Genomic DNA, 56,400 nt, shown 5'->3' with positions numbered 1-56,400 from the left:
ATAAACAACACGGAGGAACTTTACCGGTCGTTTAGAAGTTGAATTCGACCTGGGCCCAGAACTTTTGGGCGTCCACGTTGGCGGCGACGGGAATGGTGCTCCCTGCGGCGGCGTCTTCGCCCATGTAATACGCGTATTTGAGCAGGGCGTTCCAGTGCTTGCCGAACTTCTTCGAGATCACCGCGTCAACCTCCTGTCCGAAGTCGCCGCTGCCACTGTCCGCGTCGAACTTGTGATACGCCACACGCAGCGGCATCTCGGCCGGCAGCGTGACCTGGCCGTAGGCGTAGAGGTCGCGCAGGCCGGCGTTGGGCGTCGTGAGGAACGCGTCTGCCCAGCCGTTGAACGCGTGGAGCGTGGCCAGCGGCGTCTTGAAGCCGACGTTGTTGTCGCTGCCGAGCACTTCGTATCCCGCGCCGAACGCGAAGGGCTTCACGGTCGCGCCCAGTTCGAGGTCGTAATACAGCGCGTCGTAGTTCTGTGTGCTGTCGGCGTAGTCCGATTGCCAGGCCACCTCGCCGCGATAGTTGAGCTTAAACTGGTCGCTGAGCGGCGCGGCACCGGTGACATAACCCCCGTAAGTTGCGCACGAGTTGTTCGGGCCCGCGGCATTTTGCAGATCGAGCAGATAGGCATAGCCAACCACTTTGGCGTATCCGCAGGCAGTGTAGGACGCGTTGATCAGGTGCGACTTGGAACTGAAGTCGGTGAAGCCGGCCGGCAGACCGGCCACGTCGCCAAAGACACGGTTCACCTCCCAGAGATAGCCGTAATAGAGGCTGAAGTCCTTGACCGGCTTGAACGTCGCGCCCACGGCATCAAACGTCTGCATGTTCTGGCGCCAGCCGACATCGCCGACGAACCGCGTGTTGTCGAGCACGAGCTGCTGACGGCCGGCCTTGATGGCAAACAGATTTGTGTAGTTGTAGCTCAGCCAGGCCTGGTTCAATTCCGTCGTGGGCGGGTCCGCCACCGGCGGCTTGTAGCCTTTGCCGTTCGAGCCGGCCGCGTTGTAATTTCCCTCCGGCCCGATCGCGGCCACATTCTCGCCTTCGATCATGCCTTGAAACCCATACGTGGGCGCGGTGGTAAAGCCGAAGCGCGTGCGGATCGTCGCGGCGTGCGAATCATCCGTGTAACCGTCCTGGTTCACGAACTCATAGCGGGCGCGGACGTTGAGGTTGAATTTCCCCTTGGCGAACGCCGCGGGAATGGTGCCGTTGAAGAATTTGTCCAGTGCACCGGGCTCGGCCGGCGTGTTGGTGGCCGTCAGCGCCGGAGCGTTGGTGACCGGCGGCGTGGCCGGCGCCGGTTTGTCCTGGCCAAAGACCGCCGCCGCCGCGGCCAGCACAAACGCGCTCCCGGTGATATAAGGATTGCAAGGCAGGTGATGTTTTTTCATGCGTGATAGGGTAGGAATGTTCCGATTGTAACAGGTTTGATGTTGGGTGGAAACTTCATCGAGTGACGGGGACGTCGCGGGCCGGCTTCAGCATCGTGTTCCAAAAAGCACTTGGGCAACCTCATTCCGCACCGCCCCAAACGAACGACCACCGTCGCGCCACGGCTCACCAAACCGGTTGCCTTGGGAAAAGTCATGGCGTTGCGTCAGGCCGCCCTGCCCAAGTTGGACCGGTGATGGGCCCGGTCCTCCAGAAATGTGATCAAGCGCTCGCGACACCGGTAATATTCGCGGTCCTCCAACAATGCCGCCCGGTCGCGTGGCCGCCGAAAGGGCACGTCCATGATCTCGCCCACCTCTGCCGCCGGACCGTTGGTCATCATCACCACGCGGTCGGAAAGAAAGATCGCCTCGTCCACGTCATGCGTGACCATGAGCGCGGTGAGCTGGGTGCGGCCCCAGACTTCGAGAAGCACCTGTTGCAGCTCGATGCGCGTGAGCGCGTCCAACATGCCGAATGGCTCGTCGAGCAGGAGCATCTTGGGCTTGAGTGCAAAGGCGCGGGCGATGCCGACGCGCTGGCGCATGCCCTGGCTCAATTCCTTCGTGCGCTTGTGCATGGATTCGCCGAGGCCGACGACGGTGAGATAGTATTCCGCGATTTCGCGGCGTTCCGCGCGGCTGGCGGTGAAAAACACCTGGTCCACGCCGAGCATGACGTTTTGAAACGCCGTCATCCACGGCAGCAAACACGGTGACTGGAAAACGATGCCGCGATCCGGGCCGGGACCGGAAAGTTCGCGCCCGGCCAAAATGATGCCGCCGTCGGAAATGTCGTTCAGCCCGGCGAGCATCGAAAGCACCGTGCTCTTGCCGCAGCCGGAATGGCCGATGAGCGTGACAAATTCGCCCTTCTTGATGCGCAGGTTGAAATCCTTGACGATGATCGCCGGGCCTTTGGGCGTCTGGTAGATCTTCGACAGGTTGGAAAGCTCGACGTAATCGCTCATGACACCTCCACGGTTTCGGATTTCTCCTCGCCCTTGCGGCGGGCGCGGCCTCCCATCATTGAGCGCGGCAGGTTCAAGTCTTCCGGTTCGACTTCCGGCAGGACGAGCTTGCGCGTGAGCTGGGGCTTTTGATGGCCGCCGGCGCCGAGCAGATAACTGATGACTTCCTTGCGGATTTCCTTGAAGCGCGGATCGTGGTTCAGCTTCTTGCGGTTGCGCGGGCGTTCGATGTCCACCTTCACTTCCGGGCCAAGCGTGGCGCGCGGGCCGGCGCTCAGGGGGATGATGCGGTCGGCCAGCAAAATACCCTCGTCAACGTCGTTAGTGATGAGCACAACGGTCTTGCGATCCGATTCCCAGATGCGCTCGATTTCGTCCTGCAACGTGGCGCGGGTCAGCGCGTCGAGCGCGGAGAGCGGTTCATCGAGCAGGAGGATGCGGGGATTCATGGCCAGCGCGCGGGCGACGGAAACGCGTTGTCTCATGCCGCCGGAAAGTTCGCGCGGCTTCTTGTCGCGGGCCGGCGTCAGATTGACCATCGCAATATATTTCAAGATGTGTTCCTGGCGTTTTTCTCTGGGCCAGGATGGGAAAACTTCATCCACGGCCAGCGCGACGTTTTCATAGACGCTCAACCACGGGAGCAGCGAGTAGTTCTGGAACACGATGGCGCGGTCCGGCGATGGCTCTTTCACTTCCTCCTCACGCAATGTGACCGTCCCGGTATCCGGGCGTTGCAACCCGGCGATGAGCGACATCAGCGTGGTCTTGCCCGCGCCCGAATAGCCAACGATGGCCACGAATTCGCCCTCGGCGATGCTGAGGTTGATCCCGTGCAGCACCTCGGCGCGTTTGGCACCAAGACCGTAGCCTTTGGAAACACTTTTTAATTCAAGAAAGGCCATGATTCAACGGATGGTGGCGTTGTCGAAACTGACGGCGCGCTGCAGAATCATCATGATGCGGTCCAAAATGAAACCGATGATGCCGATGGTGAACACGGCCACCATGATCTGCGCGAGCGTGTCGCTGCTGCCGTTCTGGAACATGTCCCAGACGAATTTTCCGAGGCCGGGATTTTGCGCGAGCATTTCCGCCGCGATGAGCACCATCCAGCCGACGCCGAGCGAGAGGCGCAGGCCGGTGAAGATGAGCGGCAACGCGGACGGGATGACGATCTTGGTGATCTTCTTCCACCAGCCGAGTTTCAGCACGCGGGCGACGTTGAGATAATCGTTGTCAATCTGCGCCACGCCGAGCGAGGTGTTGATGAGCGCAGGCCAGAGCGAACAGAGCGCCACGGTGAACGCCGAGCTGATGAACGATTTCTCGAACATCGGGTCCTTGGGATTGTAGAGCGCGCTGACCATGATCATCACGATGGGCAGCCAGGCGAGCGGCGACACGGGCTTGAACAACTGGATGAATGGATTCATCGCGTTGTTGAACACCTTGCTCAAGCCGCAGATGATGCCCAGCGGCACCGCGACGAACGCGGCGATCAGGAAGCCGGCGAAAACCGTTTTCAGGCTGGTGAAAATCTGGTCAATGTAGGTCGGCGCGCCGGAATACTTGCGCTCCTTCCACGTGCCGCCGGGATTCTCGGCGAGGAAGGTTTTTTTCTTCTCCGCCTGCTTCACATAGAAATCGGCCTCGCTCGCGCGGTCGGCGCGGTAGGCGTCCCACATGACGCCGGCCTGCGCCCAGACCGCCGCCGGTCCGGGCACGGACCCGAAACTCACCTTCACGTGGCCGGCCACCCAGCTCCACGCGCCGAGGAAGATCAGCATGGCCAGGATCGGCACGCCGATGTTCAACAGGATCTGCCGGAATTGTTCGCTCGGACTTTCGCCGCGCAGGAGCCGGAGAAACGGGATGAACCAGTTCAGTCCGACATTTTCAAAGGTTTGGATCAAGGCGCTCATTTCGTTAAAAACCGTCGGGAATTATTCTTTCAGGCCGATGGCGAACTTGCCGATGTAGGCGTTCGGCTGGTGCGCGTCGAATTCGATGCCGTCAATGAAGTCGGCGGTCGCCGGCTTGTAGCCGTCGGTCTTCGGCACTTCGTCGGCTGTGAGTTTGCCTTCCTTCACCAGCGCCTCGGCGGCGGCGAGATAGATGTCGGGGCGGTAAACTTTCTTGGCAGTTTCCGCATACCAGGCGTCCGGCTTGGATTCAGAAATCTGCCCCCAGCGGCGCATCTGCGTCAGGAACCAGATGCAATCGCTGTAATAGGGATAGGTGGCGTTGTAGCGAAAGAAGACGTTGAAATCCGGCACGTCGCGCGTGTCGCCGGGCATGTATTCCCAGGTGCCGGTCATCGAGTTGGCGATGACTTTGTAATCCGCGCCGACGTATTGCGGCATGGAGAGAATCTTACAGGCTTCCTTGCGGTTCTCCGGGCTGGCGTCCAGCCATTTGCCGGCGCGGATGAGCGCCTTCACCACGGCCAGATGCGTCTTGGGATTTTTCGCAGCCCAGGCGGCGGTGACGCCGAAAACTTTTTCCGGATTGTTCTTCCAGATTTCAGTGTCCGTCACCACGGAAACGCCGATGCCGCTCAACACGGCCTTTTGATTCCACGGTTCACCCACGCAATAACCCTGGATCGTGCCCTGCGCCATCGTCGCCGGCATCTGCGGCGGCGGCGTGACGGAAATCAACACGTCACCATCGCTGGTGCCGCTGATGTCCGTCGGCGTGTAGTAGCCGGGCTTGATGCCGCCCGCGGCGAGCCAGTAGCGCAGATAGTAATTGTGCGTTGAGACCGGGAACACCATGCCGAGTTTCAGCGGCGTGCCGTCCGCTTTGTATTTTTGGACGATTGGCTTAAGCGTGTCCGCCTTGACCGGGCGCGCAATCTGGTCGCCTTTCAACGCGGGATTCGCCTCATGCATCTGGGTCCAAATATCTTTTGAGACCGTGATGCCGTTGCCATTGAGATCCATGCTGAACGCGGTGATGACATCGGCCTTGGTGCCAAAGCCGATGGTCGCGGCGATCGGCTGGCCGGCGAGCATGTGCGCACCGTCGAGTTCGCCGGAGATCACGCGATCCAGAAGGATCTTCCAATTCGCCTGGGCTTCCAGCGTCACGTCGAGGCCTTCGTCATCGAAGAAACCCTTTTCCTTGGCGATGACCAGCGGGGCGCAGTCGGTCAGCTTGATGAAGCCAAATTTGAGTTCAGTGGTTTCCAATTTACCGGGTGCCGCCGACAGCAGCAGCGGCGTCAGCCAGGACAGCATCAAAACGGTAACGCAACGCACGACCATTCGAGGCATTCGCAGGAGTTTCATTTCACGCAAAGGAGAGTTCATTGTTGGGTTGTTCATGGTGAATTGGAGCGGCATTGGCCTCGCGCAGCCGCAGTGCCTGCTCAAACAGGTCAATCCGGAAAACCCGGCGGCCGAGGGCAAAATTAAAATCGGACGGCTCCTGATGCTGACCGCAGCTGCGCATGTGCTGGAGCACCCAGGCCGCCTTGTCCCCGCCCGGTTCGTTGGCATCGTTCCGGTGAAAGACGTTGAAGTCCGCGACACGGCAAGGCTGCCCGCCGACCAGGGCGAATTCTCCCATGATGCCGCACCGCAGGGCTGCGGCCGCCGCGCCCACGTATTGCGGCCGGGCGAGCACTTCAACGAGCAGCTCGTGATTGGCGGGCTCGTCGCAAAACGCGCAGGCTTCCAGCAATGCAGCCATCAACGCGAAATGTTCCGGTTCGCGTTTTTCGGCGAACTCGCGCCGGACCATGAGCACTTTTTCCGGGTGGCCCGGCTCCAGTTGAGAACTTACGGCAACGCAGACGCCTGCGCGCGCCTGCACCGCGACCGAGTTCCATGGTTCGCCAACACAGAAGCCATCAAGATTGCCCGATTTGAGGTTGGCTACCATTTGCGGCGGCGGAACCACCACAATCCGCACATCTCGGTCCGGATTGATCCCTGCGGCCGCCAGCCAGCCACGCAGCAGGAAGTTATGGGAGGAAACGGCGGAAACGATGCCGAAAGTCAGCGCGCGTCCGGACCGCGGCAGCTTGATCTGTGTTCGCAGCGTGGCGGCGTCGGTCACACCACGGCAGCACAGTTCGTTGGACAACGTAATGCCGTTGCCGTGCAGGTTCAGCACCAGGCCGGTCACACACTCACAAGGAACGGAGCCGAGTCCCAGCGTGGCGGCCATGGGCAGGCCCGCCACCGCATGCGCGGCATCCAGTTCACCGTAAATGATCTTGTCGCGAATGGTGGCCCAGCCCAGCTCCCGACTGAGCATGACGTTCAGACCGTATTTGCGAAACAGGCCCAGTTCGGCGGCCATTACGAGTGGCGCGCAGTCGGTCAACGGCACAAAGCCCACGCGCAAAGCGCGCGTTTTGAGGGGCGTGAAGGTTGACTGTTGTGGTTTGCTCATGGCGCTTTCCCAATCTCAACGACCGCCTCTCAAGCGATGCGTGTGCCAGCCGGCGTCCGATGGCGCAATGAATGCTCTGGTTATTTCCCATGGAAACAATGAACGAGGTTCATGGATGAACACACCGCTTGACAGCAGACAGATTCGCGCGTTCTGCACACTCGCGCACACGGGCAGCTTCACGCAGACCGCGCGTGATTTGCACCTCACCCAATCCGCCGTCAGCCACTCAATCAAGGCGCTCGAGCGCGATGTTGGCTGTCGTCTTTTGGACAGGCTGGGCAAAAGGGTTGCCCTTACTCAGGCAGGCGAACAGTTGCTGCACCATGCGTCAAAAATTTTGCAGGAAATGGAACAAGCCCGCGAATCCCTCGAGCATCTCGGCAAGTGGGGTCGCGGACGCCTTCGTCTGGGCGCCAGCACGACCGCCTGCCAGCATCTCATCCCGCCGGTGCTGCGGGAGTTCAAGGAAAGCTTTCCCGAACACGTCATCACCATCGAGCCGGGTGACACGCCCGCCCTGGTCAACGCGCTGCTGCAACATCGGGTTGACCTCGCGCTCTCGCTGGAACCACAGAACGAACCGCAACTGGACTTTCAGCCGTTGTTCACCGACGAACTGCACTTCCTCGTGGGCGCCCTGCATCCATGGGCCAGGGCGGGACGCGTGGAACGGGCGGAGATTCCCCGCCAGAACTACATCCTCTACAGCAAGAACAGCGTCACGTTCCGCCTGACGGAGGAATATTTCCGCCGCGAAGACATGGTGCTGAACACCGTGATCGAGCTGGGCAGCATGGAAGCCACGAAGGAACTGGTGAAGCTGGGACTCGGCATCTGCATTCTGGCTCCGTGGGTGGCGCGCAAGGAAATTGAGGAGGGTTCGCTCGTCGCCCTGCCCCTCGGCCGGCGCAAGCTGCAACGCCGCTGGGGCATTCTCCACTGGCGTGGCAAGCGACTAAACCTCGCCGAGGAAACGTTCATCGGTTTGTGTGAATCCGCCACGTCGCCGATGCGCACGACCGGCGGACGGGAATAAAAAAAGCCCGCCGGACGGCGGGCTTGCAAAGGGATGAGCAACCGTTCAGGCGCGCTCCATGTATTTGCCGGTGCGCGTGTCGATCTTGATTTTCTCGCCCGTCTTGATGAACAGCGGCACCTGCACGGAAATGCCGGTTTCAAGCGTCGCCGGCTTCTGCACGTTGTTGGCCGAGTCCCCGCGGATGCCTTCCGGCGCATCGGTCACCGTGAGCACCACGCTGGCAGGCACTTCAACGGAAACTGCCTTGTCCTCGATGAACGTGACCGTGACCGGTGCATTCTCGACGAGGTAGTTCCTGGCGTCGCCGACCAGTTCGGGCGTGAGCGTCACGGTCTCGTAGGTTTCCGGATTGGTGAAAACAAAATCCTGACCATCCTTGTAGCTGTATTCCATCTTGGTGGTCATCATCGGGACCACTTCGATCTTCTGGGAGGAGCTGAAACGGATGTCGGAAGACTTGCCGGTGCGGATGCTGCGCAGGGAGGCCTGCACGAAAGCGCGCAGGTTGCCGGGGGTGCGGTGTTGCACGTCGAGGACGACGCAGATGTCACCGTTGAAATCCACCGCCATGCCGCGGCGAAGGTCGTTTGCGTTGACTGCCATAACTTGGATGCTGTTGATCTGTTTGCTTTCCCCGTTGGGGAGCCGTGCAAACTAGGAAAAGTCAGGCTCAATGCAAGCTTTGAATTGCGCCGAATCCAGTCGTCGCGCCCGGTTGGCCCGGATGCCTCGTTGACAAGCCCGGCGCCAGCCTTACACTGTCCGACCCTGACCGGAGCGGGCGCATTCAACCATGCGTCACGAGGTCGTTGGAAGGGATGTGACATTGAATGACTGAGATCAAACTCAAGAAGGGCGAACCGATCGAAAAGGCGCTGCGCCGGCTGAAGAAGCGGCTGGATCGCGAAGGCACGCTGCGCACCGTCCGCGCCCACCGGCATTACGAGAAGCCGAGCGAGCGCCGTCGCCGCAAGGAGAAGGTTTCGCGCTTCTCCGCCATGCTGGCCCGCCGTTACGCCGACTAGTCGCATCCGTTGACTTTCACAACCGGCTGCCGTCTTCGAACGGCAGCCGGTTTTTGGTTTTTGCCTCCCGCCCCGATCGCCGACAAAATCACGCCCGGCGCAACCTTCAACTTCCAACGCGTCCGGGGTTCGTGTATTTCGAAGCTCCCGAACGTCATGTATTCACTTTCAACCTGTTGGAACTCGCACCGTCACACGGACGGCCGGGCCATGTTGCGGGAAATCCGCGACTTGGGCTTTGAATTCGCCGAGCTCAGCCACGGCACGCGCATCAGCCTCGTGCCCGGCATTCTCGAAGCTGTGGACGCCGGCGAAATCAGGATTTCCAGCCTGCACAATTTCTGTCCGCTGCCCATGGGCGTAAACGGCTCCGCGCCGAACCTCTACAAGTTCTCGGCCGAGCGCCCGCGTGAGCGCGAACTGGCCATGCGTTACACCCTCAAGACGCTTGAGTTTGCCGAACGCGTGAACGCCCCCCTCGTCGTGCTCCACCTGGGCTGCATCGAAATGAAGGATTACAACGATAAGTTGTTGAGCCTCGTGGCCGCCGGCCAAAACGACACGCCCAAATACCAGATGCTCTGCGCCGAAGTGGACGCGAAGCGCGAGGCAAAAAAAGGCCCCTTCGTCGAGCGCACCACTGAATTCCTCAAGCAGCTCGTGCCCGAAGCGGAAAAGCGCAACCTCCGGCTCGGCATCGAAAATCGCGAAGCCTTGGAGGAAATACCGCTCGACAGCGATCTGCCCCGGTTTCTGGCCGGGTTTGAAAGCCCGGCCGTGACCTACTGGCACGACACAGGCCACGCCCAAATCAAGGAGAACCTCGGTTTCATCAGCCACCTGCTCCAGGTTGAGTCGTTGCAGGCGCGCCACGCCGGCTGGCACCTGCACGACGTGCAGCCGCCCGGACGTGACCATTGCCCGCCCGGCACCGGCAACGTGGATTTTGCCGCGCTCAAGGCATTTGTTAAACCGCACCACATCAAAGTCTTCGAGCTGAGCCCCCGGCTCACCGTGGACGAGGTGCAGGCCGGTGTGCGCCACCTGAAGTCACTCTGGGGCGAAGCCCAGTAAGTCCAGCTGGCACTTCACCCATTCGGGTAATTGCGAAGCGCGGGTTTATTGACTAGGTTTGTTAAGTAATTATGAACCCAACGTCACCCAACCACCCAATTGTTGTCGCGCGCCGCCGGCACGCTTTTACCCTGATTGAACTCCTGGTCGTCATCGCCATCATCGCGATTCTCGCCGCCATGCTGTTGCCAGCCCTGAGCAAGGCCAAGGAAAAGGCCAAACGCACCCAGTGTGCCAGCAACCTGCGGCAGTTCGGACTGGCCTGCCAGATTTACGCAAACGACAACAACAACAACCTGCCGCCGCTCGCCACCGGCAGCTGGCTCTGGGACATGCAGGTGTCCATCGTGGATGCCATGACGCAAAACGGCGCCCAACGGCACATCATGTATTGCCCCTCCTTCAAGCAGCAGGACAACGACGAGTTGTGGGGCGGGGTCGCCGGCTTCCAAAACCTCGGCTTCCGCGTCATCGGTTACGCCACGACGTTTCCCGGCGCGCCCAGCCTCATCAAAACCAACGAGAACGTGAAGATTCTGACGCAAGCCATCAAGGATCCCACCACGGGCGTCACGATGCCCGCCCCGGCCACGTCGGACCGCGTCATGCTGGCCGATGCCACATTGTCCCTGCCCGGCCAGAACAACCCCGCCCTCCGCGACCGGTATCAATACACCCAGATCCCGGGCGGCTGGTCGGAGAAGCACAATTCACCGCACTTGAACCAGAGCATTCCCGCCGGCGGCAACTTGGCGATGCTCGACAGCCATGTCGAATGGCGAAATTTCAAGCTGACGTTTCCCCGCACTCAAGGGGGAGTGCCGGTCTTCTGGTGGTAATTCCCGCCAAGGCCGGTGCGGGCCGGACCGGTCGCTCCTGCGCCCCGCGCGAAGCCGGCCGGGGCAGCACCACGATTCCTGACTGACTTGAACCGCCAACTCTGCCAGAGTTGGCGCGTTCATTTTTGTCCCATGAAACACGCCCTCCCCTTTTGCCTTGCCGCGGTGCTGCTCGTGGCCGGATCGGCGCAGGCGCTCGAACGCACCAACACCATTTTCCCCATCTTTCAGTTCCCGGCGGACAAGATCCCGACCATCGATGGCAAAACCAACGATTGGGACATCGTGCCCGAACATTACGTCATCGGCACCGACCAGCTGGTGGATGACACGGGCCGTTTTGCCGCGCCGGACACCAACACCCTCAACGTTCGCGTGCGCGTCGGCTGGGTGAAGGGGTTGAACCGGCTCTACTTTCTTTACGAAGCCGACGACAACTACTGGGATTTTTCCCAGCCCGACCTGCACAACGACACGTTTGAAGTAGCCGTGGACGGCGACCTGTCCGGCGGGCCGTTCATTGAGAAATGGGATCCGGCGTTGAGCCTCATCGGGACCAACGAGGCTTACTTCACGTTCCACGGCGCCCACGCGCAGAACTACCACATCTTCACGCCCGCGGCGGGCAAGGACTGGTGCATGGCCTGGGGACCGGCGCAGTGGATCAAGGAACTGCCCTACGCCAACGCGGCGTGCGACTACCATTTTCAGCCGGGCGAACGCGGCCACCTCGTCCTCGAATTCTGGATCACCCCGTTCGATTACGCCGGCGCCGAGGGGCCGCAACGCGCCGTGGAATCCGTGCTCAAGGAGAACAAGCTCATCGGCCTGTGCTGGGCCGTGATTGATTACGACGACGTCCATTCCGGCGGGCAGAACAACGGCTTCTGGAATCTCTCGCGCAAACACACGATGTATGGCAACGCCAGCGAACTGTGCGCCTTCCGGCTCATGCCGTTGGAGCCGCCCTTCCGCAAGCCCATCGCTGCCCAGTGGTCCTTCCAGGTCGTGGACATGGACCGCCGTCTCGTCGCGTTCAAGGATCTGTCCGCGGGCAAAATCACCTCGTGGCGGTGGAACTTCGGCGACGGTGAAACGTCCACCGAACAAAACCCGCTCCACACTTACAAGGCCGGCGGCAAATATGTCGTGGTGCTGTGGATTGAAGGCCCGGCCGGAAAGTCCCGCATGGCCAGGGTGTGGGACGTCGCCGTGAAATAAATTTCAACCCTCCACCCACCATGAAACTCCCCTTCATCATTTCCCTGCCGGCCCTCGTCGCTCTCAGTCTGACGCTGGCCTTGCGTTGTCCGGCTGCGGAGCAAAAAATTTTCAACGTGCTGGATTACGGCGCGAAGGGCGATGGCGTGACGCTCGACACCGCAGCGATTCAGCAAACCATCGATGCGGCCGCCACGACAGGCAACGGTGCGCGCGTGCTCATTCCGAAGGGCCACACGTTCCTCATCAGCACGCTCGTGCTGCGCGCCAACATCGATTTTCACCTGCAGGCCGGCGCGGAACTGGTCATCAGCACCAACCGCGCCGACTACGCAGGCGATGGCGTGCTCACGGCGCGCAACGCGGAAAACCTCACCCTCAGCGGCCGGGGAAAATTCCTGGGCCGGGCCCTGTCGTTCATGACCCGTTATGACGCGCAGGGCGAATGGTGGCTGTTCAAGGACTGGCGGCCCAAGATGTTCGTCCTCACCGGCTGCACGAACCTCATCGTGCGCGACCTCACCTTCGGCGACGCCCCGGAATGGGGCCTGCACCTGCTTGGCTGTCACCGCGTGCTTGTGGACGGCATCACGATTCGCAACCACCTCGACGTGCCGAACTGCGACGGCATCGACCCGGACCATTGCACCGGCGTTCTCATCAAGAACTGCGACATCCGCAGCGGTGACGATGCCATCGTCATCAAGGCCACGCGGCAGGCGCAGGACTACGGCCCCTCGGCCGACATCCACGTGCAGGATTGCGTGATCGAGACGCAGGATTCCGGCCTCAAAATCGGCACCGAAACCACCAGCGACATCCGCAACATTGTCTTTGAACGCTGCAAAATCCGCACGAGCAGCCGCGGCCTGACCATCCAGCTCCGCGACGAAGGCAGCGTTTCCAACATTGTGTTCCGCGACATCCAATTCACCGCGCGTTACTATTCCGATCCGTGGTGGGGACGCGGCGAGGCGATTTCCTTCACCGCCATTCCCCGCACCGGCGACACCCGGCTGGGGAAGATTCAAGCGGTGCGGGTTGAAAACGTCCGCGGCGTGGCGGAGAACAGCATCCGCGTTTATGGCACCGAACCCGGTCACATTGAGAACGTCCGCTTCGACAACGTTTCGGTGAAGCTGAACCGCTGGACGAAATACCCCGGGGGCCTGTTCGACAATCGCCCGACCAAGGTGGACGAGCCGGTGCCGGCGCAAGGCAATCCCGGCTTTGCCTTGCACAATGCGGCCCGTATCACGCTCCGGAACTGCCGCGTGCGCTGGGGCGGCAACGCGCCGGATTACTTCACGCACGCGCTGGAGGCCGGGAATGTTGCCAACCTGCAACTCTCACGCTTCACGGGTGAAGCCGCCCATCCGCAGCGCGATGCCGCAATCCGTGTTAATTAGCGGATTGCGGCACGCCATAACCAGTGGCCGGTTGAGGGCGTGGCCGGACGAAAATTCGCGGCGTGTCAACTGACCAGGTTCGTGCCAAACATTCCGCACGACCATGACCCACACCACGCCAGACATCCTGCGTCACACCGCCACCATCATCGTGCGGCACCTCCAGGAAGCGGGCTTCGCGGCCTTCTGGGTCGGCGGCTGCGTGCGGGACTTTTTGCTCGGCCGCGAGCCGGGCGATTACGACATCGCCACCAACGCCGTGCCTGATGAAATTGAACGGCTCTTTCCCAAGACCATCGCCGTCGGCCGCAAGTTCGGCGTGATGGTGGTGGTCGAAAATGGCGCCCAATTTCAAGTGGCCACCTTCCGCGCGGAATCCGATTACCGCGACGGACGGCATCCCAGTGAGGTCACCTTTGGCGATCCACAGGCCGACGCCGCCCGACGCGACTTCACCATCAACGGCCTTTTCTACGATCCGGTCCAAGCCACATTGCGCGACTGGGTCGGCGGTCAGGCGGATCTGGAACGGCGGGTCATTCGCACCATTGGCCACCCGGCGGAGCGCTTTGCCGAGGATCATCTTCGCCTGTTGCGGGCGGTGCGCTTCGCCGCCCAACTGGACTTCACCATCGAGCCCGCCACGCTCGCGGCCGTGCGCGCCCTCGCCCCCAAGATCAAAGCCATCAGCCCGGAACGCGTGCGAGATGAACTGGCGAAGCTCTTCCAGCCCGGCCGCGCCAAAGGCGCCGTGCAAACCATCGCGGCCCGCGGGCTCGTGCTGCTCCACAAAAGCGGTTTGCTCGGCGAAGTGCTCCCGGAGATTGCCGCGTGCGCGACGTGCGAGCAGTCGCCGGATTTTCATCCCGAGGGCACGGTGTTCCAGCATCTGGTGTTGATGCTCCAAAACCTGCCCGACGACGCCGACCCGCTGCTCGCCTGGGCCGTTTTGCTGCACGACGTGGCGAAACCGCTGACGGCCGAACGCGATCCCGCCACCGGCAGCATTCATTTTTACGGTCATGAAAAGCTCGGCGCGGACCTGGCGGTCGCCATCATGACGCGGCTGCGCTTTCCAAAAAAGCAAATCGAGGACGTGGCCACCGCAGTTCGGTTTCACATGCAGTTCAAGGACGCGCCACAGATGCGGAAGGCGACACTGCGCCGACTGCTGCTGCGGCCGACGTTCGCGTTGGAACTCGCGCTGCACCGGCTCGACTGCCTGGGGTCCCACGGCCGGCTGGACATTTACGACTTCCTCGTCGCCCAAGCCGCGGAACTGGCGCGGCAGCCGCAAATCCTCCCGCCGCTGGTTACCGGGGAAGACTTGAAGGCCCTCGGCGTCGCCGCCGGCCCGGGCTTGGGGGCGTTGCTGACGGAAATCCGCGACCAACAACTCGCCGAGGAACTGACCTCGCGCGACGCGGCCCTGGACTGGGTGCGGGCGCAGTTGGGCAAGGATCGGTGACGCCGCACCGCGGCGCCAATCGGCTTGCAGTTTCGCGCCGGGCGTGGGTTCATGGGGCGGCGCCAATGAACAAAAGCAAGCTGCTACTGATCGATGACGAGGCGGACGTGCAATATTCGTTCCGCCGCATTTTTGATTCTCCCGACCTCGAGATCGAAACCGCCTCCAGTGGCGAGGAGGGATTGCGGGTCATTCCCCAATTCAAGCCCGACCTCGTGTTGATGGACGTGCGCATGGGCGGCCTGACCGGCCTTGAAACGCTGCGCAAAATCCGCGAGTCCGACAAAAAACTCCTGGTCATCCTGATGACCGCCTACGGCACCACGCAAACTGCCATCGAGGCGATGAAGCTCGGCGCCTACGATTACCTGCTCAAGCCATTCGATGTGCCGAAGCTGAAGGAACTGGTCGGCAACGCGCTCAAGGCCGCGCGCGACATGCGCCAGGTGGTGTCCGTTGCGCCGCTGCTGGAGAATGAGGATTACGAACTCGGCATCGTCGGCCGCACCGAGCCGATGCAACAGGTCTTCAAGCTGATCGGCCAGCTGGCCGCCAGCGACGCCACCGCGCTCATCACCGGCGAGAGCGGCACGGGCAAGGAACTTGTGGCCCGGGCGATCTACAGCCACAGCGGCCGCAGCCAGCAGCCGTTCCTCGCCATCAACTGCGCGGCCATTCCCGAGCAACTGCTCGAGAGCGAGCTGTTCGGTCACGAACGCGGCGCATTCACCGGCGCCACCGGCCAGCGCATCGGCAAATTCGAGCAATGCAACGGCGGCACCATCTTCCTCGATGAAATCGGCGACATGACACCCGCCACACAGACCAAAATCCTGCGCGTGCTGCAAAGCGGCACCTTCGAGCGCGTGGGCGGCAACACGCCCCTCAAGGTGGACGTGCGCGTCATCGCCGCGACCAACAAGCCGCTGGAACAGGCCGTGGCCGCGCGCCAGTTCCGGGAGGATTTGTTTTACCGGCTCAACGTCGTGCGCATTCCGATGCCGCCGCTGCGTGAGCGCAAGGAGGACATCCGGCTGCTCGTGGATTATTTTCTGCGCAAGCTGGCGCGTGAGCAGCAAACGCAACCCAAGTCGCTTTCCGCCGGCGTGCTGCGCGCGCTTGAAAAATACCACTGGCCCGGCAACGTGCGCGAGCTGGAGAACGTTGTCCGTCGCGCGCTCGTGGTGGCCAAAGGCGACGCCATTCTGCTCTCCGATCTGCCGCCTGAAATCGCCGGCCCGGCGGCGGCGCCCACGATCGTGAGCGCGGCAACGGCCGGCGGCCCGGCGCCCGCGGCGCTGGGCGACCTTGGCCCGCTGGCAATGCAGATGTTCAAGCTGGCCCGCAAGGATCCAAAGCTGAAGGTGATTCCGGCCGTGGAGCGCGTGCTGGTGATGGAGGCGTTGCGCGAGACGAACAACAATCAGGTGCAGGCCGCCAAGCTGCTGGGGATCACCCGCGCCACGCTGCGCAAACGCATCGAGAAATTCGGCATCACGCGCGAACTGAACATTCAGTGATGCGCCCCTGATGGTTTGCAACTGGTGCCCGGGCCGGGGGAAAAGATTTTGGCCGCTGACACGCCCTGCCCTCACTGCTTTTCGTATTCGCCCTTGCTCGATTTCTTGAGCACGGTAAAGCCAGCTTTTTTGGCGTCGGTGATGGAAAGTGGTTTGAGCTTCTGCGGCGAACTGAAGGTGGAAAGCACCTTGCGGACGGGCTTCTTGCACGCGGGGCACTGGGTTAGTGGCGGCGCACTCACCGGGCGCATCAACGTGAAGCGGCCGCCACAGACTTTGCAATCCCCTTCGCAGAGTTCGTATTCGTAAAAGGGCATGGTTCGGGCAGCTCTTCCTTGGCCTGAACGCCCGGGAATGTCAACCGTGCACCGGCGCCTCGTGAATAACCCGGGCTTGGCACGGTTTGCCTTTCCGCCTACGGTGGCCGCATGACGGGCATTCTGAGATTTTTTGGCTTCTTGAATGCGGCCATCTGGTTTGGCGGATCCATCTTCTTCACCTTCGTGGCCGGCACCATGCCGTTCTCAGGCGAGATGCGGCGGCTGCTCGGTCCGGACTACTTTCCTTATTTCTCCGGCGCGATCGCCCAGATTGGCGTGGCGCGCTTCTTCACGTTTCAACTGGTCTGCTGTGTGCTCGCCCTGGCGCATCTGGCCGCGGAGTGGTTGTATCAGCCGCGCCGAGGCCGCCGGCTGCTGCTGAATTTGCTCCTGGTGATTTTCGCGTTCACGCTGCTGGGCAACTACTGGCTGCTGCCCAAGATGCGCCGGCTGCACGCCATCAAGTATGCCACCAACTATCCGGTCGCCCAGCGGCAGGCCGCCGAACGGAGCTTCAAGCTCTGGCATGCCGCGTCGCAGGTGGTAAACGTGTTCGTGCTGGGCGGGCTGGTGGTTTACGTGCTGCGGATGAGTCAACCGCCGGAAACCGCCCGGTTCGTCCGCCCGCCGCAATTCCGGGGTTGACAACCCCGCCGGGTGCGCGATGTTGCGGCATCCTTCAGCGGCGCACTGAGGCGTCTTCGAGGGTTAGCGATATGATCTCAAACGAACGACCGTCGCCTTATGGGAATCGTTCTTACGGGCAGCCGCGACCGCCCATGAACGAGGAGACACTGAAGACCGAGAAAATCCAGGTTGAGCGGAAAACCTTCATCTTCACCTTGAAGGAAAATCCCCGCGGCCGCTTCCTGCGGATCACCGAAGATGTCGGCGGGCGGCGGGACAACATCATCGTGCCGGCCCCTGGCCTGGACGACTTCAAGCGGATTGTGGAGGAAATGGTTAAGGCCGCCGGTGAAATCCCGCCCAAACCGGAAGCTTGAACCCCGAGACCCGTCTTCAGCCAGCGCCGCAACTCAGGTTGCCGGCGCTGTTTTCTTTTTGGTGGCGCGGGGCTTGACCCGGGGCGCATCGTTCCACAGCCCTTCGAGATTGTAATGCTCGCGCATATCGGACCGCATGATGTGCACCATGACATCGAAGTAATCGAGCACCACCCACGCGGTGTTGATCGTCCCGTCCTTGCCGCTCGGCACAACGTCGTGGTCCTCGCGCAACCGGTCCGTGATCTCATCCACAATGGCGCGCAGATGCGGCTCGCTGGAACCGGAGGCGAGCACGAAGTAATCCGTGACCGAGGAGATTTTTCGCACGTCCAGGACGACGATGTTTTCCGCTTTCTTGTCGTCGGCCAATTTGCGGCACAAGAGGGCGAGTTTTTTGGAATCCATTGCTTCGATTGCGGGGCAGCTTGGCGCAGGGGCCGTCAGAGATAAAGCCCATTGTTGGCAATGACCTCGGCCACCGGCGCCGGCGCCAGGTGCGCCACGGTCTGACCGGCCCGGACGCGCGCCCGAATTTCCGACGACGAAACGCCCAATGGCCAGCCCCGCAGCGTCTGCCCGCGAAACGGCGCCGGAACCGGTGCCGCCGCTTCGCCCGGCCGGGGAATGACGACGAATTCAGCGAGCCGCGCGAGCTCGCCAGCCTCACGCCACTGCGGCAGCGTGGCGACGTTGTCGGCGCCAATCAGGTAAAACAGTTCCGCCCCCGGAAAGCGGGCCGCATAGCTGCGCAGTGTATCCACCGAGTAGGAAACTCCTTCGCGGCGCAGTTCCTGTTCGTCCACTTCACACCACGCGAGGCCTGCCAGCGCGAGGCGCAGCATCCGGGCGCGCAGCGGCCCCGAAGCCGGACGCGACGCCTGCTTGAATGGCGACTGTGCCGCGGGCACGAAGAACAAGCGGTCGAGCGCCAGTTCCTCGAACGCCGCCTGCGCGACGAGCAGATGCCCGCGATGCACCGGATCAAACGACCCGCCATAGACGCCAATGCGTTGCATGTTCCGATTTTAGCGGAGTCCCGTGCCTCTGCCACGCAAAAGGCGCACCTCGCGCTGCGGGTGCCAGCTTGTGACTTGCTTTTGCCGGAAGTTTCCCGAATCGTGCGCTGATGGGTTTGCCTGAACAACCGGTGATGTTAACGCCCGCACAAGTCGGGGAGTTGAACGAAAAACTGTCCAAAATGCGACACGACATTAACAATAACCTCGCCTTGATGATGGCGGCGGCCGAACTCGCCCGGCTGAAGCCTGACCTGACGGACAAGATGCTTGGCCGGTTGATCGAGCAGCCCGCCAAAATCACCGCCCAGATCAAGGAGTTTTCCGCCGCGTTCGAGAAAACCCTCCAAATCACGCGCTGAAGCGCGCCGGTTCGTAACCCCCGCCCCGGTCAGAACGTCTCTTTTGGTGCAACTTTAACTCAACAACGCTGTTTGTGATGGTGATGAAAACCAAAGTGCTGCTGTGCAGTCTCCTGATCGGCATGGGCTGGCCCGGCGTTTTGCCGGCTCAAGATGCCGCGCCCCAACCGGACAAGCCCAACTGGGAGGAATTGCGCGAGCAACTGCGCAACATGACGCCCGAAGAGCGCAAGGCCAAGCTCAGTGAACTGCGCAGCCAACAGTTTCCCAATCCGGTTCGCCCTCAAATCGGACAAGTCAACCGCCCCGGTCCGGGCGACGGAATCGAGCGGGTGTTTGCCGTGCTCACTCCGGAACAGCGCGAGTCAATGCGCAAGCTGCTGGCGGACAGCCGTGAGGGCATTCACGCTTTGGAGGAACAACTGCGCACCGCCCGGCAGGACGCCTTCACGGCAACCCTCGGCACGAATTACGACGAAACCGTGGTGCGGCAGAAACTTGAAGCGGCCGCCCAAATCGAGGTGCAGTTGAACCTGATTCGCGCCCGGGCCGTGTCCAAACTCCAACCGCCGCTCAGCGCCGAGCAAATTGAGCAACTCAAAAGCCCGGCGGCACCCCGCCACCTGATTCGCGGACCGCAAAGCCCGGCCAAAACACCTGCGCCGCGCCCGCCCGCCGGTTTGCGGGACGAAAACGATCTGCCTCCCCCGGCCAAGCCGTGAGGTTGCCATCCCACCTGACGTTGTGCGGCAAGCCACTGCTCCGGCAGTGGCTTTGCCCTTTGGCGGATTCCGGGTTTTTGGCATAGTGCCCGCGGCATGGACCTGACCGATGCGGAAATCATTGCGGCTGTGCTGCAAGGCAGCCCAGCCGGCTTCGAGACGCTGGTCCAGAAATATTCCCCGCGCCTGTTCGCCACCGCGCGCCGTTACGCCCGGCGCGAGGACGAGGTGCAGGACATCGTCCAGGAAATCTGGCTGAAGGCCTACCAGAAGCTGGGCACCTTTCGCGGTGATGCGCCCTTCGAGCACTGGCTGATGCGGCTCGCGGTGCGGACGTGTTACGACTTTCTCCGCGCCCACCAGCGCAACCGCGAATCGAATTTCACCGACCTGACGGAACCCGAGGCGGACTGGCTGGACCGCTTTGTGACGGATCCCGCCGGCGCCCCGGAAAACGCCGCAGCAGCCAGGCAGTTGATCGAGCGCGTGCTGGAGCAACTTTCGCCCGCCGCGCGCACCATCATCACGCTGCTGGAAATTGAAGACCGGCCGGTCAAGGAAATCGCCCGGCTCACCGGCTGGTCCGTGCCGCTGGTCAAGGTGCGCGCGTTCCGGGCCCGGGCCGAAATGCGAAAGATTCTGGCCAGAATCGCCCGGGACAAGTATTTGTAACCGGGCCTCCCACGGAGGCGTCTGAATTTTTGTGCGTATGAAGGCAACCCAACTCGAACGCAAACTCATCTCCGCCGCGCGGGCCCATCCGCCGTCCGACGCGGTGCCTTACGCCTTTGAACAGCGCATCATGGCGCAGCTCGGCAACCTGCGCCGGGTGGACCAGTGGGCCGCGTGGTCGCAGGCGCTGTGGCGGGCGGCCGCGCCGTGCGTCGCCATCGCCCTGCTGTTGTGCGCGTGGGCCGCCTTCAATCCCGCCGGCAGCACGAATTCGACCGACCTCTCGCAACAGCTCGAAAACACCCTGCTCGTCGCCGTCACCCAGGACGGCAATTCCGCCTGGTGAATTCCTGGAAAGTCATTCTCGCCACGATGGTGATCTTCGGCGCCGGCGTGATCACCGGCGGCCTGCTGGTCCGGCACGTTGCCACGCCGGTCAAGATTCGCCCGCCGCGCCTGTTCAGCGGCAACACCAACGCGCCCGCCGCCAACGTCACGCCCGCGCAATTGCAGCGCCTTGAATTTCTCGTCCGCGCCAACCGGGAACTGGACCTCAGCACCGAACAGCGCGAACGCATCGAGAAAATCCTCCGTGACGGCCAGGAACGCAGCCGCAAGATCTGGGAAAGCGTCGCGCCGGACATGCGCAAGGAACTCCAATCCGTGCGGGAAAAAATCCGCGCCGAACTCTCGCCCGAACAACGGCGCAAGTTCGAGGACTTGATGAAGCGCACGGCGCGGCAGGCCGGCCGCGCCGGCGAGCAGCCGCCCCGCGAACGACTGCGGCCGACGCCGAACGCGCCCGAAACCAACGTTCCTTCCGCCACTCCGCCGGAAGCGCGCTGAAGTCGGAACTCGATACCTGAACGCAAGAGCGCTGCGGCCTTGTTTGGTCGGCGCTCTTCAAAACCCCTCGCTCGCCATCCGCTTGGTTTCCGGCTAGAATGACAGTGTTCCAGATGTCAGTCGGGTAAAATTCACAATTGGCGGGACCATGCAAACGAGGAGCCATTCTTCAGAACGCGGCGACACAAGTGCTCTTGATCTGTTGGTGATGCTTATCGCAGCGGTGATCGTAGCAATGGTGGGCCTCAGCTATTTCGCCCGGGCGCACACCACGTCGAGCCAAGTAAACTGCGTCCTTCAAATGAAACAAATTGGGCTCTCCTTCCGCTTGTGGAGCGGCGACAACGGCGACAAATATCCAATGCAGGTTTCCACCAATAATGGTGGCACGATGGAATGCGTTCGATCTGGCGTTGTCTTTCCGCATTTCGCGGTCATGTCGAATGAACTGGGCACCCCGAGAGACCTCGTTTGTCCGAACGATTCAGGTCGCACAAGCGCCACCAACTTTGCCGCCTTGCGCGATGCCAACGTGAGTTACTTCGTCGTGCCGGAGGCGGATGAAATATTGCCCGACATGTGGCTTTCCGGAGATCGCAACATTTCGACCAACGGCTTGCGGTCTGCCCGAGGGGTGCTGATGTTGCGAACCAATCTGAAGTTGAATTGGACGGCTCAGATTCACACCAACCAAGGAAACCTCTGCTTTGCTGATGGCAGCGTGCAACAATTGAACAATGCCGGGCTAAATCGTTCCGCCACCAACGCACTCGCCGCCTACTACGCCGCCACCACGAACACGGCGTTCCGTCTAGCGATTCCCTGACTGGCCATGCGATTTAGTTCAAAAGCCAATCGCCCGGCCTTCACCGTCATTGAACTGATCGTTCTGGTCGGCACCATCATCCTGCTCGCTTTAGTCCTGATTCCCGGCCTCATCCACGCACGGCAAAGGGCGCAGCGCATTCACTGCGTCTCGTATTTGAAGCAAATCGGCCTGTCATTCCGAATTTGGAGCCCTGACAGCGACGATAAATTCCCGATGGCGCGCTCCACGAACCGGCAAGGAACGCTTGAGTTCGCCAACGAGGTGTGGCGCACATTTCAAGTCCTGTCGAATGAACTGGGCACGCCGTTCATTCTCGCCTGTCCGGCTGATTCACGCCGGCCCGCAGCCAATTTCAGCACGCTCGCGAACACCAATATCAGCTATTTCATCGCCTTGGAGGCCGAAGAGGTTCTGCCGGAATTTCCGCTCGCGGGCGACCGTTTCCTTACAACGGGCCACCCGACGGTCCAAAAGATTCTGACCATCCGATCCAACGACGTCCCCACGTGGGCTGGCCAGGGCCACCAAGGCGGCGGCAATATGGCTTTGGCCGATGGCAGCGTGCAGCAAATGAACTCGGCCAAACTCCAGGAGGTCGTGACCAACGCACTGAGACTGAACCTGGAAGCACACACCAACGCCATCCTCCGCCTCGCCATGCCGGAGTAGTTGCGTCATCTTGCGGGCATGAAGCGTTTCTTCACCGGGCCCGTCATCAAGGCCGAGTTGCTGGTCGTGATGCTGGAAAAGCATGGCATCGCCGCCACGCAAGAATTTGCCGATCCCAGCCAGCCGGACGACGGCGATCTCAGCCGCGAGACGCACGTGTTCGTGCCCGAGGCGGATTACGACCGGGCCTGGCAGTTGTTCTACGCCGAGCGCGAGGACGAGCTTTGAACGGTGCGGGCAATCCGCCTCGCAGTTCCCCCTTCCTTGACTTGTTTCCGCCCATTCAGAACACTGCGCACCCTATGGCCGAGCCGAAAGAAAATGTGTTGATGGAGAAAATCGTCTCCTTGTGCAAACGTCGTGGCTTCATTTTCCAGTCGTCGGAAATCTACGGTGGCATCAACGGCTTCTGGGATTACGGTCCGCTCGGCGCCGAACTCAAGCGCAACGTCAAGGAGCTCTGGTGGAATACCATGATCCGCCAGCGCGACGACGTTGCCGGCCTCGAAGCCACCATCATCATGTCGCCAGACATCTGGAAGGCCTCCGGCCACGTGGCGACGTTCAGCGATCCGATGATTGATTGCAAAACCTGCAAGGGCCGTTTCCGCGCGGACCAGATTGACGAAATCCCCTGCCCGCAAAAGCCCAGCAAGTGCGTGAAGGACTGCCACGGCGAGAAGACCGCGCCGCGCGCCTTCAACCTGATGTTCCAGACCTACGTGGGCCCGGTGCAGGATGATTCGGCCATTGCCTACCTGCGCCCCGAAACCGCCCAGGCAATTTTCGCGCAGTTCAAGAACGTGCTGGAAACGTCGCGCCAGAAGGTGCCGTTCGGCATCGCGCAAATCGGCAAGGCGTTCCGCAACGAGGTGACGCCGCGCAATTACACCTTCCGCTCGCGCGAATTCGAGCAGATGGAGCTGGAGTTCTTCATCAAGCCCGACGAGGCAATCGAAGCGATCAGCGGCGCCGTCGCCACGCCGGGCGGCCCCGGTCATCCGGGCGAACCGCAGCCCAACTGGGGCTGGCAGCTCTGGCATCAATACTGGGTCGAGGAACGCCTCCGGTTTTATGAAGGCATCGGCCTGCCGCGCCACACACTGGTCGAATACTGGCAGAAGCCGGAGGAACTGGCGCATTACGCCCGGGCCACGGTGGACATCCTGTTCAAGTTCCCGTTCAGCAAGCGCGACGAAAAGGGCGAGTTGAAGGGCGAGGAACTCGAAGGCATCGCGGCACGCAGTGATTTCGACCTGAGCCAGCACGCGCGGTTCTCCGGCAAGCCGATGGGCGTGTTCGACGAGGAACTGCGCACGGCCTGGGGCAAGCTGCCCAAGGAAAAGCAGGATGACCTCTGGCGCCGCTACTACGAGAACCGCAAACGCTACCTGGAAAAATCCGGCGTGGAAGCGGAAGCCGCCGCGAAGCAGGCCACCGACGATGCGAACGGTCTCGCGAAGGGCCAATACGTTCCGCACGTCATCGAACCGTCAGCCGGCGTAGACCGCCTCATCCTCGCGCTCATCGCCAACGCCTATACGGAAGTCACCGAGACCGACGACAAGGGCAGGAGCGAGACGCGCATCATCATGAAGTTCCATCCGCGCGTGGCGCCGACCAAGGTGGCCGTGCTGCCGTTGCTGAAGAACAAGCCCGAACTGGTGGCCAAGGCGCGCGAGGTCTATCAGTTGTTGCGCGGCCAGATGAATGCGTTCTATGACGATGCGGGGTCGATCGGCCGCCGTTACGCGCGGCAGGACGAAGCCGGCACGCCATTCTGCGTGACGATTGATTTTGAATCACTCGGCGAGAAGCCGGAGTTGAAGGACACCGTCACCATCCGCCACCGCGACGACGGCCGGCAGGAGCGGCTGCCCATCAGCGAACTGTCCGGCTGGCTGCTGGCCCGGGTGCGCTGATGCCTGCGTCCGCCCAAGTGGAGACGTCGTTCATCCGGCGCCGTGCCCCGACGCTTTGGGCCATCATTGTCGTCAAGCTGGGCAAGGCGCTGTTGCTGGCGCTGCTCGCGGCGGGCTTTGCCTCGCTCATCGGCAAGGACGTCGGCCAGGTGTTCGACAACGTGCTGCGCTTCGTGCGCATCGATCCGGAGCACCGCTTCTTCGCGCGCGTCGGCGAAAACCTCGCCAAAATCACCCCCACCAACCTGCGCTGGCTGGCATCGGGCAGCCTGCTCTACGCCTTGCTGCTCGCGATTGAAGGCTTCGGGCTGATTCGCCGCTCGTGGTGGGCCGTCTGGTTCGCCATCGCGGAGACGGCCTTTTTCATCCCGCTCGAAATGTTCGAACTGCTGGGCAAGTTCAGCTGGGCCATGTTCAGCCTGCTCGCGGGGAACGTCGTGATCGTGGCCTACCTGATTGCCTGCCGCGACAAGTTGTTCCGCCATCACCACCCGAAACCGCGGGCGTGAACGGGGCCGGCGCACCGGCCGGACTGGTTTTCCCGCGTGACCGGCCGGCCCGGGCTTGGCATTTTTCCGCCGCATCCGAAGCGACGACGCACGCGAATCATGGAAACCAAATCTCTGCCTTTTGAGCTGCACGAATTCGAGCACCTGCTGCGCAAACCCAACAGCGACCCCACCGGCTTCGCGAGCTTCTTCAACAGCGGCGAAATCTGGGTGTCACGCGTGCCGGCCCGGCTCGACGTGATGGGCGGCATTGCCGATTACTCCGGCGCCAACGTCTGCGAGGCCGTCCTCGGCCGGGGCATGTTGATGGCGCTCCAGCCGCGCACGGACCGCACGCTGCGCATCCGCACGATGCAGGCGGGCCAGCGCAGTTTGCCGGTGGAGACGCGCATCCCGCTCGATTACTTCGCCTCGGGCGACGGGCTGGCGGACTACGCCCAGGTGCGGGCGTTGTGCCAGGCCAATCCGCTGATTTCCTGGGCGGCTTACATTGGCGGCAGCATCTTCACGTTGTTGCGCGAAGAATCGGTGAAGCTGCCCTACGGCTTCAGCATGCTGCTCCTCAGCGCCGTGCCCATGAACGTCGGCATCGGCAGTTCGGCCGCCGTCGAAATCGGCACGCTGCAATGCCTGAACGCGTATCTCGGCCTCCAGCTGGATGCCGCACGGCTGGCGCGGCTCGGCCAGATGGCGGAAAACCACGTCGTGGGCGCGCCCTGCGGCATCATGGACCAAACCGCCATCACGTGCGGCCACCAGAACCGCCTCACGCACATTCTCTGCCGGCCCGGGCAGGTCGTCGGCGAAGTGGAGATTCCGCCGGGCGCCGGCTTTGTCGGCATCAACTCGATGGTCCGCCATTCCGTCGCCGGCAATCCCTACAGCGACACCCGCATCGGCGCGTTCATGGGCAAGAAGATGATCAACGAAATCCGCGCCCGCACCGGTCGCGCGGCGTTGAACTACCTCACGGAACTTTCCTCGAAAGAATTCCGCGAGGGTTACGAAAAGGAAATCCCACAGGAAATCGTCGGCTCGGAATTCCTCAACCGCTTCAAGACGCACGACGATCCCGTCACCACCATCCAGCCCGACGCAACGTATTCGGTCGTCGGGCCGACGCGCCATCCCATCGAGGAAAACGAGCGCGTGCTGAAATTCATGGACGCCCTCCGCGCCGCGAAGGCCGGCGACGATAGGGCGCTCATCACCGCCGGCGAATGCATGTATGGCGCGCACGCCAGCTACAAGGACAACTGCCATCTTTCCGTCGAGGAGGTGGATTTTCTCGTCGAAGCCGTGCACAAGCGCGGCGCCAAGGCGGGGCTTTACGGCGCGAAGATCACCGGCGGCGGCACCGGCGGCACCGTGGCCGTCTTTGGCCAGCTCGACGCGCTCAAGGAATACATCCCGCAGATCGCCACCGAGTATTCGCGCCGCATCGGCGTGATGCCGGACATCTTTGAAGGCACGTCGCCCGGCGCGCTGGAATTCGGCGCCCGCCGTTACGTCTTCGGCGCGCACGGGTGGCAACGGCGGGAGGTTTGAAGGCAAATGCATGGCGCTGGACTTCGCTCATGTCGGGGGAGGCTTCAGCTTAACTCAGATCCGCATGCCGTGAGTAAAAGCACCACAACCCAACTGGTCGCCAAGCGGGCGGCCATTACGACACTGGTGCTTGTCGCACTTTATACGGCTTTGTGGTTCGCATTGGAGCACTACGATACGGACGACGACGATCCAAGTATTCTCCTTGTCATCTTTGTGGGCGTTGGTGCCTGTGCCCTCATCGCCGCGTTCATTTGCGTTCTGGCATTCGTGGTGAGCAAACTGGAAAAGCCAATTCGATGACCAGGCCGCAAGTAACCATCCGCAGAGCCGTCATCCCCGTGACCGGTATCGGCTCCGCGCTCCTCCTTGCTCCAGACCGTTAATCGGCCTATTTTTCCGCCATGACGCAACTGCTTGAACGCGCTTTCAAGGAAGCTTCAAAGCTGTCCGAATCTGAGCAGGATGCCGTGGCCTCGCTGCTCCTGGCGGAACTGGAATCGGAACGGCGCTGGGAGCAGTCGTTTGCCTCCTCGCAGGACGAGCTGTCCCGGCTGGCGGACGGCGCGCTGCGCGAACTGGCGGACGGCAAGACGCAGCCCCTGGATGTAAAGCGTGACTTCCCGAACGACTAAACAGTTCCGGAAGCATCTCGCGGAATTGCCGCCTCACTCCGGCGGCAGGCGCGAAAAGCCTTTGGCACGTGGTTGCGCGACCCGTGGCATCCGAGTCTTCAGTTCAAACAGGTTCACGCCACCCGCCCCATCTTCTCCGCTCGCATCGGCCTGGACTGGCGGGCAGTTTGTGTCCGCACTGACGAAACATCGCTTTGGTTTTTCATCGGCTCGCACGCCGATTACGACAAGTTGATCAGGTCGCTTTAATCCAATTCCCCATGACCCTCCGCAAAGCCGTCATCCCCGTGGCCGGACTCGGCACGCGCCACCTTCCCGCATCGCACGCGCGCGGTCGCGTTGGCACAAGGAGATGGAGTGCCGCCCGCCCTCACCCTGACCCTCTCCCCCAGGAGAGGGAACAGCCATCGCACGTTTTCGCTTGGCGTAAGTTCACCGAGCCAGCTCCGGCTTCCAGCATTTCCCAAAACCGGCGCACGATTCTCCCTCTCCCCGGGGGAGAGGGCCGGGGTGAGGGCGAGCGTTTCAACCCTCTGGAAAACATCCAACACTCAACATCCAACATCGAACATCCAGTGAATTCCATCGCGGCGCGCAACACCCCTTGGAAGTTGGTTGTTGGTTGTTCGATGTTGGATCTTCCCCCTTCCTCATTCTTCCCATGATCATCCGCAAAGCCGTCATCCCCGTGGCCGGACTCGGCACACGCCACTTTCCCGCGTCGCACGCGGTGAAGAAGGAACTGTTCCCCGTCGTCGGCCCCGACGGCATCGCGCGCGCGCTGTTCCATTACCACCTGCTGGAACTCGAAGCCGCCGGCATCCGCGAGCTCTGCATCATCGTCCAGCCCGGCGAGGACGAGATGATCCGCGCCTACTTGAACGGCCCCGGCGACGATTACCTCAAGCGCCTCGCCAAATATCCGGCGCTCCTGCGCGAAGCCGAGCAGATGCGCGGCTTTGCCCAGCGTGTCTCGTTCGCGGTGCAAACCACGCAGGACGGCTACGGTCATGCCGTGTTCCAAAGCAAAGCTTTTGCGAACGGCGAACCTGTCCTCCTTTGCCTCGGCGATCACCTGTTCCGTGCGAAACGGACCGCGGCTGTCCCCAGCCGCAGCACGTCCAACTGCAATCAAACCGCTGCGGCCGAGGACGGCCGCGCTCCGCTCCCTGAAACAAGCATCGTTTCACCCTTCGTCGAACTGGCGCAAATGGCCGGCGTCAGCGGCGGCCGTTCGGTGTCGGCGGTGAACCGCATTTCGACGGAAGAGTTGAAAGGCTACGGCACCATCGCCGGCAGACGGCGCGCTGAGAATCCGCGATTGATTGACATTTCGCTCATCATCGAGAAGCCCGCCGTGGCCGTGGCGAAGCAGCAGTTGCACGTGGATGGTTTGCCCGCCGGGACGTGGCTGGGCTGGTTCGGCATGCACCTGCTCGCGCCCAGCATCTACGACATCCTCGCCGAAATGATCCGCGACAACGTGCGCGACAACGGCGAATTCCAACTGACGCGCGCCCAGGAAATCCAGCGCCAGCGCGAAGGCTATCTCGCCCTCGAAATGACCAGCGCCCAGCGCTTTGACTTCGGTGTCCCGGATGATTTCGTGCGCAGCGTGCAGGAGTTTCGGCAGGCGTAGCCGCCCCACGAACTGGTGCGGCCGCCGTCGTTTTGGCGGCGAGTTTGCAGCGTGACCGATGGCGTAAGCTGTGGCATGGTGCGCGCGTGACGACATCTGAAGCCACCCAGTTGCTCGAGAAGTTTCGTGCGGGCCAGGCCAGCCGCGAAACCGTGCTCCAAGCCTTTCAAGCCGCGCCCGTGGCGAATCTCGGCTTTGCCTCCGTCGATACGCACCGCGCGCTGCGCAACGGGTTTCCCGAGGTCATCTTTGGCGCGGGCAAAACCCCGGCGCAGGTCGTGAAAATCGCCGCCAAGCTGGTGGAGCACAACGGCCGCGTGCTGGTGACCCGCGTCACGCCCGAGCAAGCCCGGGCCGTTTGCCGCAAGTTCAAGGCGGCCGTTCACCATGAAGTGGGCCGTTGCCTCACCATTGAGAAAACGCCCCTGCCCAAACGCCCGGGCACGGTGGCCGTGATTTGCGCGGGCACCAGCGATTTGCCCGTGGCCGAGGAGGCGGCACTTACCGCCGAGATCATGGGCAATCGGGTTGAACGCATCTGGGATGTTGGCGTCGCCGGGTTGCATCGCCTGCTGGCCCGGCTGGAAACCATCCAGCGCGCAAACGTCCTCGTCGTGGTCGCTGGCATGGAAGGTGCGTTGCCAAGCGTGGTCGCGGGCCTGGTGGCCCGGCCCGTGATCGCCGTCCCGACGAGCATCGGTTACGGCGCCAGCTTCGGCGGACTGGCCGCGTTGCTGGGCATGCTGAACAGTTGCGGCAGCGGCGTGACCGTGGTGAACATTGACAACGGCTTTGGCGCCGGGTTCGCCGCCAGCCAGGTCAATGCGCTGGCGGCCAGCCAAAACAGTGCAGCAGTTAAATGAGTTACATGAGCGAAAGAGTTGCCTGAGTCATGCCGACTGCATCCGCCATTGGACTGATTAAACCTTTCGCTTTTGCAACTCATTCACCCCTCCCATGAAAACCCTCTACCTCGACATCTTCAGCGGCATCAGCGGCGACATGTTCATTGCCGCGCTGATCGATCTGGGCGTGGATGCGCACCAGCTCGAACACGAAATCGCCAAGCTGGGGGTGAACGGTTATCACCTGCGCGTCGCCCGGAAGGAGAAGTCCGGCATCGCCGGCACCAAATTCGACGTCCATCTGGAATCGCCCGCCAATCATGGCCATTCTCACGCGCACCCGCATCCCCATCCTCATCCACATGCAGTGCCGCACGTGCATCCGCCCGCCAAGCCGAAACGCAGCGGGGCGAAAATTTTGAACGCCTCCTTCACCAAATACAATCCGGTCGCCACCAGCCCGGCCCAACCTGAGCATTCGCACGAACGCAACTTCACCGATATTTGCGAGCTCATCTCGCGCAGCGCGCTTTCGGAATGGGTTAAGGAAAAGGCCATCGCGGTCTTCCATCGCATCGCGGTGGCCGAAGGCCAGGTGCACGGCAAACCGCCGGAACAGGTGCACTTTCACGAAGTCGGCGCCGTGGATTCCATCGTGGACATTGTGGGCGCGTGCATCGCGCTGGAACTGCTCGGCCGGCCGCGCGTGCTGGCCGCGCCCGTGCAGGAAGGCAGCGGCTGGGTGAATTGCGCGCACGGCCGGTTTCCGCTGCCCACGCCGGCAACGCTGGGCATTCTCGGCGCGCGGGGCATTTCCGTCACGCAATGCGAGGAGCCGCATGAACTCGTCACGCCGACCGGCGCCGCGCTGCTGGCCGAATTCGCCGAAAGCTTCGGGCCGATGCAGGAGCTGGTCGCGGAAAAGGTCGGCTTCGGACTCGGCACGCGCGACAACCAGACGCGCCCCAATGTGCTGCGGGCGGTGCTGGGGGAAACGCACCGCGCGGAACCCGAAACGCCGGACGCCGAACAGCCCGAGAGCCCGGCGCCCGCGCCCTGGGTAACGGAAACTTCGCCCGCGGCATCCGCCCGCCTCAATCCGCCCGCCGCGATCGATTGGGAGACCGACACCATCGCGGTGCTTGAGACCAATCTCGACGACATCAGCGGCGAATGGCTCGGCGCCTTCGTGGAAAGGGCGCTGGCCGCCGGCGCGCTGGATGTGTTCCACACGCCGATCCAGATGAAGAAGAACCGGCCCGCCGTGTTGCTGACCGTGCTGTGTGCGGAGGCGGATGCCGACCGGTTCTCGGAAATGCTCCTGCGCGAAACGACCGCCTTTGGGGTGCGACGCACGCTGGCCGAGCGGCGCAAGCTGCGGCGCGAGTTGATCCAGGCGGCGACGCCCTACGGCGAAATCACCGTCAAGCTGGGACGGCTGAACGAGGAAATCGTTCAGGCCGCACCGGAATTTGAGTCGTGCCGCGCGGCGGCTGCCCAAGCCGGCGTCCCGCTTAGGATGGTTTACGAAGCCGCGCTCCAGGCGTTGTCGGCGGGCAAGTAACCGGTGATGAAGGGTTTGGCCCGGCCGCCTTTTCCCGCGATTGTGAGTTGGAATAACTTCATTCCTGTGCAAGGCTGAAGCCCGTTATTGCAGGATGATGAAGTTGAATTCAATGCCAGCCGGAACCCCCCAATTCCTCCCCATCTCGCGCGCGGACATGGACGCGCGGGGCTGGGAACAGCTCGATGTGCTCCTCATCACCGGGGACGCCTACATCGATCATCCGAGCTTTGGCGCGGCCGTCATCGGGCGCGTGCTGGAAGCGGATGGCTTCCGCGTCGGCATCATCGCCCAGCCCGACTGGCGCAACGCCGAAGCCTTGAAAGTGATGGGCCGGCCCCGCTTGTTTTGCGGCGTCACGGCGGGCAATTTGGATTCGATGGTGTCGAACTACACCGCCGCGCGCCACAAGCGCCGCGAGGATGCCTATAGTGAGGAAGGTCGGATTGGCCAGCGTCCCAATCACGCCGCCGTCGTTTACGCCCAGCTCGCCCGGCGCGCGTTCCCCGGCCTGCCCATCGTGCTCGGCGGCGTCGAGGCCAGCCTGCGGCGCGTGGCGCATTATGATTATTGGTCCGACGGCTTCAAACCTTCGATCCTGCTCGATGCCAAGGCGGACCTGCTCGTCTTTGGCATGGGCGAAAATGCGGCGCGGGAAATCGCCCAGCGGCTGAACGCCGGACGGGACCTCGCGGGCATCCGCGGCACGGCACGGTTGCTCGGCGCCAAGGCCACGGCGGCGCTGGATTTCAGCAAACTGCTGGAGCTGCCCAGCTACGACGCGCTGCTGCAGGACAAGAACCTCATCACGCCCATCACCAAAATCGTCGAGCGCGAGCAAAGCCCGTTCAACGGCCGGGTGCTGGTGCAGCGACACGGCGACCGCGCGGTGGTCATCGAATCCCCCGCGTTCCCGCTGAAAGGTCCGGAGATGGATGCGTTGTATGACCTGCCCTTCGCACGGCGGCCGCACCCCATCTACCAGAAGCCGATTCCGGCGTTCACAATGATCAAGGATTCCGTGACGGTCGTGCGCGGCTGTCCGGCCGGCTGCACATTCTGCGGGATTGGCGTGCACCAGGGCAAATTCCTCACGAGCCGCAGCCAGGAATCCATCCTGAAGGAGGTCCGGCAGATGAGCGAATCACCGGATTTTCGCGGCACCATTTCCGATCTCGGCGGGCCGACGGCCAATCTCTACGGCTGCGAAAACGACGTGGAGGACGCGTGCAAAGTCTGCCGGCGCCCAAGCTGCCTGCATCCGACGATCTGCAGCAAGTTCCACGTGGAGAGCGACCCGGCCATCCAGCTCATGCGCGCGGCCCGCCAGGCCGAAGGCGTGAAGCACGTTCACATCCAGTCCGGCATCCGCATGGACGTGGCGTTCCGCACACCGGAGTATTTGAAGGAACTCATCCACCACCACGTTTCCGGCCACCTCAAGGTCGCACCGGAACACCTGCATCCCGACGTGCTCAAACGCATGCGCAAGCCGGCCGTTCCCTTCGAACGCTTTCAGGAACTGTTTCGCGAAGAGAGCAAGGCGGCGGGCAAGGAGCAATACCTCGTGCCGTATTTCATTTCGAGCTTTCCCGGCTGCGGCGACCAGGAAATGGGCGTGGTGGAAAAATTCCTGAAGAAGTCCAACTGGAATCTCCAGCAGGTGCAGGACTTCATTCCGCTGCCATTGATGCCCGCGACCGCGATGTATGTGACCGGGCTCGACTACGACACCGGCAAGCCGATCACCGTCGCGCGCAACGCGGGTGAACGTTACCGCCAACGGCAGGCACTGGCGCCGAATCAGCGAACGGGCAGCGCCTGCGCCGGCCAGCGCAAGCCGGCGTGGCCGAAAAAGCCGCTGGCCGTCATGGCCACGGACGACGAGGAAGACGCCCCGAACTGGTGAGCCGGCCGGGATCGCCCGGCCGTTGCCCCGCTTGAGGCGTTGGCGCGCTGTCTTTCACGCTTTGCCCGGTTTGGTGACCAGCACGATGACCTGGCTCGGCCGCAAACCGTATTCGTAAGGCGTGGGCAGGTAATCCAACGGATATTCCGGCGACACGTCGTAGAGCGGACCGCTGCCCTGGATGTCGCGATACAAGTTGTCCGTGGCGAAGTGCTGTTTGTTCGCGCGGTCCTTGTTGAGAATGATCAGGGCCTCCTGCCGGGCCGACAACGAACCCTTCCACAGATATAAAATGTTCGGATTCTGCGTCGCCAGCACCTCGGTTGGCGCGTCTTCCTGAAAAACCGGATTGGCGGCCTTGATGTGGTTGACGGCGCGGATGAACGGCGACAAATCCACGCCGGTTTCCTCCCAATCGGTCGGCCGCGTGTCCACGACATGCAGCCGGCGGCGAAAGCCAAATTCAAAGCCAATCGGCATCATGATGCCGGCCGAGAACAGCGCGCTGAACAGATACTGCCGTTTGACGGCCGCGAGGTCGTCGGGCAAATCTCCCGCCAGCCGCGGCGTGTCGTGGCTGGCGGGAAAGCTCACGGATTTGGCGAAGGCGCGGGTGAGGTTGTATTGCTCCAGCAGCCACGGGCTCGTGTAGTCCCACCATTTCGAGCTGTTGAAAATGTATTCAAAACCTGCGCGCGCGGTCTGCGCCGTCTGCGCCGGCGAGCAGCCCAGCGTTTCGGCGAGGAACACCACCCCCGGATGTTTCTTGTGCGTCTCGGTGATGAGCCGTTGCCAGAAGACGTCCGGCACCTGGTAAGCCGCGTCCGCGCGAAATCCCTGCACGCCGAGGCTGATCAAAAACTCCACCACCTCGAACAAATACCGGAACAACCCCTCCTTGTCCGGCGTGTGCTTGTGATCGAACTGCGCGAGATCCTTCCAGACGACCTTTTTCTCCCCCTCCATGCACCAGGGATGCGCAATTTTGCCGTGCTCGTGTTTGAACCACTTGGGATGCTGCCGAATCAGATCGGAATCAAACGCGCAGTGGCTCACGACGAGGTCCACCATGAGTTTCAGGCCCAGCTTCTTTGCGGTCGCCGCCATCCGCTTGAATTCCGCCGCCTGCTGGCGCGGCGTGGTGCCTTCCACGAACAACGGATTGAGCCGGAAATAATCCTTCACCGAATACAGGCTGCCCGAGTAGCCCGGATAGTGAACCGGGTTGATGAACACCCAGTCGAAGCCCAGGTCCGCGGCGCGTTGCAGATGCGGCGTCCAGTTCCGGACATTGCCGGCCAACAATGGAAAAAGGTTGTAGATGATCATGCAAAACTTGCCTCCGCTGCCCCCACAGCATGAAGCAAGTTGAGCAATCCGTCACGCGCGTTTACCAGAAGCGACGGCGGCTGGGGCCATTGCTCCAGAATCGCGCAACCGTCAAAATTCCGCTGCTGCAGCCGCCGCAACAGTCCCGCCAGGCCGGTGGCGTTGTAGCCCGACGGCCCGGTGAAGAGCGGCAGATGGCTGTCCTTGTCGCCGTGGTTCTCGTGCAGGTGCAGGTGAATGACCCGGACGCGTGGCGACAGCGCGTCGAAATAGCGCCAGTAGTTGTTGCGTGTGGCTTCAAACAAATTGGCGTGGCCGAGATCAAAACACATGCCCACATGCGCCGTCGGCACGTCCGCACATTGCCGCAGGGCGTCGAACAGCGCGTTGAAATCCTCCGGCCCGGTCCAGACGGTGTTCTCCACCGCCAGTTTCAGACCGGCCTCGGCGGTCAGCACCAAGGCCGGCCGCAGCGCGCGCACAAAATGCCCGGCGCCGTCCCGCGCATCCAGATGCACGTTCACCAACGTCGCGCCGATGGCGTGCGCGAATTCAATGGTGCTGTAAAGCCGGCCGTCCTCGGGATTCCGCAGCGGATTGAAGTCCAGCGGCGCGTGCACCGTGAGCATCACGTCCTGGGCTTGCGCGCTCTGCCGGATGGCCCGCCGCGCCGCGGCATCCACCTCCCGTTCATCCCATCCGCCCGCGTCCATCGGCCCGCGATCCGGGAAAAACTCGAATGCGGTAAAGCCGTTGGCCAGGGCGAACTCAAACGGTTCCAACATCGAACTCGCCGAGTGCGCGGTCTGGTTGCCAATGCGCAGTTTCATTTCACAATCCCACCTGGGGCCGGGTCTGGACGACGAAGAATTTCCCGTGGCTGAAGGCGCCCTCGATGTCCTGCGGCGCGCCAAACGCCTGCTCCACCACTTCACCGAGGCGCGCAATCTGGCCGAGCAGCCCGGCGCGCTGCGCGACGTCCCACACGAGCCGCTCGGAAGTGTAATCCAGCGTCCGCTCCTGCGGTTCCGTCAGCAGCACGCTGTCGTAGAGACCGGCGCCCGCGTAGCCTTCGAGGTCTTCGGCGTTCGAGTCCGAGCGGAAAATCAACCCGGCGCCGAACAGGCCGACGCTCTTGCTCGGATACGCCAGCACGGTTGGTGCGCCGCTTTTCTTCGGGCAAACGAAGCTCAACGCCCGGCCGGGATAATTGCCCACCAGCGTTTCGCCCAAGCCCGGCACGACCTCGGCATACACTTCGTCATGATTGCCCGTGAATGGATTCACCGTGTGAATGACGAACGCAAACTCGGCTTCGATGACTTCCTGAATCAACACCGCCATCTGCACGGCCTCGTGCGGAAAGCCGCGCGCCTGGCGGCTGAAATACGCGCGGTCGTTCCATTTCGACGCCCAGACTTGTTTGATGCGCTTTGCCGCAATGGCCCAGTCTTTCGCTGCCGGAAGACCAGTCCTTTGCATCAGCGCCTGAAGCTTCGCCTGTAACGCCGCCGGAATTTCCAACTCCAGCAAGCTTGCGCGCATCTCTGCCAACCGGTCTTCTGGACTGTCAACGCCTCCCTTCACCCGGCCTTCGGCCACCCGCTCCCCATCGGATGGGGAGCGGGACGGGGTGAGGGGTTGGCTGTAGTGTTCGAGCAACTTCCGTAGTTCCTGATAACGCCTGGCCACTGCTGCATTCGCCTCGTCCGCCAGCACGGCATCGAACACGCCGAACGGCAGCGCCACCGAGCGCGGCGTGCGCAGCCAGTCGGGCAGCTTCGCGCTGAGTTCCTTGAGGTGCCACGACTTCCCGCCGACGCGGCCCTTCGTGAATTCCGCCATTGTCAGCACATCCAGCGAAGGCTTCGCGGGCGCCACCCTGGCTTGGGGCCGCGCGTTCCGGCGCGCCGGCGTCTTGGGAATTTTCCCCGCGGACGCGGCGAACAACACATCGCCCGTTGCGCTGACCTGGAGTTCAACCACCTGCCCCGGCATCGCCTTGAGCCGGTCGAAGCAGGCGCGATCGTAGCACGTCGCAAAGAGCAGGTTGGCATTCCGCGCCCGCACCGCGACGTGCGACACGAGATCCACCGAGCTGGGCGTGATGACGGCGCGCACGCCTTCGGGTGGTTCTTCGTCGCCGAAAACTTTTTCCGCCACGATTATGGTGGGTTGCTCAAAACGCCTTCCTTGCACCGCCCGGAACGACTCCACCACCAGCACTTCACCCATCGCGCTGCTCGGGCTGATGACCTGCCAGTCACCGAGTTTGGCGAGCTTGCGCAGCACCGGATCGAAATGATGGATCAGCATTGAGAGCAGGAAGACCGACTGTCCGCGCACGACTTCCTCGGAGAAAAGTTTCACGACCCATTGGTCGGCCTCGAACGCTTTGCCCAGCACCTCAGCTTTCGGCTGGAGGAGCTGGTAGGCGGAATCAATCTGCCCTTCGACGGCGCGACGCAGCCGGTCAAGCGCTGCTTTCGCGTGCAACGCCCAATCCGGGCTGAAGCGTTGCTCCGCCGGGAGCCGCTGCCATTCGCGCTGGCATTGGGGAAGTTCATCGGGTGGCGCCGCCGTCCCGGCTGCGAGTGGAGGCGGCGTCCCGCCGCCGGTTCGAGCGTTCCCGTCCGGCACCGGGACGGTGCCGGAACTCGCGGGCGAGGACGCCTGCGCTACGAGCAGCAGGTTCTCCGTCGCGCGGGCGATGAGGTCCACCAGTTGCTCCCCGCTGAAACCGGAATGAATCGCGCGCTCGATGACGGTGCGCAACGCCTGTTCCAGTGCGAGGTCGAGGTAAAGCAGTTCCTTCACGATGCCCGCGTTACCTTCGTGATTGAGCCGCGCGTGCAGCGTCTGGCGGACCTTTGTGATGCCGCTGACCAGGTCGGTCACGCCGACGTGCGGATTCTGGAAGTTGTGCAACAGCCAGCCCAGCGTGTCGCGCGCGCCGCCATCAAGCAGGTGACCGGCCGCGTTGATGGCCGTGAACAAATCCGTGCCGGAGTGAACCGACTTGAGCAGCACGAGGTAGTTGCCGAAGTCATGGAGCAACGCGTCCTTGAGGTGCGGATGCCACTCGGGATTTTGCGTGATGGGCCGCTCGAAGCCGGCCAATCGCTCACGCGTTACTCCGCCCGCGAGCAAGGTTTGATCGTAAGCCCGCAAGTCGCCATTCGCGTGGAGAAACGCCAGATACGCCTCGCAGATGACGACGTCGTCGGGCGTCGTGTTGTTGTGCAGCTTCTGGTGCCATTGCTCCATCCACGTGCCGCCGACCTCCTTGATGTGGTGGCGGTGCATGATCTGGAGGATTTCATCCCGGATGCGCTGGCCGTCGCCGCCGCGGCCCAGGCACGCGAGCAGGGCGCGGATGAGGTCGCGGTTGGTGGGTTGCTGGATGAAGGCGGTCGCGAGCCGCGCGGTCAGCCGGTCCTGCGCGTGGGAAAGTTCGCGCGGCTTGGTGTTGTAATTGCGCTGCCAGTCGAGCTGGCGGATGCCCGAGTAGCGCAGCCAGACGAACAACGTGGCCCAGGCATCGCGCGCATCGCCTGCTTCGTCAATCAACTCGTGGCACAGGTTGAACCGGTGCATGAGCGTCCAGCCGTGCGGCCCCATCTCGCCCGCAACGATGCGCTCCTGCAACGCCGAAAGCGGCAACGCAGAGGTGGGGCGCTCGACGAGCTGGATCCAGTAATCTTTCCCACCGTTGTTGTCCCAGCGGTTGGCGTCGGCATTGAACAAAACGAACACAAGGAAGCGCGGGGCATCGGCCTCGGCGAAGCGCAGCGTGAGGGAGCGTTCGCCTTCCACCGCCGGGAACGGTGTCTGCACGGCTTGTTGGCCGGCGGACACGGTGCCGGGCGGCCGGGCGGATTCGGCGGGCGCCTGCCATTGGCCGGAACGGCGCGACGCGACGCCCCAATGCAGCACCTGTCGCCCGGCACCCTTGAGGCGCAGAACGATCTCCAATTCGGCGCCGTGGCTTCGTTTTTCCACCCCGAGCCACAGGTCGGCGCGATTTTTGATCAACTCATCCAGCACAAACGATTGGTAAGTGGCGCTGACGACGCGTGCAAATTATTTCGCCGGGCGCTGTGCAGCGATTTTTACGGACCCCGGCGGGTTTTTGCTTTGGCCGCGTCGCGCTCAGGGCTAGCCTTTGAGCAACGCATGCGCCAAACCCCGTCGTGCGTGAAGCGATATGGCCAAGAAACGCTCGTCCAAAACGCCCAGCTCGCCGGCACAAACCAACCCCGCTTCCGGCGCACCCGCGCCAAGCACAGCGAGCCAACCTCCAGAATCTTCCACCCCCGATCCAGTGAAAGCGACCGCCCCGGCAGCCACTCCGGCGCCGGCCGCTGGGCTCGCCAGCTTGAGCGATGTTTTGGAGGCTGCGATTCTCCCCAAGGCCACCACACCCCCGGCCGAATCATTCGCACCGACACGGGTGGAAAGCACCAAGGAGCCCCACCGACAGCCTGCAGCGCCTTCGCCCGAGGTTAAGCCGAGGCCAGAAGCGAAATCCCGAACCGTTGCGGCGCCTGTGGCTCCGATTGCTGCAACTCCAGCGACAAAGGCCGAGCCCAAACCCGCCGGCGCGCCGGAAGCAAGTTCGCACGCAGCATCTGCCCCCATCGCAACCAAACCCTCACCGGCCAGAACAGCACCCGTCTCTGAAGAACAAATCATCCGCGAAGTTCCGGAGTTGAAATTGCCGGAGGAAAAGGCGGAAGATGCCGCACCGGTGGCCGAAGCTCCCGCTCCGCCGAAGCCATCCACTCCGCCCATGTTCGTGATGATGATTTCACCCGAACTCGCGCCCGTCGCGAAGGTCGGCGGCTTGGGCGACGTGGTCTACGGTCTCGCCCGCGAACTCGAATTGCGCGGCAACGCCGTCGAGATCATTCTGCCGAAATACAACCACATGCGTTATGACCACGTCTGGGGTCTGACCAAAACGTATGAGAATCTCCCGGTGCCGTGGTATGGCGGCGTCATCAACACGAGCGTGTGGTTCGGGTTCGTCCACGGGCGGAAGTGTTTCTTCATCGAGCCGCACTCGGCGGACAACTTCTTCAATCGCGGCGTCTATTACGGCCACAACGACGACGTGCTGCGCTTCGCGTTCTTCTGCCGCGCCGCGCTCGAATTCATGCTCAAGACGGGCAAGCAACCGGATGTCATCCACTGCCACGACTGGCAGACGGCGCTGGTGCCGGTTTTGCTCTGGGAGATGTATCAACATCTGGGCATGCGGCACCCGCGGGTGTGCTTCACGATCCACAACTTCCGCCACCAGGGCACGACGGGCGAACACATCCTGCGCGCCACGGGGCTGAACCGGCCTGAATACTTCTTCCATTACGACCGCCTGCGCGACAACCACAATCATCATGCGCTCAACCTGATGAAGGGCGGCATCGTTTACTCGAACTTTGTCACGACGGTGTCGCCCCGGCACGCGTGGGAGGCCAAGGACGGCGGGCAGGGCTTCGGCCTCGAACCGACGCTGCACATTCATCAATGCAAATACGGCGGTGTGCTAAACGGGCTCGACTACGAGCAGTTCAATCCGGAAACGGACAAGCACATCCCGGCGCATTACAACGCGCAGAGCATCGAGCAGAAATACGCGAACAAGCGCGCGTTGCGGCAGCGCTTCTGGCTCGCGGACAATGAAAAGCCGATCGTCGCGTTCATCGGGCGGCTCGACCAGCAGAAGGGTTTGGAACTCGTCCGCCACGCGATTTTCCATTCGCTGAACAATCGCGCGCAGTTCGTCTTGCTCGGCAACAGCCCAGAGCACGGCATCAACGATCATTTCCTCGGGTTGAAGCGGCATTTGAACGACAGCCCGGATTGCCACCTCGAAATTGGCTACCACGAAGAACTGGCGCGGCTCATCTACGCCGGCGCAGACATGATGATCGTGCCGAGCCGCTACGAGCCGTGCGGCCTGACACAGCTCATCGCGATGCGCTACGGCACGGTGCCGATCGTGCGCGCCGTCGGCGGCCTGGTGGACACGGTGTTCGACAAGGATCATTCGCACCGTCCATTGCATGAGCGCAACGGCTACGTGTTCGACCATGCGGACAACGCCGGCATGGAGTCCGGGCTGAACCGCGCCATCGCGTGCTATTATCAGTATCCCGAACACTTCCGGCATCTGATGCTGAACGCGATGCGGTCGGATTTTTCATGGAACCATCCGGGCCAGCATTACCTGAACATTTACGATTACATCCGGGCGAAGTGAACGGGGCAACCCACCCCCAACCCCTCTGAGGAGGGGAGCCGGAATTCGGATGCGCCGCTTGTTCGCCTCCGCGGAGGGGTTGGGAGTGGGTCCGGAGAGTTGCAGGAAGCGGTGGAAATTGTTTGCACCGGGCTGAAGCACGATTGAACCAAATACGAACATCATGATCGCGACACGCAAAGAACTGGAGCAGTTTTTGAAGGGCCAGACGGGCCAGCCGCACGCGCTGCTCGGCATGCACCCGATCACGCACAACGGCCAGCGCGGCCTCGTCGTGCGCGCCTTCGTGCAGGACGCAACGTCATGCGCGGTCGTGGACGAGCGCGGCCAAACGGAAAAGCGTTACCCGATGGAGAAGCTCGACCCGCTCGGATTCTTCGAGGTGTTCATCACCGACCAGACCGAATTCTTCCGCTACCGCCTGCGCGTCGAGAAGGGCAGCGGCGACATCCGGCAATTCTTCGATCCCTACAGCTTTCTGCCGACGCTCAGCGAACAGGATCTCTATCTGTTCAACGAAGGCACGGAACATCGCGTGTATCAGAAGCTCGGCGCGCATGTCCGCACCGTGGATGGCGTGAAGGGCGTCTCCTTCGCCGTTTGGGCACCGAATGCCGCACGCGTATCGGTCGTCGGCGACTTCTGCCAGTGGGACGGGCGCTATTTCCCAATGCGTGCGCTCGGCAATTCCGGCGTCTGGGAGATTTTCATCCCCGGCCTGCAAGCCGGCGTGCTCTACAAATACGAGATCGTCCCGCGCAAGGGTGCGATGCGGCTCAAGACCGATCCCTACGGCTCCTATTTCGAGAGCCCGCCGAACAACGCGTCCGTCGTGTGGAACGTGGAGGATTACCAATGGAACGACGCGGCGTGGCTGGAGAAGCGCGCCCAGACCGATTGGTTCAAAGAGCCCATGCTCGTTTATGAAGTGCATCTCGGCTCCTGGCGGCGCAATCCCGACGACGGCAATCGCCCGCTCAATTATCGCGAACTCGCGCGCGAACTCGTCGCCTACGTCAAGGAAATGGGCTTCACGCACGTCGAGTTCATGCCGCTCTCGGAGTATCCGTTCGACGGCTCGTGGGGTTATCAAGTCACCGGCTTCTATGCGCCGACGCATCGTTACGGCACGCCGCAGGACTTCATGTTCCTCGTGGACACGCTGCATCAGAACGGCATCGGCGTCATCCTCGACTGGGTGCCCGCGCATTTCCCGAAAGACTTCTTCGCGCTCGCGCACTTCGACGGCACGCATCTATACGAGCATCAGGACCCGCGCCAGGGCGAGCATCAGGACTGGGGCACGCTCATCTTCAATTACAGCCGGCCCGAGGTGCGTTGCTTCCTGCTCGGCAGCGCGATGACGTGGCTGGACCGCTATCACATCGACGGCCTGCGCGTGGACGCCGTCGCCTCGATGCTTTACCTCGATTACTCGCGCAAGCCCGGCCAGTGGATTCCCAACAAATACGGCGGGCGCGAGAACCTGGAGGCGATTGACTTCCTCCGTTACGCGAACACCACCGTGCATCAATACTTCCCCGGCGTGATGATGATCGCCGAGGAATCCACCGCGTGGGGCGGCGTGACCAAGCCCGCGAAGGAAAACGGCCTTGGCTTCGACCTCAAGTGGAACATGGGCTGGATGCACGACACGCTGGAGTATTTCAAAAAGGATCCCATCTACCGGAAATTCCACCACAACCAGCTCACGTTCGGGATGATTTACCAGAACACCGAGAAGTTCATGATGACCTTCTCGCACGACGAAGTGGTGCACGGGAAGCAATCCCTGCTCTTCAAGATGGGCGCATTTCACATTCCGGACAAAGCGAAGCAACTCCGGGCGCTCTACGCCTGGATGTGGGGCTGGCCGGGCAAGAAAACGCTCTTCATGGGCAGCGAATTCGCGCAGTCCGGCGAATGGGCCTACGACAAGAGCCTCGACTGGCATCTGCTGCAATACATGGACCACGAAGGCGTGCGCCTGCTCGTCGCGGACTTGAATCGCTTCTACACCGAACACACGTTCCTGCCCGCGTCGGACTACGACGCCCAGAGCTTCCAGTGGGTGAACAACAACGACGGCAACAACAGCGTCATCAGCTTCGTGCGCCACGGCACCAAGCCCGAGGAAATCCTGCTCGTGGTGGCGAACATGACGCCGGTGCCGCGCCCGCATTACCGCGTCGGCGTGCCGAAGGATGGCCTGTGGGTCGAGGTGTTGAACACAAACTCCAAACGCTACGGCGGCAGCGGCGAAGGCCATCTTGAGCCGGTGAAATCACAGCCCATCAAATGGGACGGCCGTCCGAACGCAGTGGATCTGACGTTGCCCGGGATGACGGTGATGTTTTTCCTGTTCAAGCCGGCACCGGTGGAGAAGGCGGAGGCAGCGGTGAAGAAATAATTGGCGTTGCTGGAGAAGAAGTCTGGCGAAGGTGTGAATCTAGATGCAAGCGTCCACCAACAACCTCAATCAAGGCAAGGCACCAGAAACCATCTTTGGTCAATGGATTGGAAAGTTTGAGGGTAAATCGTCACAAGACGGATCGTTTGCATTTCCCGGCTTTGCGACGTTCAATATCGAGCGAGATCGGCCCCAGAGCGGATTTGCCTGTATTGATCAAGGGCAGCAAATCCACGGGAGCCGGAAAGATTTCACTCTGCAAATCGGAGCAGGCAATCGAATCACAGGGCAGTCAGCTTCCACCATAGTTTTCGATTGGAGGAAAAACGAAACCATCTCCGTGGAGGAGTCTGTGCGCAGACAGGAAGGCAAGGTTTTTTATTTCGAAGAAATCACAATCGACGAAGGGTTTATTGACGCCACAACCCTGACTTGTAGCTGGCATGGGAAATATAGAGGTCAGTCGATACCGGGCACGTTCAATGCGACACGACTGAAGCAAAGCGAACCTAGCCAACCCGACAAGATTCAATCATGGGAAGAGTTTAAGCGGTTCGCCGCAGAGTTAATCAAAGGGCGCGGTAAATATATTTTCCGAGGCCAAGCTTCAAGCAATCACCGGCTTAAGACCTCGTTTCACCGCGAGAATCGGTATGATTTACTGCGATACAATGAGGAGGATTGTAAACGATTGGAGCAGCACATAAATGCAACTAGCTTTCGCCAATACAACCGAAGCAACCCGGCAGACTTCGGTGCGCTTCTCAGTTTAGCGCAGCACCACGGGTTCCCGACTCCGCTCCTTGATTGGTCATGGTCGCCGTATGTGGCCGCATATTTTGCCCTGTCGAGCCGCCTTAAAACCGAACCAGCAAGCGACAATCATCGCATCTATGTTTTGGACGCAACGGCTTGGAAGAACGATACGGCTCAAGCGTTACATTTCGCCGACCCGCGACCCGTAATCACAGTTGAAGAGTTTCCGGCTCACAACAACCCCAGACACCTGCCACAGCAGTCTGTGCATGCCTTCAGTAACGTCGAAGACATTGAGGGATGGATTAGATTTAGGGAACGAATTAACAAGAGGCAGTATTTAACAATCATCGACATACCAAGATTGGAGCGAGAGTTTGCAATGCGAGACCTTGCCTACATGGGCGTCACCGCTGCATCGCTCTTCCCCGGTCTTGACGGAGTGTGCCGGTCGTTGAAGGAACAATTTTTCCCATGAGCATTCTGGGCTGCTTACTTTGCCGATAACCCATGCGCAAAATCTTCCACGCCCTCACGCTGAACCTGCGCGCAGGAGCGCCGACATGTTGTCGGCTTAAACCTCATGACCACCATCCCGCGTGCGATGCAAACTAAGCGGGACAAAACTCAAGGCATTCCCGCCCAAAGCCGGTCACAGGCCGGCGCTCCCAAGTGTTCGCAGCTTTCACGACCCCCTTACAATCCCGGCCTGCAACAGCTAGTCACCGGCAAGCAGTCGTGGGCAGTCCCACTTGATGAGGATGCCAAAGCAAAAGGATTCTTAGGCTGGCATCAACGCAGCTATCTGCCTCATTACGATGCGCCCGGCATCACACAAATCATCACCTTACGCCTCGCCGATTCTTTGCCAGCAAGCCGTCGTCGGGAATGGGAGCATTTGCTGCAAATCGAGAATCTTCGCGAGCGGCGGCGAAAACTGGAGGAGTATCTGGATCGCAGCCTTGGTGATTGCTGGTTACGCCAGCCCGCCATCGCCAGCCTGGCGGAGGGTGCGTTGCGCCATTTTGATGGTCAACGTTACGCACTGGCCGCTTGGGTCATCATGCCGAATCACCTGCATGCGCTCGTGGATGTTTGGGACACGCCGCTGTCGGAGTTGATCAAGAGTTGGAAGGCCTTTGTCGCTCATGAAGCGAACAAGCTGCTCGGACGCCGCGGCGAATTCTGGGAACGCGAGTATCTCGACACTGTGATCGAGAATAATGCACACCACCGAACGGCGGTGAGTTACATCGAAAACAATCCCGCGAAAGCCGGGCTCGTGCGTGAAGCGAAGGAATGGCCCTGGAGTAGCGCGCGGTTTCGCGATGAGCTTGGACGGTTGAAATACCCGGTAGCGCGAAGCCGCTCAAAGAGTGGCGCCCCGCAAGGAGATGGAGCGCCGACTTGTAGTCGGCTTAGACCGTGGCGAAACAAATGACTCCCGCCTTCGACCAAATGCGTGCGCTCAAAGGCAGTTTGAATCCCCTAAGCCGGTCACAGACCGGCGCTCCTGCCGATTTGCACGCCGCCGCAGCCCCAGTGCGTTCTAACTTCACCTCATCATGCGCAAAATCTTCCACGCCCTCACGCTGAACCTGCATCAGCCTCCGGGCAATTTGCAGTGGCTGCTCGACAACAACGAGTGGGAGGCCAAGGAAATCCTCTGGGCGCTCGACCGCATGCCGCGCGCGTTATGGGGCTACGAAGACGTCGCGCGCGTCCACCTCGCCATGTCCGGCACGCTGCTGGAGACATTGATTGATCCGACATTTCAGGAACGCGTTTTCGGCATCGTCAAATGCGGCGACCTGCTCTGGCATCTCCAGAACCGGCAGCTTTTCGATGTCCTCGGCACGGGTTATTATCATCCCGTGCTCGCGTTGATTCCCGCGGCGGACCGCGAGGAACAGCTCAAACGCTGGCGGGGCATCGCCGAGCACGTTTTCTGGCGGAAAGATTTCCACGGCTTCTGGCCGTCCGAGATGGGCTTCTGCATGGAGCTCATCCCGCTGCTCAAGCGCATGGGCTACCGCTACGTGATGGTGGACAGCCACCACGTCGAGCCCGTCGGCGAGATGCGTTGGGAGGAACTGCGCTACCGTCCCCACATCGCGCGTTACGGCGGCGAGGAAATCATTGTCGTCGTGCGCGACCGTGAGCTTTCCGACGCGCAGCTTTCCGGCATGGACGCGGGCTGGTTCATGCACGAGCTGCACGAGCGCACGAAGTTCTGTGACTTCCCACCGCTCGTCCTCACCGCCACCGACGGCGACAACGGCGGCTGGTTCCGCAACACGAGCGAGAAGGGAAATTTCTGGCATGTCTGCTACCGCGAGCTGCTCGACCGTGTTCGCGCCGGCCAGACCGAGGTGCAACCCACGTTCATCCACGATTACCTTGACCAATACGGCGCGCACGGCGAAGTGACCGTGCGCACCGGCGCGTGGAATACCGGCTGGCATCACGGGGTGGATTTTCTCCAGTGGACCGGCTCGCAGCTGCAGAAAGACGCGCTGCAACGCCTCCACGATTTCAGCGCGAATTTGCACGCGACCGAAGCCCGGGCGAAGGAACTCAAGCTCGAATCCCATGCGTTCACGCACGCGCTTGAACAGGCCCGCTGGCGTCTGCTCCGCGCCGAGACGAGCTGCAACCTCTTCTGGGGCGAAGCCTGGGTCTATCGCCTCCACGAGGATCTGGACGGCGCCGCGCCGCACCTGCAAATGGCCAAGGGAGAACTGCCGAAAGAATCGGCGGAAACAGGAAAGCCGACGGAAGGAAGGGCAGACAATTCTCAGCCCGCCCCGAATGACGTCAGGCCAGCGCGCGACGGCTGACTCCCGCCGGCCACCCGGATCGCAGGGCAGCCGCGTGCGGATTAAATCTCCGGCTCCAGCGGTGGATGGAATTTGTATTTCTTGCCCAACGCGAGCGAGGTGTTCAATGACTTTACGCCGCCGGTGCAGGTTGGCTCGGCAAGACACGCGGCGGCCACGCAGACGCCCGCCTCGAGGCAACGCTTTGTTTCCCAGCCTTCGTGAACCCCGAGCAGGAAGCCGGCGCAGAAAGCGTCGCCCGCGCCCGCCATGCCCGCGATGGCCTTGGGTGGCAGTTTCACCGACGGATGCCAGACATCGTCGCCGCGGCGCGTGCGGGTGAAGGCGCCCTCGGGAAAATGCAGCACGACCAGTTCGCGCACGCCTTGTTGCAGGAGCGCGCCGGCCGCGTGTCGCAACGTGACGGTGTCGAGCTTGCCGTCCGGCTCGCGCACCTTGAACCCGGTGATCTTGCCGGCCTCATGTTCGTTGATGATGAGGTAATCCGTGAATTTGAGTGCCGGCCCGACAATTTTCGCAAAGCGGTCGCTCTCCTCGCTCACCACGTCCACGCTGGTCTTCATTCCGGCGGCGACGGCCGCGGCGAGCAGTTTGGCGGCCTTGGTGCCAAACTTTGCATCGGGCGCATCGAGCGCATCCAGCAGGAGCAGGTAGCCCAAGTGAAAGTGCCGTGCCTTGTGGCTGGCAAAATTCAGATCGTCGCCCGTCCACAACGCATTGGCACCGCGCGAGTGGAAGAACGTGCGCCGACCGCTCCCCTGCTCCGTCATCACGTCGGTAAACGAGGTGGCCGCCTTGGGCGTCGTGCCGAGATGTTTGGTGTCGATCTTGTGCCGCTTGCAGTCGGCGAGGATGTCCGCACCGGCGGCGTCCTTGCCCAGCAGCCCGGCGGCATACAACGGAAACGGCGCGGCGCTTTGGGCCAGATTCAGCAGCACGTTATATGGTGCCCCGCCGCTGCCGCGGTGCTGGGCGATGATGTTGGCGAGGCGTTCCGGCGGTGGATAGGTGTCGATGAGTTTGACCTGGTCAATGATCCAGTTACCGCCGGCGAGCAGACCGTGCCGTTTGGTTGAAGGCTTGGTTTTCATGAAAACCCTTTCCGGGAATGCTACAAAGTGAACGCGCATTGGGCCACAGATGGCAAGTGATTTCTCCCGCGGCACCCACCGAAGCCGCCGCCCCGGCGGCCGCAAACGCCTCAAAAACGGCCAAAAGGCCAAGAAATGCTTTTCAACGGCGGGGCATTTCCGCAATGCTTTTGCCAATGCCAGACAATCCGCAATCCGGTGAGAGAATCTTTCATGGCATTGCAGTCTCCCCCGGCGTATGCCAGGGAAGAGTGATCGTTCTGGGCAAGGCCCACGCCGCGACGGCCCGGCAGCAGATTCCCGACAGCCAGGTGCCGCAGGAGGTTCACCGCTTCAAACAGGCGCTGGTCCAGACCCGGCAGCAGATTCTGGACGTGCAGCGGCGCCTGACGGAAAAAATGGGCACCGAACACGCCGGCATCTTCGAGGCCCACCTGCTCGTGCTCGATGATCCCGAAGTCAACAACGAGGTCCTGAATCTCATCCAGAATGAGAAGGCGAACGCGGATTACGCCTACCAGACGATTGCCGAACGTTACGCCGCCTCGCTCGCCGCCGTGGACGACGAGTATCTGCGCGAACGCGCGGCCGACATGCGGGACATTGCCGCGCGCGTGCTGAACAACCTCCTCGGCAACGGCGACGAGGGCGACCTGCGGCACCTGCTGAAGGAACCGTGCATCGTAGTCGCGCATGATCTCGCCCCCTCGCAGACGGCGCAGATGGAGCGCGACAAGGTGCTCGGGTTTGCCACGGACGTGGGCAGCCGCACGTCGCACACGGCCATCATGGCCCGCTCGATGCGAATCCCCGCCGTGGTCGGCTTCAAGAGCATCACCGCAACGCTGGAGACCGGCGATTACGTGCTGCTGGACGGTGTCAACGGGTTGATCATCGTCAATCCGACCGACCAGACACTCTTTGAGTATGGCCAGATTGCGCGGCGCCAGAAATCGCTGCAGGAGCGGTTGCGCGACAACCTGCGCAAGCCGGCGGTCACGCTCGACGGACATCTGGTCACGCTTTCCGGCAACATTGAAAACCCGGATGACTCGGCCGCCATTCTGGAAAGCGGCGCCGAGGGCGTCGGCCTGTTCCGCACCGAATATCTTTTCATCAACAAGGAGCAGCCGCCGTCGGAGCAGGAACAATACGAGTCCTACCAGGCGGTGGCCGCGGCGCTCAAGCCGGCCCCGGTTGTCATTCGCACCCTGGATCTGGGCGGCGACAAATTCCATTCCCACACCGACGTGCCGGACGAGATGAACCCGTTCCTCGGCTGGCGGGCGATCCGCTTTTGCCTCGAGGAAAAGGATGTGTTCCGCGCCCAGCTCCGCGCCATCCTCCGGGCCGGCGCGCACGGCAACATCAAAATGATGTATCCGATGGTGTCCGGTCTGGACGAACTGACGCAGGCGAATGCGCTGCTCGAAGAGTGCAAGGCCCAGTTGCGCGCCGAAAAGCTGCCGTTCGATGACCAGCTGGAAATTGGCATCATGGTCGAAACCCCGTCGGCCGCCGTCATCGCGGACACGCTGGCGCGCCGGGTGAAATTCTTCAGCCTCGGCACCAACGACCTCATCCAATATTCGCTGGCCGTGGACCGGACCAACGAGAAGATCGCGCACCTTTACGAGCCGACCCATCCGGCCATCGTGCGGCTGATCAAGCTGACCGTGGACGCCGCGCATCAAGCCGGGATCTGGACGGGTGTCTGCGGCGAAATGGCCGGCGATCCCGTGCTCGTGCCTTTGCTGCTCGGGCTGGGCGTCGATGAATTGAGCGCCGCGCCGCCCACGGTGCCTCAGATCAAGTTCCTCATCCGCCGGCTCAAGATCAGCGAGGCGCGCGAGCTTGCCGCATTTGCCCTGCAATGCGAATCCGCCGCGGAAATCCTGCGCCGCTGCCAGGCGCTCGCCCACCAGTCGGCGCCGGAGCTTTTCCTCGAATGAGCCGGCGTCCCGGCAGTGAACCGGCGGCGCATTTTCCGCTTTGATGCGCTCGGATGAACGGCCTAAGCTGAAGCCGATGAAAAACTCTGGCAAGGCCCGCAAGGCCGCGTGGCGCATGATCCTCTGGACCTTTGTGGTCCTCGCGGCCATGGTGCTGATGGGCATTCTCGCGATCCTGATCGCGCCGATTTTCACCATCGTCTCCTGCGGCCTCTTTCTGGTCTGGGTGCCGTTCGTCCTGTTCACGCTTTATTTCTTTCGCGATCCGGAGCCCCGGGTGCCCGGCGGGCCCGGCCTGGTGGTTTCCCCCGGACACGGCAAGGTGGATGTCATCGACACCGTTCACGAACCGCGCTTCATGGACGGCGAGTGCCGGCGCATTTCCATTTTTCTCTCCGTCTTCAATGTCCATGTGCAAAACGCGCCCGTCAGCGGCAAGGTCACGTTTTTCAAATACACGGAGGGCAAGTTTCTGAACGCCCTGAAGACCGAATCCGCGGAACACAACGAAAACGTGCTGATTGGCATCACCGCCACCGACCCCAGCGGCGAAAAAGTGGGCGTGCGCCTGATCGCCGGCCTCATCGCCCGCCGGCTGGTGCCGTGGATTGACACGGACGACGAGGTGGAACGCGGCCAGCGCATCAGCCTCATCCAGTTTGGCTCGCGCGTGGACGTGTATCTGCCGATGTCGGCCAAAATCAAGGTCAAGCTCGGGGACCGCGCGGTGGGCGGGGAAACCGTGCTGGCCGTCCTGGAATAACCTCATGGCCTCTCCTGCTCCGGCTCCCGAGGACGTTGAAAGCAGCGCCCGGCTGAAGATTTATTTTCTGCCGAACCTGATGACGGCGGGCAACCTCTTCTGCGGTTTCCTCGCCCTGACCCGCATTGTGGAGGCCAACCTCAGTTCGCCCGATTTCAACACCGCCATCCGTCATGCCCTGTTCTACATCCTGCTGGCCTGCATTTTCGACCTGCTGGACGGCCGTGTGGCGCGCATGGGTGGCGCGGAAAGTCCGTTCGGACGGGAGTTCGATTCGCTGGCGGACATTGTTTCATTCGGCGTCGCGCCGGCCTTCCTGGTGCATCGCATCGTGCTGAAGCCGGTGTTTGCCGATCACCCTGAAATCGCGTGGTTCATCGCCTCGGCCTACGTGATCTGCGGGGCGTTCCGGCTCGCGCGGTTCAACTGCATGGCCGCCATGTCCGGCTCGGGCGGCAGCAAGCATTTCCTCGGCTTCCCGATTCCCGCCGCCGCCGGACTGGTGGCGTCGTTGACGCTTCTGCTGTTGTGGTGGGACGAAAAGCAGTTCCGCGAAGTCGCGCACAGCCCATGGCGGTTTGCCCTGCCCGTGATCATGGTGTTTCTCTCGGCCATGATGGTCAGCGAGGTCAAATACCCGAGTTTCAAATCGCTCGACTTCCGCGCCAAACGGAGCTTCTTCAAAATGCTGATCATCGTCATCAGCATCGGCTTCTTCGTCATCACGTGGAAACGGGTGCTGCCGATTCTGGCGCCCGCCGTGTTCGTCACCTACCTCCTCTACGGGTTCGTCCGGCCCTGGATTCCCCGCCGCGCCCAGCACGCCATCGAGGAGGAAGATGAGGAAGAGGAACCGGAACCTCCCGCCCCCCGCCGCTGATCATGGATGAACTGCATCCCACGATTTTGGCCGGCCTGACCGGCTTCATCAGCGGATTGGTGCTGTGCATCCCCGTCGGGCCGGTGAACCTCACCATCATGAACGAGGGCGCCCGCCGGGGGTTCAAGTGGGCGGCCATGATCGGTCTGGGCGCAACCCTGATGGAGGTCATCTACTGTTTCTTTGCGTTCACCGGATTTGCCTCGTTTTTTGAACGCGGCATCGTCAAGGCGGCGATGGAGTTGTGCAGCTTTGTATTCATGCTCGCCATCGGGCTGAAATTCATGCTGGCCAAAACCGTGGAGGCGCCCCTGCACATCAACAAGCGAGCGGACGCCCTCGAACAGCGGCTCGAAGAAAAATTTCACCCGCACTCGGCCTTCATGATTGGCTTCGTCAACGTGCTGGGCAATCCCGGCGTGCTGCTGGGCTGGATCATTCTGGCCGCGAACTTCATTTCCCGCGAGTGGGTCACCCCCGACTGGCAGGGCAAGCTCGCGTGCATCGGCGGTGTGGCGTTGAGCATTGGCGGCTGGTTTACGGGCCTCAGCTGGCTCTGCGCCAAGGGCCGCGGCCGGTTGCGGCCGCAAAGCCTCCTGCGCATGGAACGCATCTCCGGCCTCATCCTCCTCGTCATCGCGCTTGCCCACGGCGGACACATCGTCTGGCAGATGGCCCGGCACAAGGGCTGACCGCCGGAGCCTGCCGCTCAGGCAAAACGCAGGTAAATGCACTTCAAATACTGCGCCTCCGCAAACGTCGCGGCGTGATCGGGTGCGTGGCCCGTCGTCGCCAATTCCTCAAATCGCCAGCCGGCCAACCGCGCCGCGGCCCGCACGGCGCCAAAAAATTCCCCGGCGCTGACGTGCGCGGAGCACGAGGCCGCGACCAGCACGCCGCGCGGCCGCAACAACCGGATGCCATTGGCCGCCAGTTTGCCGTAGGCCTGAATGGCCCCCGCGCGTTCGGCTTCACGCTTCGCGAGGGACGGCGGATCGAGAATCACCACGTCGAACCGGGCCGGCGGCGCCTGCTCGACCCACTGGAAGGCATCCGCCTGAACGGCGGTGTGCCGGCAGCGCGCAACTCGCGGATCCCCCTGGTTCAATTGAAAATTCCGCGCCGCCGCCGCCAGGGCGTGCGGGCTGATGTCGAGGTCCGTCACGGAAGTCGCGCCGCCGCGCGCGGCGTAGAGTGAAAAGCCGCCCGAAAAACTGAAGGCATTCAGCACATCCGCGCCCGCCGCGAAGGTTTCCACGCGGCGCCGGTTCTCGCGTTGATCGAGAAAGAAGCCTGTTTTTTGCCCTCGCACCACATCGGCTTCAAAACGCAGACCGCTTTCCTGGAAAATCACCGCGCCGGCCACGGGTGGGCCGTGCAGGACCTGTCCGTCGTGTGCGCCCTGTTGTGCCGCTGTCATCTGAATGTTGCGGCTCAATCGCAACACGAGCCGGACCGGCGAAAGCGAGGCCAGCAACCACGCCTGCACCTCGGCCAGGCGCGGCAGCCACGCCGCCGTGTAAAGCTTCATCACCAAGGTCGTGTCATAGCGGTCCAGCACCAGGCCGGGCCAGCCGTCACTTTCGCCGTTGATGAGCCGCAAGCCGTTGGTTTGGGCGTCGGCCAGGCCGACCCGGCGCGCGAGGGCGGCCTGCAAATGTTGCTGCCACCACGCGGCGTCGAGGGTCAGCGGCCTGCCCACATGCAGCACACGAACGCGCAAGGGCGACCCGGAATCGAACAACCCCACCGCCAGAAATTTGTCCTTCCGGTCGTAAATCACCGCCAGTTCGCCGGTCTGCCCGGCGCGGTTTTGGGCGCGGATGCTGTCCGCATACACCCACGGATGTCCACCGCGCACGGCCGTTTCGGCGGCCGCGGTGATGGTCAGCTTCAAGCGCGGCCGGGCGGGCGTGGAAAGCTTTGGCGCGGCGTTCATGACTGGCTGGAATTGAATTTGGCGGTCAGGCCGGTCTGCCATTTGCGCAGAACGCCGACGAACACGGCATCGGCCCGTCGATTGAATACGCCGACCACGGACTCACCCCGCACCAGTGCGAGGCGAAAGGACCAAACCAACAGGAACACGGAAATCAGCCGGTTCTGCCAGCCATCCAACGGCCACTGTCCGCGCCAAATCCACATTGGGTCGTTGGCAAAGGGTCCAAAGTAATAGATCGGCCATAAATCCTGCGGCGACGGACCGCGTGATCCCAACCAGTCACAAAGCAGGTGCAGGTGAAACACCAGCAACGCCAACAGCCATACCCGGCCGCGGCGACGCGCCAGCGCCGCCGCCACCAGCGCGATGGCCAAACCGCCCGCCAGACCGTGCAGGAGAAAATGATGATACGTCTGGTAATAACGAAACGATTCGCCGTGCGTGAGGGCGTTGTGAGCCACGTCGTAAAACAATCCCAGCCCGTCCAGATCCGCCGCCAGACCGGCGAGCGTCACGAGCCGGCAGTCGCGCGGATTGTCGGTCGTTTTCGCGGCGACAATCCAACTGGCCAGCAAATGGGTGATCGGTGCCATGCTCTCAAGCATTTCCGCCCAGCTGGCGCAGGAACAGCCCCATGCCGGCGGCGAAGCCGGAGTCCTCCGTCGCGCCGTCATTATGATCGCCCGTCAGTTCCCAAAACAACTTCGGTTCGTTGGCTGCCGCAAAATTCTGTTCGGCGTGATGAAAGCGGATCAGCCGGTCGCCACGGCTGTGCATGACGAGCACCGGCACGTGGATGCGGGGCAGCTTGCGCCGGGTGTCGTAGCGAATGCGACCCAAAAGACGCACCGGCAGGAACGGATACAGTTCCGCACCCACATCGGGCAGGCTGGTGAAGGTGCTTTGCAGGACCAAGCCCGCCAACGTTTCGCGGCACGCGAGCTCGGCGGCAACGCCGCCGCCCAGTGATTCGCCCAGCGCCAGGATGTCCGCCGGGGCAAAGCCTTTTTGCTGCAACCAATGATGGGCGGCCTGGGCGTCAAGGTAGGTGCCCGCTTCATCCGGCTTCCCTTCGCTCCGCCCGTAGCCCCGGTAGTCGAACACAAAAACGCCGACGCCCAGTTCAAGCAGGAGGCGGCAAAGCTCCAGCCGATGGCTGATGTTGCCGCCGTTGCCGTGACACACGAGCACGACGAGCTGCCGCGCGCCTCGAACATTTGCCGGAAAAAACCAACCGTGCAGCTTCACGCCGTCACTCGCGGCAAAAGTCACATCCTCCCAATCGCGCCCCAGCGCCGTGCCGTGGGCGACGAGCGCCCGGCTCGGGTGATACGTCAGTGAATGTTCAAACCAGCGCAACAGCATGCTTCAATCGGCGTCCGCCGGCGGGCGTTCCAGGACAACGCAACCCGGCGGCGAGATTCGATTTTTTCACGGTCGTTCCGGAACCGCAAGGCGCCGGCGTGAGGCCGCGCGTTTTGACCGGTCGAAAGGAAAGAACAAACGCCCGTGCGAAGCCAAACCCGCTCACGCTTATGAATCACTTTGCCTATCAAGCCGTGGATGCCGCGGGGCACCCCTTCCGCGGCACCCTGATGGTGGCCAGCCAGAGCGAGGCGTTGCAGCGCCTGCGCGACATGGGGCTCTTCCCCGTCAAACTGGCGCAACGCGAACCGCCCGCCGCTCCGGCCGCGCCGCGCAGGGCCGAACGCCGCCCCACGCTCGTCCGCTTGACCCGGGTGAGCATTCCGCTGCCCTTCAACAGGGTAAAGGCCCGGACGCTGGCCTCGTTCACCCGTCAACTGGCGACCTTGATCGATGCGGGCATGCCGCTGCTGCGCGGATTGCGGATTCTGGAACAACAGGAAACGCATCCCCGCCTCCGACGCGTGCTGACCGAGATTGGCGCCGCCATCGAAGGCGGCGGCTCGCTGACGGAGGCCATCGCGGCGCACCCGCAAATTTTCAACGCGTTGTATGTCAATCTCGTCCGGGCCGGCGAAGTGGGTGGCGCCCTGGAAGTAACGTTACGGCGCCTGGCCGAGTTCCTGGAGAAGGCGCAGAAGATCAAAGGTAAGATCAAAGCGGCCCTGTTTTATCCGGTGTCCGTCATGATCGTGGCGGCGGGCATTCTGGTCTTGATGATGGTCTTCATCGTGCCGCGTTTTCAGGAGGTTTTTGCCGGACTGCTCGGCGGCGCCCCAATGCCCGCCTTTACCCAGTTTGTCATGCAACTGAGTGATCTGTTCCGGCACCAGGCGCCGCTCGTTGGCCTGTTCCTGCTGGGGCTGGTGACCGCCATGGCGCTGGGTGTTCGCACCCGGTGGGGCCGCTGGAGTTTCGATCGCTTGAAACTGGCGGCGCCAATCCTCGGTCCGGTCTTCCGGAAATCAGCCATTTCCCGGCTCACGCGGACGTTGGGAACCTTGTTGAGCAGCGGCGTGCCGGTGTTGCAGGCCCTGACAATCGTGAAGGAGACGGCCGGCAACGTCGTGGTGGGCCGGCTGGTGCAGCAAATTCACGCGAGCGTGAAACAAGGAGATACGGTGACGGCCCCGCTGCGTCAGTCCCGCGTTTTTACGCCTGTCCAGGTGGGCATGGTGGATGTGGGAGAACAAACCGGCGCGCTCCCCGACATGCTGCTGAAGATTGCCGACCAGTGCGATGACGACGTGGATAACGCCGTGAGCGCCATGACTTCCCTCCTTGAACCCATCTTGATTGTGTTCCTGGCCGTCATT

At 62.2% G+C, this 56,400-nt stretch carries 54 protein-coding genes; 37 read left to right on the top strand and 17 right to left on the bottom strand.

Annotation, left to right across the window (positions count from 1 at the left end):
- Positions 1-31: 31 nt before the first annotated feature.
- The 6 genes from VFV96_12115 to VFV96_12090 all read right to left on the bottom strand — a co-directional run bounded on the left by VFV96_12115 (position 32) and on the right by VFV96_12090 (position 6,819).
- Positions 32-1,402: an alginate export family protein gene (locus VFV96_12115; GenBank protein HEU5071141.1), complete on the bottom strand. Its 1,371-nt coding sequence runs from the start codon at positions 1,400-1,402 to the stop codon at positions 32-34.
- A 206-nt stretch (positions 1,403-1,608) separates the two neighbouring features.
- The gene (locus VFV96_12110) at positions 1,609-2,412 is read right to left on the bottom strand and encodes an ABC transporter ATP-binding protein (protein HEU5071140.1); all 804 of its coding nucleotides are present in this window, start codon (positions 2,410-2,412) and stop codon (positions 1,609-1,611) included.
- The gene (locus VFV96_12105; protein HEU5071139.1) at positions 2,409-3,317 is read right to left on the bottom strand and encodes an ABC transporter ATP-binding protein; all 909 of its coding nucleotides are present in this window, start codon (positions 3,315-3,317) and stop codon (positions 2,409-2,411) included. Before VFV96_12105 ends, VFV96_12110 begins: the two co-directional genes overlap by 4 nt.
- A gap of 3 nt (positions 3,318-3,320) precedes the next feature.
- On the bottom strand, positions 3,321-4,337 hold the full coding sequence (locus VFV96_12100; GenBank protein HEU5071138.1) for an ABC transporter permease: 1,017 nt from the start codon (positions 4,335-4,337) through the stop codon (positions 3,321-3,323).
- 21 nt (positions 4,338-4,358) lie between these two features.
- Positions 4,359-5,657: a CmpA/NrtA family ABC transporter substrate-binding protein gene (locus tag VFV96_12095; protein ID HEU5071137.1), complete on the bottom strand. Its 1,299-nt coding sequence runs from the start codon at positions 5,655-5,657 to the stop codon at positions 4,359-4,361.
- A gap of 52 nt (positions 5,658-5,709) precedes the next feature.
- On the bottom strand, positions 5,710-6,819 hold the full coding sequence (locus VFV96_12090; protein HEU5071136.1) for a CmpA/NrtA family ABC transporter substrate-binding protein: 1,110 nt from the start codon (positions 6,817-6,819) through the stop codon (positions 5,710-5,712).
- Positions 6,820-6,934: 115 nt separating this feature from the next.
- Here VFV96_12090 and VFV96_12085 point away from each other — a divergent pair, with 115 nt between their 5' ends.
- Positions 6,935-7,858 carry a LysR family transcriptional regulator gene (locus VFV96_12085; GenBank protein HEU5071135.1) on the top strand — a complete coding sequence of 308 codons (924 nt, stop codon included), beginning with the start codon at positions 6,935-6,937 and terminating at the stop codon, positions 7,856-7,858.
- Positions 7,859-7,903: 45 nt separating this feature from the next.
- Here VFV96_12085 and efp read toward each other — a convergent pair whose 3' ends face one another.
- Complete coding sequence (efp, locus tag VFV96_12080) at positions 7,904-8,464, bottom strand: elongation factor P (protein ID HEU5071134.1); 561 nt, start codon at positions 8,462-8,464, stop codon at positions 7,904-7,906.
- Between the two features lie 227 nt (positions 8,465-8,691).
- Between efp and rpsU the strand changes: the two genes are divergently transcribed.
- The 7 genes from rpsU (at position 8,692) to VFV96_12045 (ending at position 16,417) form a co-directional block, all read left to right on the top strand.
- Positions 8,692-8,886: a 30S ribosomal protein S21 gene (gene rpsU, locus VFV96_12075; protein ID HEU5071133.1), complete on the top strand. Its 195-nt coding sequence runs from the start codon at positions 8,692-8,694 to the stop codon at positions 8,884-8,886.
- A gap of 156 nt (positions 8,887-9,042) precedes the next feature.
- The gene (locus VFV96_12070) at positions 9,043-9,960 is read left to right on the top strand and encodes a sugar phosphate isomerase/epimerase (GenBank protein ID HEU5071132.1); all 918 of its coding nucleotides are present in this window, start codon (positions 9,043-9,045) and stop codon (positions 9,958-9,960) included.
- Between the two features lie 71 nt (positions 9,961-10,031).
- A complete protein-coding gene (locus VFV96_12065) occupies positions 10,032-10,799 on the top strand; it encodes a prepilin-type N-terminal cleavage/methylation domain-containing protein (GenBank protein HEU5071131.1) in 768 nt (255 codons plus the stop codon).
- A gap of 132 nt (positions 10,800-10,931) precedes the next feature.
- Positions 10,932-12,020, top strand: a complete 1,089-nt coding sequence (locus VFV96_12060; protein ID HEU5071130.1) for a PKD domain-containing protein — start codon at positions 10,932-10,934, stop codon at positions 12,018-12,020.
- Between the two features lie 20 nt (positions 12,021-12,040).
- Complete coding sequence (locus VFV96_12055) at positions 12,041-13,429, top strand: glycosyl hydrolase family 28 protein (GenBank protein HEU5071129.1); 1,389 nt, start codon at positions 12,041-12,043, stop codon at positions 13,427-13,429.
- Between the two features lie 103 nt (positions 13,430-13,532).
- A complete protein-coding gene (locus tag VFV96_12050; protein HEU5071128.1) occupies positions 13,533-14,897 on the top strand; it encodes a CCA tRNA nucleotidyltransferase in 1,365 nt (454 codons plus the stop codon).
- Between the two features lie 65 nt (positions 14,898-14,962).
- Positions 14,963-16,417, top strand: a complete 1,455-nt coding sequence (locus tag VFV96_12045) for a sigma-54 dependent transcriptional regulator (protein HEU5071127.1) — start codon at positions 14,963-14,965, stop codon at positions 16,415-16,417.
- 71 nt (positions 16,418-16,488) lie between these two features.
- On the opposite strand, the gene VFV96_12040 is transcribed toward VFV96_12045, so the two are convergent.
- A complete protein-coding gene (locus VFV96_12040) occupies positions 16,489-16,734 on the bottom strand; it encodes a zinc ribbon domain-containing protein (GenBank protein ID HEU5071126.1) in 246 nt (81 codons plus the stop codon).
- A 111-nt stretch (positions 16,735-16,845) separates the two neighbouring features.
- Between VFV96_12040 and VFV96_12035 the strand changes: the two genes are divergently transcribed.
- Together VFV96_12035 and VFV96_12030 are read left to right on the top strand one after the other, a co-directional pair.
- Positions 16,846-17,382, top strand: coding sequence for a DUF4149 domain-containing protein (locus VFV96_12035; GenBank protein HEU5071125.1), 537 nt, complete (start codon positions 16,846-16,848; stop codon positions 17,380-17,382).
- 134 nt (positions 17,383-17,516) lie between these two features.
- Positions 17,517-17,741: an RNA-binding protein gene (locus VFV96_12030; GenBank protein HEU5071124.1), complete on the top strand. Its 225-nt coding sequence runs from the start codon at positions 17,517-17,519 to the stop codon at positions 17,739-17,741.
- Positions 17,742-17,774: 33 nt separating this feature from the next.
- Here VFV96_12030 and rsfS read toward each other — a convergent pair whose 3' ends face one another.
- Together rsfS and nadD are read right to left on the bottom strand one after the other, a co-directional pair.
- Entirely contained in the window at positions 17,775-18,149 is a 375-nt protein-coding gene (gene rsfS / locus VFV96_12025) for a ribosome silencing factor (GenBank protein HEU5071123.1), read from the bottom strand.
- Between the two features lie 35 nt (positions 18,150-18,184).
- A complete protein-coding gene (gene nadD, locus VFV96_12020; protein HEU5071122.1) occupies positions 18,185-18,760 on the bottom strand; it encodes a nicotinate (nicotinamide) nucleotide adenylyltransferase in 576 nt (191 codons plus the stop codon).
- Between the two features lie 182 nt (positions 18,761-18,942).
- Here nadD and VFV96_12015 point away from each other — a divergent pair, with 182 nt between their 5' ends.
- From VFV96_12015 to VFV96_11935, 17 genes are all read left to right on the top strand, one after another.
- Positions 18,943-19,122 carry a hypothetical protein gene (locus VFV96_12015; GenBank protein HEU5071121.1) on the top strand — a complete coding sequence of 60 codons (180 nt, stop codon included), beginning with the start codon at positions 18,943-18,945 and terminating at the stop codon, positions 19,120-19,122.
- 83 nt (positions 19,123-19,205) lie between these two features.
- A complete protein-coding gene (locus VFV96_12010) occupies positions 19,206-19,844 on the top strand; it encodes a periplasmic heavy metal sensor (GenBank protein ID HEU5071120.1) in 639 nt (212 codons plus the stop codon).
- 96 nt (positions 19,845-19,940) lie between these two features.
- Positions 19,941-20,516, top strand: coding sequence for an RNA polymerase sigma factor (locus VFV96_12005; protein HEU5071119.1), 576 nt, complete (start codon positions 19,941-19,943; stop codon positions 20,514-20,516).
- Positions 20,517-20,553: 37 nt separating this feature from the next.
- Positions 20,554-20,862, top strand: a complete 309-nt coding sequence (locus VFV96_12000) for a hypothetical protein (GenBank protein HEU5071118.1) — start codon at positions 20,554-20,556, stop codon at positions 20,860-20,862.
- Entirely contained in the window at positions 20,859-21,362 is a 504-nt protein-coding gene (locus tag VFV96_11995) for a hypothetical protein (protein HEU5071117.1), read from the top strand. The genes VFV96_12000 and VFV96_11995 overlap by 4 nt, the downstream gene beginning before the upstream one ends.
- Before the next feature lie 301 nt (positions 21,363-21,663).
- A complete protein-coding gene (locus VFV96_11990; protein ID HEU5071116.1) occupies positions 21,664-22,188 on the top strand; it encodes a hypothetical protein in 525 nt (174 codons plus the stop codon).
- Positions 22,189-22,194: 6 nt separating this feature from the next.
- The gene (locus tag VFV96_11985) at positions 22,195-22,860 is read left to right on the top strand and encodes an H-X9-DG-CTERM domain-containing protein (protein HEU5071115.1); all 666 of its coding nucleotides are present in this window, start codon (positions 22,195-22,197) and stop codon (positions 22,858-22,860) included.
- Between the two features lie 18 nt (positions 22,861-22,878).
- Positions 22,879-23,088 (top strand): hypothetical protein, encoded by a 210-nt coding sequence (locus VFV96_11980; GenBank protein HEU5071114.1) that lies wholly within the window; start codon positions 22,879-22,881, stop codon positions 23,086-23,088.
- Between the two features lie 74 nt (positions 23,089-23,162).
- A complete protein-coding gene (locus VFV96_11975) occupies positions 23,163-24,782 on the top strand; it encodes a glycine--tRNA ligase (protein HEU5071113.1) in 1,620 nt (539 codons plus the stop codon).
- Positions 24,782-25,291 carry a DUF2127 domain-containing protein gene (locus VFV96_11970; protein HEU5071112.1) on the top strand — a complete coding sequence of 170 codons (510 nt, stop codon included), beginning with the start codon at positions 24,782-24,784 and terminating at the stop codon, positions 25,289-25,291. The genes VFV96_11975 and VFV96_11970 overlap by 1 nt, the downstream gene beginning before the upstream one ends.
- 99 nt (positions 25,292-25,390) lie before the next feature.
- Positions 25,391-26,839: a hypothetical protein gene (locus VFV96_11965; GenBank protein ID HEU5071111.1), complete on the top strand. Its 1,449-nt coding sequence runs from the start codon at positions 25,391-25,393 to the stop codon at positions 26,837-26,839.
- A gap of 69 nt (positions 26,840-26,908) precedes the next feature.
- Positions 26,909-27,142: a hypothetical protein gene (locus VFV96_11960; protein HEU5071110.1), complete on the top strand. Its 234-nt coding sequence runs from the start codon at positions 26,909-26,911 to the stop codon at positions 27,140-27,142.
- 101 nt (positions 27,143-27,243) lie between these two features.
- Complete coding sequence (locus tag VFV96_11955) at positions 27,244-27,474, top strand: hypothetical protein (GenBank protein HEU5071109.1); 231 nt, start codon at positions 27,244-27,246, stop codon at positions 27,472-27,474.
- 661 nt (positions 27,475-28,135) lie between these two features.
- A complete protein-coding gene (locus VFV96_11950) occupies positions 28,136-29,113 on the top strand; it encodes a sugar phosphate nucleotidyltransferase (GenBank protein HEU5071108.1) in 978 nt (325 codons plus the stop codon).
- An 86-nt stretch (positions 29,114-29,199) separates the two neighbouring features.
- Entirely contained in the window at positions 29,200-29,976 is a 777-nt protein-coding gene (gene larB / locus VFV96_11945; protein HEU5071107.1) for a nickel pincer cofactor biosynthesis protein LarB, read from the top strand.
- 94 nt (positions 29,977-30,070) lie between these two features.
- Positions 30,071-31,522: a nickel pincer cofactor biosynthesis protein LarC gene (gene larC, locus VFV96_11940; protein HEU5071106.1), complete on the top strand. Its 1,452-nt coding sequence runs from the start codon at positions 30,071-30,073 to the stop codon at positions 31,520-31,522.
- 112 nt (positions 31,523-31,634) lie between these two features.
- Positions 31,635-33,431, top strand: a complete 1,797-nt coding sequence (locus tag VFV96_11935; GenBank protein HEU5071105.1) for a YgiQ family radical SAM protein — start codon at positions 31,635-31,637, stop codon at positions 33,429-33,431.
- 54 nt (positions 33,432-33,485) lie between these two features.
- Here the strand turns inward: VFV96_11935 and VFV96_11930 are convergent, their stop codons facing one another.
- Genes VFV96_11930 through VFV96_11920 form a run of 3 tightly spaced genes read right to left on the bottom strand, consistent with a single transcriptional unit; the run spans position 33,486 to position 38,807 of the window.
- Positions 33,486-34,760: an alpha-amylase family glycosyl hydrolase gene (locus VFV96_11930; protein ID HEU5071104.1), complete on the bottom strand. Its 1,275-nt coding sequence runs from the start codon at positions 34,758-34,760 to the stop codon at positions 33,486-33,488.
- Positions 34,757-35,590 carry a sugar phosphate isomerase/epimerase family protein gene (locus VFV96_11925; protein HEU5071103.1) on the bottom strand — a complete coding sequence of 278 codons (834 nt, stop codon included), beginning with the start codon at positions 35,588-35,590 and terminating at the stop codon, positions 34,757-34,759. The genes VFV96_11930 and VFV96_11925 overlap by 4 nt, the downstream gene beginning before the upstream one ends.
- Position 35,591: 1 nt before the next feature.
- A complete protein-coding gene (locus tag VFV96_11920; GenBank protein HEU5071102.1) occupies positions 35,592-38,807 on the bottom strand; it encodes a PEP/pyruvate-binding domain-containing protein in 3,216 nt (1,071 codons plus the stop codon).
- Positions 38,808-39,477: 670 nt separating this feature from the next.
- On the opposite strand from VFV96_11920, the gene VFV96_11915 reads away from it, so the two are divergent.
- The 5 genes from VFV96_11915 (at position 39,478) to VFV96_11895 (ending at position 47,031) form a co-directional block, all read left to right on the top strand.
- Positions 39,478-41,025 (top strand): glycogen synthase, encoded by a 1,548-nt coding sequence (locus VFV96_11915; GenBank protein ID HEU5071101.1) that lies wholly within the window; start codon positions 39,478-39,480, stop codon positions 41,023-41,025.
- Between the two features lie 163 nt (positions 41,026-41,188).
- Positions 41,189-43,435: a 1,4-alpha-glucan branching protein GlgB gene (gene glgB, locus VFV96_11910; GenBank protein HEU5071100.1), complete on the top strand. Its 2,247-nt coding sequence runs from the start codon at positions 41,189-41,191 to the stop codon at positions 43,433-43,435.
- Between the two features lie 43 nt (positions 43,436-43,478).
- The gene (locus VFV96_11905) at positions 43,479-44,669 is read left to right on the top strand and encodes an FRG domain-containing protein (protein ID HEU5071099.1); all 1,191 of its coding nucleotides are present in this window, start codon (positions 43,479-43,481) and stop codon (positions 44,667-44,669) included.
- A 105-nt stretch (positions 44,670-44,774) separates the two neighbouring features.
- Positions 44,775-45,632 carry a transposase gene (locus VFV96_11900; protein HEU5071098.1) on the top strand — a complete coding sequence of 286 codons (858 nt, stop codon included), beginning with the start codon at positions 44,775-44,777 and terminating at the stop codon, positions 45,630-45,632.
- A 124-nt stretch (positions 45,633-45,756) separates the two neighbouring features.
- Positions 45,757-47,031, top strand: a complete 1,275-nt coding sequence (locus tag VFV96_11895; protein HEU5071097.1) for a glycoside hydrolase family 57 — start codon at positions 45,757-45,759, stop codon at positions 47,029-47,031.
- Between the two features lie 41 nt (positions 47,032-47,072).
- Here the strand turns inward: VFV96_11895 and VFV96_11890 are convergent, their stop codons facing one another.
- Positions 47,073-48,122: a carbohydrate kinase family protein gene (locus VFV96_11890; protein HEU5071096.1), complete on the bottom strand. Its 1,050-nt coding sequence runs from the start codon at positions 48,120-48,122 to the stop codon at positions 47,073-47,075.
- A 164-nt stretch (positions 48,123-48,286) separates the two neighbouring features.
- Between VFV96_11890 and ptsP the strand changes: the two genes are divergently transcribed.
- The 4 genes from ptsP to VFV96_11870 all read left to right on the top strand — a co-directional run bounded on the left by ptsP (position 48,287) and on the right by VFV96_11870 (position 52,409).
- Positions 48,287-50,074: a phosphoenolpyruvate--protein phosphotransferase gene (gene ptsP, locus VFV96_11885; protein HEU5071095.1), complete on the top strand. Its 1,788-nt coding sequence runs from the start codon at positions 48,287-48,289 to the stop codon at positions 50,072-50,074.
- A 76-nt stretch (positions 50,075-50,150) separates the two neighbouring features.
- On the top strand, positions 50,151-50,837 hold the full coding sequence (locus VFV96_11880) for a phosphatidylserine decarboxylase (protein HEU5071094.1): 687 nt from the start codon (positions 50,151-50,153) through the stop codon (positions 50,835-50,837).
- A 4-nt stretch (positions 50,838-50,841) separates the two neighbouring features.
- The gene (pssA, locus tag VFV96_11875) at positions 50,842-51,717 is read left to right on the top strand and encodes a CDP-diacylglycerol--serine O-phosphatidyltransferase (protein HEU5071093.1); all 876 of its coding nucleotides are present in this window, start codon (positions 50,842-50,844) and stop codon (positions 51,715-51,717) included.
- Positions 51,718-51,719: 2 nt separating this feature from the next.
- Positions 51,720-52,409, top strand: a complete 690-nt coding sequence (locus tag VFV96_11870) for a LysE family transporter (protein ID HEU5071092.1) — start codon at positions 51,720-51,722, stop codon at positions 52,407-52,409.
- 17 nt (positions 52,410-52,426) lie between these two features.
- Here VFV96_11870 and VFV96_11865 read toward each other — a convergent pair whose 3' ends face one another.
- From VFV96_11865 to VFV96_11855, 3 genes are read right to left on the bottom strand one after another with little or no spacing between them, the layout of a single operon-like run.
- Positions 52,427-53,656, bottom strand: coding sequence for a class I SAM-dependent methyltransferase (locus VFV96_11865; GenBank protein ID HEU5071091.1), 1,230 nt, complete (start codon positions 53,654-53,656; stop codon positions 52,427-52,429).
- The gene (locus tag VFV96_11860; protein HEU5071090.1) at positions 53,653-54,252 is read right to left on the bottom strand and encodes a metal-dependent hydrolase; all 600 of its coding nucleotides are present in this window, start codon (positions 54,250-54,252) and stop codon (positions 53,653-53,655) included. Before VFV96_11860 ends, VFV96_11865 begins: the two co-directional genes overlap by 4 nt.
- A gap of 4 nt (positions 54,253-54,256) precedes the next feature.
- Positions 54,257-55,024, bottom strand: a complete 768-nt coding sequence (locus tag VFV96_11855; GenBank protein ID HEU5071089.1) for an alpha/beta hydrolase — start codon at positions 55,022-55,024, stop codon at positions 54,257-54,259.
- A 170-nt stretch (positions 55,025-55,194) separates the two neighbouring features.
- Between VFV96_11855 and VFV96_11850 the strand changes: the two genes are divergently transcribed.
- A partial coding sequence (locus tag VFV96_11850) for a type II secretion system F family protein (protein ID HEU5071088.1) occupies positions 55,195-56,400 on the top strand: 1,206 nt, incomplete at its 3' end.

Source organism: Verrucomicrobiia bacterium (assembly GCA_035765895.1).
Lineage (GTDB): Bacteria > Verrucomicrobiota > Verrucomicrobiia > Limisphaerales > DSYF01 > DSYF01.
The sequence above is the reverse complement of the archived record's forward strand: the minus strand, read 5'-3'. Positions and strand labels throughout refer to the sequence as shown.

What these genes read in the sequence shown, in the direction of transcription:
- nadD (HEU5071122.1), bottom strand. Translation starts at nt 18,760, where the DNA reads ATGCAACGCATTGGCGTCTATGGCGGGTCGTTTGATCCGGTGCATCGC.
- VFV96_11865 (HEU5071091.1), bottom strand. Translation starts at nt 53,656, where the DNA reads ATGAACGCCGCGCCAAAGCTTTCCACGCCCGCCCGGCCGCGCTTGAAG.
- VFV96_12065 (HEU5071131.1), top strand. Translation starts at nt 10,032, where the DNA reads ATGAACCCAACGTCACCCAACCACCCAATTGTTGTCGCGCGCCGCCGG.
- VFV96_11890 (HEU5071096.1), bottom strand. Translation starts at nt 48,122, where the DNA reads ATGAAAACCAAGCCTTCAACCAAACGGCACGGTCTGCTCGCCGGCGGT.
- VFV96_11985 (HEU5071115.1), top strand. Translation starts at nt 22,195, where the DNA reads ATGCGATTTAGTTCAAAAGCCAATCGCCCGGCCTTCACCGTCATTGAA.
- VFV96_11935 (HEU5071105.1), top strand. Translation starts at nt 31,635, where the DNA reads ATGCCAGCCGGAACCCCCCAATTCCTCCCCATCTCGCGCGCGGACATG.
- pssA (HEU5071093.1), top strand. Translation starts at nt 50,842, where the DNA reads ATGGCCTCTCCTGCTCCGGCTCCCGAGGACGTTGAAAGCAGCGCCCGG.
- VFV96_12040 (HEU5071126.1), bottom strand. Translation starts at nt 16,734, where the DNA reads ATGCCCTTTTACGAATACGAACTCTGCGAAGGGGATTGCAAAGTCTGT.
- larC (HEU5071106.1), top strand. Translation starts at nt 30,071, where the DNA reads ATGAAAACCCTCTACCTCGACATCTTCAGCGGCATCAGCGGCGACATG.
- VFV96_12030 (HEU5071124.1), top strand. Translation starts at nt 17,517, where the DNA reads ATGAACGAGGAGACACTGAAGACCGAGAAAATCCAGGTTGAGCGGAAA.
- VFV96_12105 (HEU5071139.1), bottom strand. Translation starts at nt 3,317, where the DNA reads ATGGCCTTTCTTGAATTAAAAAGTGTTTCCAAAGGCTACGGTCTTGGT.
- VFV96_12010 (HEU5071120.1), top strand. Translation starts at nt 19,206, where the DNA reads ATGAAAACCAAAGTGCTGCTGTGCAGTCTCCTGATCGGCATGGGCTGG.
- rsfS (HEU5071123.1), bottom strand. Translation starts at nt 18,149, where the DNA reads ATGGATTCCAAAAAACTCGCCCTCTTGTGCCGCAAATTGGCCGACGAC.
- VFV96_11930 (HEU5071104.1), bottom strand. Translation starts at nt 34,760, where the DNA reads ATGATCATCTACAACCTTTTTCCATTGTTGGCCGGCAATGTCCGGAAC.
- VFV96_11870 (HEU5071092.1), top strand. Translation starts at nt 51,720, where the DNA reads ATGGATGAACTGCATCCCACGATTTTGGCCGGCCTGACCGGCTTCATC.
- VFV96_12090 (HEU5071136.1), bottom strand. Translation starts at nt 6,819, where the DNA reads ATGAGCAAACCACAACAGTCAACCTTCACGCCCCTCAAAACGCGCGCT.
- VFV96_11900 (HEU5071098.1), top strand. Translation starts at nt 44,775, where the DNA reads ATGACCACCATCCCGCGTGCGATGCAAACTAAGCGGGACAAAACTCAA.
- VFV96_12005 (HEU5071119.1), top strand. Translation starts at nt 19,941, where the DNA reads ATGGACCTGACCGATGCGGAAATCATTGCGGCTGTGCTGCAAGGCAGC.
- VFV96_11855 (HEU5071089.1), bottom strand. Translation starts at nt 55,024, where the DNA reads ATGCTGTTGCGCTGGTTTGAACATTCACTGACGTATCACCCGAGCCGG.
- rpsU (HEU5071133.1), top strand. Translation starts at nt 8,692, where the DNA reads ATGACTGAGATCAAACTCAAGAAGGGCGAACCGATCGAAAAGGCGCTG.
- VFV96_12085 (HEU5071135.1), top strand. Translation starts at nt 6,935, where the DNA reads ATGAACACACCGCTTGACAGCAGACAGATTCGCGCGTTCTGCACACTC.
- VFV96_11955 (HEU5071109.1), top strand. Translation starts at nt 27,244, where the DNA reads ATGACGCAACTGCTTGAACGCGCTTTCAAGGAAGCTTCAAAGCTGTCC.
- ptsP (HEU5071095.1), top strand. Translation starts at nt 48,287, where the DNA reads ATGCTTTTGCCAATGCCAGACAATCCGCAATCCGGTGAGAGAATCTTT.
- efp (HEU5071134.1), bottom strand. Translation starts at nt 8,464, where the DNA reads ATGGCAGTCAACGCAAACGACCTTCGCCGCGGCATGGCGGTGGATTTC.
- VFV96_11860 (HEU5071090.1), bottom strand. Translation starts at nt 54,252, where the DNA reads ATGGCACCGATCACCCATTTGCTGGCCAGTTGGATTGTCGCCGCGAAA.
- VFV96_11895 (HEU5071097.1), top strand. Translation starts at nt 45,757, where the DNA reads ATGCGCAAAATCTTCCACGCCCTCACGCTGAACCTGCATCAGCCTCCG.
- VFV96_11950 (HEU5071108.1), top strand. Translation starts at nt 28,136, where the DNA reads ATGATCATCCGCAAAGCCGTCATCCCCGTGGCCGGACTCGGCACACGC.
- VFV96_11990 (HEU5071116.1), top strand. Translation starts at nt 21,664, where the DNA reads ATGAAACAAATTGGGCTCTCCTTCCGCTTGTGGAGCGGCGACAACGGC.
- VFV96_12055 (HEU5071129.1), top strand. Translation starts at nt 12,041, where the DNA reads ATGAAACTCCCCTTCATCATTTCCCTGCCGGCCCTCGTCGCTCTCAGT.
- VFV96_12050 (HEU5071128.1), top strand. Translation starts at nt 13,533, where the DNA reads ATGACCCACACCACGCCAGACATCCTGCGTCACACCGCCACCATCATC.
- VFV96_11970 (HEU5071112.1), top strand. Translation starts at nt 24,782, where the DNA reads ATGCCTGCGTCCGCCCAAGTGGAGACGTCGTTCATCCGGCGCCGTGCC.
- VFV96_11975 (HEU5071113.1), top strand. Translation starts at nt 23,163, where the DNA reads ATGGCCGAGCCGAAAGAAAATGTGTTGATGGAGAAAATCGTCTCCTTG.
- VFV96_12000 (HEU5071118.1), top strand. Translation starts at nt 20,554, where the DNA reads ATGAAGGCAACCCAACTCGAACGCAAACTCATCTCCGCCGCGCGGGCC.
- VFV96_12070 (HEU5071132.1), top strand. Translation starts at nt 9,043, where the DNA reads ATGTATTCACTTTCAACCTGTTGGAACTCGCACCGTCACACGGACGGC.
- VFV96_11925 (HEU5071103.1), bottom strand. Translation starts at nt 35,590, where the DNA reads ATGAAACTGCGCATTGGCAACCAGACCGCGCACTCGGCGAGTTCGATG.
- VFV96_11880 (HEU5071094.1), top strand. Translation starts at nt 50,151, where the DNA reads ATGAAAAACTCTGGCAAGGCCCGCAAGGCCGCGTGGCGCATGATCCTC.
- VFV96_11965 (HEU5071111.1), top strand. Translation starts at nt 25,391, where the DNA reads ATGGAAACCAAATCTCTGCCTTTTGAGCTGCACGAATTCGAGCACCTG.
- VFV96_12115 (HEU5071141.1), bottom strand. Translation starts at nt 1,402, where the DNA reads ATGAAAAAACATCACCTGCCTTGCAATCCTTATATCACCGGGAGCGCG.
- VFV96_12015 (HEU5071121.1), top strand. Translation starts at nt 18,943, where the DNA reads ATGCGACACGACATTAACAATAACCTCGCCTTGATGATGGCGGCGGCC.
- VFV96_12035 (HEU5071125.1), top strand. Translation starts at nt 16,846, where the DNA reads ATGACGGGCATTCTGAGATTTTTTGGCTTCTTGAATGCGGCCATCTGG.
- VFV96_12100 (HEU5071138.1), bottom strand. Translation starts at nt 4,337, where the DNA reads ATGAGCGCCTTGATCCAAACCTTTGAAAATGTCGGACTGAACTGGTTC.
- VFV96_12060 (HEU5071130.1), top strand. Translation starts at nt 10,932, where the DNA reads ATGAAACACGCCCTCCCCTTTTGCCTTGCCGCGGTGCTGCTCGTGGCC.
- VFV96_11980 (HEU5071114.1), top strand. Translation starts at nt 22,879, where the DNA reads ATGAAGCGTTTCTTCACCGGGCCCGTCATCAAGGCCGAGTTGCTGGTC.
- VFV96_12110 (HEU5071140.1), bottom strand. Translation starts at nt 2,412, where the DNA reads ATGAGCGATTACGTCGAGCTTTCCAACCTGTCGAAGATCTACCAGACG.
- VFV96_12095 (HEU5071137.1), bottom strand. Translation starts at nt 5,657, where the DNA reads ATGCTGTCCTGGCTGACGCCGCTGCTGCTGTCGGCGGCACCCGGTAAA.
- VFV96_12045 (HEU5071127.1), top strand. Translation starts at nt 14,963, where the DNA reads ATGAACAAAAGCAAGCTGCTACTGATCGATGACGAGGCGGACGTGCAA.
- VFV96_11905 (HEU5071099.1), top strand. Translation starts at nt 43,479, where the DNA reads ATGCAAGCGTCCACCAACAACCTCAATCAAGGCAAGGCACCAGAAACC.
- glgB (HEU5071100.1), top strand. Translation starts at nt 41,189, where the DNA reads ATGATCGCGACACGCAAAGAACTGGAGCAGTTTTTGAAGGGCCAGACG.